The sequence below is a fragment of the Hathewaya histolytica genome, from assembly GCF_901482605.1.
Taxonomy (GTDB): Bacteria; Bacillota; Clostridia; order Clostridiales; family Clostridiaceae; genus Hathewaya; species Hathewaya histolytica.
Genome location: NZ_LR590481.1, coordinates 1899555 through 1957225, shown reverse-complemented (window position 1 = coordinate 1957225; position 57671 = coordinate 1899555). Strand labels below are relative to the sequence as shown.

Sequence of the window (57671 nt, the reverse complement as noted above, 5' to 3'; positions counted from 1 at the left end):
TGGATATGATGTGGATACCATAGCATTAAAAATATTAATTATAGAATTATTTTTAAATAGTGGAATAATCAGTACTAACTTTATGGAAAAAGATTTTTTAATAGAGATAAAAGAGAGAAAATATGATGTATTCATTGGAAATCCTCCTTATGTAGGGCATAAAAATGTAGGAAGAGACTATTTTCAGAAGGTAAAAGAGAAGTTTAGTGATATATATAATAGTAAGGCAGATTTAAGTTATTGTTTTATAAAAGAAGAAATAGAAAACTTAAAAGAAGATGGTAAATTAGGAGTTATTATTTCTAGGTATTTTATAGAAGCTGCCAGTGCAGAGGGATTTAGAAAATATTTAAAAGATAATAGTAATTTATATAAAATAGTAGATTATTATGGTATGAGACCTTTCAAAAATGTAGGAGTAGACCCAGCAATTATATTTTTAAATAAAAGAAGTGAACAAGGGAAAATACAAGTTATAAAGGCAAAAGAAGTTAATAAAGAGGATATACTTAATATTTTAAGAGAAGAGGAAAAGTATTGTAAGAAATTCTTTATTGAACAAAAAAAATTAAATCTATCTCCTTGGACCATAGTATCATATGATGAACAAAAGATTTTGGATAAAATCATAAGTAAGGGAACTGAAGTTTTAGAAGGTATAGCAAAGAGTTATCAAGGAATAATAACAGGTTGTGATAAAGCATTTGTAGTAGATGAGGATTATATTAATAAGAATAATTTAGAAAGGGATATTATAAAGCCTTGGATTAAAAGTAGCGATATAAATAAAGGGTTTATCAATTTACCAAATAAATATTTGATATATAGCAATAACATAATTAGTGAAGAGACATACTTAAACACTATAAGACATATAGGTAAGTATAAAAATATACTAGAAAGAAGAAGAGAATGTTTGAAAGGATATAGGAAATGGTATGAACTTCAATGGGGAAGAAATAAGGAGGTTTTTCAAGAGAAAAAGATAGTGTTTCCTTATAAGTCTAAGAATAACAGATTTTCCATAGATGAAGGTAGCTTTTTTAGCGCAGATGTTTATGCATTAAGATTAATTAATGACGATGAGTATTCATATAGTTTTTTAGTAAACCTATTAAATTCACCTATATATGAATTTTATTTTAAAAGTTTTGCTAAGAAATTAGGGGGCGAACTCTATGAATATTACCCCAATACTGTGATGAAGCTTTTAATTCCTAAGAAAGAGATACATAGTTATAGCTATGAAGAACTTATTAAATATTATGATATAACACTAGAAGAAGAAAAAATTATAAGTACTTGGATAAAATAAATATATGTTAACAAATTTAGTAAATAAAAGTGTGGCATTAATTGGAATAAAGTGTTATAATTGTAATGAAGTATTTCTTAAGGAGGATAAATATGTATTTAGAGTTCGAGAATTTAGAAGATAAATTAGTGGTACATATGCGTGGGGAATTGGATCATCACAGTGCAGAAGAAGTTAGGAACAAGATTGATGATAGATTAGATAGAGACAGTATTGCTAAACTTATAATGGATTTTAATGGTATAACATTCATGGATAGTTCAGGTATAGGTGTTGTAATTGGAAGATATAAAAAACTAAATATGAAAAACGGTGATATTGCCGTAATTAGAGTAAATAATCCTGTAAACAAGGTGTTTGAACTATCAGGCATGTATAAAATAATCAAAAATTATGGAACACTTGAAGATGCATTAAAGCATATGTAATGGGGGGAGAAAGATGTATAAGAATATGATGAAGTTAGAATTCTTGAGTAAATCACATAATGAAAGTTTTGCAAGGGTTACTGTTGCAGCTTTTGTATCTCAGCTAGACCCTACCATTGAAGAATTATCTGATGTAAAAACAGCTGTATCAGAAGCAGTAACAAACTCTATTATACATGGTTATGGTGATACAGAAGGTTTAATTACCATTGAATCTTATATTGAAAAAAATGAACTTACAATATTTATATCAGATAAAGGTAAGGGAATTGATGACATAGATCTTGCAGTACAACCTTTATATACTTCGAGACCAGATTTAGAACGTTCAGGCATGGGATTTACAGTAATGGAAACATTTATGGACAGTATGGAAGTTATATCTACTAAGGGTGAAGGTACTAAGGTTGTTCTAAAAAAAATATTTAAATCAGTAAGCTAGGTGGGTGTAATGAATAACAATGAAAACTTAAATAATCTTAATTATGACGATAATATAGAACTTATTAACAGAGCTAAAACAGGAGATAAAACAGCTTTAAACCAAATAAGTGAACTGAATTTTCCATTAGTGGCTTCTATATGTAAGAAATTTTTAAATAGAGGATATGAATACGAAGATTTATTTCAAATAGGGTGTATAGGACTTGTGAAAGCTGTCAATAATTTTGATTCTAAGTTTAATGTTAAATTTTCTACTTATGCTGTTCCAATGATAATGGGAGAAATAAAGCGATTTCTACGGGATGATGGTATTATAAAAGTAAGTAGAAGTGTAAAGAGCACTGCAAAACAATTACATTATGATAGGGAGAATTTAACTAATAAATTAGGAAGAGAACCTAGTATAGAAGAATTGGCTAAGTATTCTAATATGGATAAAGAGGATATAGTTTTTGCCCTAGAGGCTATTTCTGGTCCACAATATTTATATGATACTATACATCAAGATGATGGTGCACCAGTACTTTTAATAGATAAAATAAGTAATAATTATGAAGAAAGTGAAAGTATAGTTGATAAAATAGCTTTAAAAGAATTACTACGAACCTTAGATTTTAAGGCTAGACAAGTAATAGTTTTAAGGTATTTTAAAGATAAAACTCAAGTGCAAGTTGCTAAGGTTTTGGGTATAAGTCAGGTACAAGTTTCTAGAATTGAGAAAAAAGTATTAAAACAAATGAGAGAAAAATTAAGTGGCTAGAATAAAATTTAATAAATATAAAAAACTTTAATTAAGCATCTTATATTTAAATATTTAAATATAAGATGCTTAATTTTTGGTTAAAAAAAAATTTTTTGCAAAAACTATTATTAAATTTATAGTAGAGTGAAAGGTAGGTGAAAATCCTGAAATTATTCAGGATATAGGGTGAAAAATCAAAATAAAAGTAATAAGAAGAAAGAGGAATTAAAAGATAAAAGTTTAAGAGAGGAATTTCAAAAAATAAAAGAAGAAAAGAAACCCAATCCCCCCATTTTTATACACTGTATTAGGGCATTCTGGGTGGGAGGATTAATTTGTACAATAGGTGAGTTTATTAATACCATATATTTAAGGTTTGGATTTGATAAGCAAGCTTCTGCAGCTTTAGTTTCAATAACTATGATTTTTCTGGGTGCATTTTTAACTGGTATAGGGATATATGATAAAGTTGCAGAATATGCAGGAGCTGGTAGTGTAGTACCTATAACTGGATTTTCTAACTCTATAGTATCTCCAGCCATGGAATTTAAAAAAGAGGGATTTGTATTTGGGGTTGCGGCTAAAATGTTTACTATTGCAGGCCCTGTATTAGTCTATGGTATAACTTCATCTGTAATTGTAGGAATTATATATTACTTTTTTGTTATATAAAGTAAGTTTATAAAAATATATAAGGCGGTGGTAGAAGTGTCTAAAAAGGTGGGAAAACAGACCTTAATTATGGAAAATAAACCAAGAATAGTTTCCACATATAACATTGTAGGTCCAATGGAAGGGCAGGGACCATTAAAAGATTATTTCGATACAATATTAGAAGATGATCTAAATGGTCAGGATACTTTTGAGAAAGCAGAAAGTAGTCTTCTTTATGTATCTATCGAAGAGGCTATTAAAAGAGCTAACTTAAAAGATGATGATATTGATTTTTTATTTGCAGGTGACCTTTTAAATCAATTAACGGCATCTAACTTTGCCATAAGGGATATAAATATACCTTTTATTGGATTATATGGAGCATGTTCGACTATGGCCCTTTCGTTGAGTATGGCAGCCATGGTTATGGATGGGGGATTTGCTAAGTTCACTGTGGCAGCTACATCTTCACATTTTTCAAGTGCAGAAAGACAATTTAGAAATCCATTAGAATATGGATCTCAAATGTCTCCAACTGCTCAACGGACCGTAACTGGATCTGGAGCAATGGTACTTGGTAAGAATGGAGATTATCCATATGTTACTCATGTAACATTAGGAAAAGTAAAAGATTATGGGGAAACAGATCCTAACAATATGGGATCTGCAATGGCACCAGCTGCAGTGGATACTATAAAGCAGCATTTAGATGATACAAATAGAAAACCAAATGATTATGACCTTATAATAACAGGAGATTTAGGTAAATTAGGAAAAGATATAACTGAACAATTACTGCGTCAATATGATTATGATATAAGTAAAGTTTATAAGGATTGTGGCATTGAAGTTTTTGATGCTGAAAAACAAGATGTTCAGTGTGGCGGTAGCGGATGTGGATGTTCTGCTGTCGTTACCACAGGATATATATACAAAAATATGTTAACAAGAAAATTAAAAAGAGTGCTATTAGTGTCAACTGGAGCATTGATGAGCCCAACATCTTCTCTTCAAGGAGAAAGTATTCCTAGTATAGCGCATGCTGTTGCTATAGAAATAGGAGGTAAAAAATAATGAACTATTTAATGAGCTTTATAGTAGGTGGAATAATTTGTGTAATTGCTCAAATATTAATGGATACAACAAAACTTACCCCAGCAAGAATACTAGTTAGTTTTGTAACAATAGGTGTAATATTAGGGGCTTTTGGATTATATGATAAACTTGTGGCTATTGGAGGAGCTGGAGCCACAGTGCCATTACCCGGTTTTGGTAATACACTAGCTAAAGGTGTAATTAAAGAAGTTGAAGCAATAGGGTTCTTAGGGATATTTACTGGTGGCATAAAAGGTACGGCTGCTGGAATAGCAGCGGCAATCGTATTTGGGTATACCGCAGCTTTGATATTTGAACCTAAAACTAAAAATTAAAATAGGATAGCATTTGCTATCCTATTTTAATTTTATTTATTATTTTGTTTTTTAATTAGCTTTTTTTAGCTTATCCTTTAATTTATCTTTTTCCTTTTTTTGTCCTTCAGAACCAGGTAAAGATGAATTAGGATTTACAGGTGTTGATGGTGGAGTTTGATTTTGTGTAGTATCAGGAGTGGGATTTCCTTGATTTGGATTATCTTTTTCCTTCTCCTTTTCTTTATTTTTCTCCTTATCTTTATTACTGGTATCTATATTAGTAATTTGAAATTTAGAATCGTCATATGCTTTTGGTAACACATAAGGTTGATCCTTTAAGTAGGCAGATGGAGTATAATCTCTCTTTATAAATACTCTCTGTTGTACAGTTCTAGGATTACTACTTGAACTAGCTAATACATATTTTCTATTACCCTTATCAACTACACTTGCACTAACATGTACATTATCATAGGTAGTAGGTTCAGTTCCTTTTATAAATAGTTCTGTATATACTCTCGAACCTCTAGGATCTTTATATGAGAGTTCTGATGGAAGGGTACCAGAATCCATAGAGACTTTTGATTCTACTATATTACTTGGTCTAGGTATATCTTTATCTTGTAAATTCTTATGAGCTTCTTGCATAATTCTACTCCAAAGTTTTCCCACAGTTGAACTATATATTCCACCCTGTATATCTGAATTATCATCATTTCCAACCCATACAGTAGCTGAATAATATGGAGTTAGACCAGAGAACCAAAGGTCCTTACCGTTTGAGGATGTACCAGTTTTACCTCTTACACTCATACCTTCAAAATTAGCATTACGACCAGTTCCACCAGGGGAAACCGGTTCTTTAAGCATATCATACATAATGTAGGCAGCTTCTGGAGAAAGTACTTTATTACTCTGTGTTTTGGTTTCTAATATATTTTTTCCTGTTCTATCTAAAACTTTTGTATATACTCTTGGTCTAACTATATTTCCGTTATTTCCAAATACGCCATAGGCAGCAGATAAAGTAAGTGGGTTTGTACCATTATATTGACCACTATCTAACTGACCTAGTGCAAGGGCAGCTATACTTTTTTTATCTTGATCATCTAATTGTAGACCAAATTTTTCACCATATAGCGCAGAAGTCTTTAAACTTACTTCATGTGTCAACTTAACAGATACAAGGTTAGAGGAAACCCTAATAGCCTCTCTTAAAGGCATATATCCTGCGAAGGTTCTACTAGCATTTTTAGGTTGATAAGGTTTACCCTTAGCACCATATAAATTTGCTAAATCGTTAGATAGAGGAGAATCCTCAAATACTGTTCCAGCAGTGGCTATTTTGGAATCTATAGCTGGAGCAAATACAGTAAGTGGTTTAATTGCAGAACCTGGAGCTCTTAAGAACTTAGAAGAGGCCGCTCTATTGTAAGATAGGGGACCTTGTTCACCTCTACCACCTATTATAGCTTTAACCTCACCAGTACGATAATCTATTATAGTTGCAGAAGCTTGTAAGTTTGGCTGAACTGGTTCTAAGTTTCCTTTTCTAGGGAATATGTATTGCCAAGAACGTGTCTTCTCATTACTTGAGCTATCATCTAGTATTTCCTTAGATTTCTTTTGAAGTTCTGTATCCATAGTTGTATAAATTTTCAAACCACCATACGCTAAAAGTGAATTAACTTCATTATCAGAATAGTTATATTTTGATTTTAAATCTTTGATAACTTCATCTATTACAGGTCTTGAAAACCATTCATAATTCATTTTATTTTTTGTTTTATTATTAAGAGCATATTTTAACTGAGGTTTAAGAGCCTTTTCATATTCATCATTTGAAATATAGTTACCTTCAAGCATCTTTTTTAACACAGCTTGAGTTCTTGGAGATTCATGTATTTGATTTTTATCAAAAGAATACTTAGCAGCACCATAAGATACTGATGGGCTTTGTGCACAACTAGCAATGAAAGCACATTCTGTTAAAGTTAAATCTTTTAGATCCTTATTAAAATATTGTCTTGCAGCAGACTTAACACCATAGGCAGAACCGCCTAGTGGTATTGTATTCATGTATGTCTCTAAGATTTTTTCTTTTGAAACTTTTTTTTCAAGTTGTGTTGATAAATACATTTCCTGAATTTTTCTTTCTATACTTAATCTATTACTTAAAGATTGTTCTAGGAAATATCTTTGTTTTATAAGTTGTTGAGTTATTGTTGAGCCACCTTGGAAATTTCGTTTGCCTTTTAAAAGGTTTTTAAAGTTAGAAAGAGTTGCCCCAGCCAGACGTTTGTAATCAAGGCCATGGTGCTTATAGAACCTTTCATCTTCAATAGAAACAAAGGCATCAGAGAGATTTTTAGGAATCTCTTTAAATTCTACAGGATCTCGTCTTTCCGTAGTTAAATATTCATCTATAACCTTTCCTTTATTATCATAAAACTTTGTTGGTTCGTTAAGTGAAGTTATCATACTTACATTAATTTCAGGTGCAGTTTTAATCATACCAAGAAAAACAGCACTTCCAACTACAATAGTTGTTAGAAACATAAATAATAAAGTAAGCATGACTACCTTAAATTTCTTTTTTTTATTTTTATTTTTTGTTTTTTTATTCGTCATTTTTTTGTTTTGACTCATTACTATCCTCCTTAGGATCAAAATGCTTTTTAAATCATTAATACATTATATCATAAAAATTAATGTTATTAAAAGTTAAATGAACCAGTGGAAATTATTAAACATAATAAAAAAGTTTCCATAATACATTATAAACTATAGGCTAAGATTTTTGGAGGAATAAAAATATGAAGTTTAACATCAAAGCTAAACTAATTTCATTAATTATATGTATTATTATTATAATTATTACTTTTGTTTATTTATTCGATTCCATAGTGACACCCACAGTTTTAGCTGTTTCTGAAGCAGAGATGAGAGCTAAAACTATTGAGATTATAAACGGTTGTATCATAGATGAAGTTGAAAAAGGATTTAACTATAATGATATAATTAAAATTGACAAAGATGACGAAGGTAATATATCACTTATAAGGGCTGATATTTTAAAACTTAATAAGATAGCTTCAAATATATCATTAAAAGGTCAGAAAAAATTAAACGAATTAGGAAGGATAGGTATAAAGCTTTCTTTAGGCTATATAACTAAAAATAATATTCTTTCATATATAGGTCCGGACATAGCCGTAAAAATGGAACCTACAAGTAATGTAGAGACAACCTATTCATCAATATTTAAAAGTGCAGGAATAAATCAGACAAGCCATAAAATTTTTATAAAATTTAAAACTAAAATTAGGATTATTATACCTTTAAAATCTGTAGATGTGGAAGTATACAGTGAAATGCCTATTTCAGAAACTATAATCGTTGGTAAGATACCTGATTCTGCAATTCAATTAGATTTAAATAAAGCTGGATATAAAAATAATTAAGCAAGAATAATCCTTGCTTAATTATTTTCCCAGTTAAAAATATATGGAATATTTCTGTAATAATCACCATAATTTAACCCATAGCCAACCACGAATAAGTCAGGTATTTCAAAGCAAGTATAATCAGGTTTGATTTTAGCTACTCTTCTTTCTGGTTTATCTAAAAGTACACAGGTATTGACTGAATTTGCACCTAATTCTTTTAAGTGTTTAACTACAAATTCCATAGTTATACCAGTATCCATAATATCATCAACTATAAGTACATCAAAACCTTCTATATTATCAGGTACATCGTTAACAACCTTAACAGTTCCAGAAGAATTTTCAGAATTACCGTAACTAGAGGTTGTCATAAAACCAATTTTAGTTTTAACTTGTAGTTCTCTAACAAGATCTGCTGTGAAAATAAAGCTACCCCTTAAAAGTGAAAGTACATATAAATTTTTGCCTTCATAATCTTTAGAGATTATAGCCCCTATTTCTTGTATTTTAGATGCAATTTCTTCTTTCCCAATAAGTATATTTCTCTTTTTATCTTCCAATTTCAACCCGCCTTCTAATATTATTTACAATGTTGTTTTTATAGTATAAAATTAAATAATAGTTGTCAAGTATGTTTAAAAATAATAATTTAAGCAATCCTTTATAAGTGAGGAGATGATTTTATGATATATGGAAATATCGAAGGATTAAAAGACAGTATTTTAGAAAGATTAGAAAAAATCTATAAAATGCCAGTATGGAAAGATAGCATTTTCACAGAAGAAATGGTATCTGTTATAGAAGAAGTTACTTTAAAAATAAATAGAGAAATAAGCATAGCTATTAGTAGGAAAGGAAAGGTAGTTTCTGTTGCCGTAGGGGATAGTTCTACAGTAGATCTTCCATTAATAGATATTAAAGAAAATAGACTATCTGGAGTTAGAATAATTCATACTCATCCGAATGGAAATCCTAAACTGTCGGCTATTGATATTTCAGCTTTAACAAAATTAAAGTTAGATTGCATAGTAGCTATAGGCGTTGGAGAAGAAAATAGAAGGAAAGTTAATGTAGGGTATTGTTCTATTGAAAATGATACACTATGCTGTGATGAAATTGGTCCATTAACAATTGAAGAGACAATATCCTTAAGATTTTTAGAAAGAGTAGAATTTGTAGAGAAATTAATAAAACAAAGTGAAATATATGAGGAACAAGGTGAAAGGGCAGTTTTAGTTGGCATAGAAAGTGAAGAAAGCTTAGAAGAATTAGAGGAGTTAGCTGAGGCATGCAATGTAGAGACTGTATGTAGTATATTTCAAAGAAGAGAAAGAGCTGATAATGCTTTTTTAGTTGGTAGTGGAAAAGTAGATGAAATTTCTATGGCCCTTCAGGCATATAAAGGTAACGTTGTAATATTTGATGAGGAATTAACTGGAGCCCAAGTTAGAAATTTAGAAGAAAACTTAGGGACTAAGGTTATTGATAGAACTACATTAATATTAGAAATCTTTGCAAGTAGGGCTAGAAGTAGAGAGGCAAAGCTCCAGGTAGAACTTGCACAATTAAGATATAGAAGTGCTAGGTTAATAGGTCTAGGTACTATTTTATCTAGGACTGGTGGAGGTATAGGAACTAGAGGTCCAGGTGAAAAGAAATTAGAAATAGATAAAAGAAGGATAAGAGAGAGGATTACTGAGCTCTCAAGGGAACTTAAGAAAATTACAAGTATAAGAGAAATTCAAAGAGATAAGAGGGTTAGAGGAAATATACCTAAGATTTCTTTAGTTGGATATACTAATACAGGTAAATCTACTCTTAGGAACAAATTATGTGAGCTTACACCTGTAAAAGAAAATATAAATAAAGAAAAAGTATTTGAAGCTAATATGCTTTTTGCAACATTAGATACTACTACAAGAGCTATAGCATTACCAGACGGTAGGGCATGTACATTATCAGATACTGTAGGATTTATCAGAAAGTTGCCTCATGATTTAGTTGAATCATTTAAATCTACTCTTGAGGAAGTTGTTAATTCGAATTTATTACTACATGTTGTAGACTCCTCTTCAGAAAAACTTTATGAACAAATAGATGCTGTTGAAATGGTCTTATCACAACTTGGAGTAGATCCTAAAGAATGCATATTAGTTTTAAATAAAATAGATAAACTAACTAAGGAAGAATTAGAGGATATAGAGTTAAAATTAAATAAATATAAACTAGTAACTATATCTGCAAAAACTGGAGAGAATTTAGATTTAATTCTAAATGCTATTTGCGAAAATTTACCACAAACATTAAGAGAAATAACATTTTTAATACCATATACAGAACAAGGAAAAGCATCATTTATACACAGAAATGCCAAGGTTTTAGATGAAAATTACGAAGATGATGGCACTAAGATAAAAGCACTAGTAGATGATGAAGTATACAATAAATGTATGGAATATGAAGTTAAATGTTAGGAGGGAAAAAATATGCCTAAGACTATTTCGGAGTATCAAGAGGCATTTAATGAAGCACTAGAAAATCTAAAGACAAAAGACAGTGTTGCTGCTATTGTAGTTTTTGGGTCCATAGTTAATGGTGACATATGGGAAAAGTCTGATATAGATATGATGGTTATAAGTAGTGAAAAACAAGAAAAAATAGTGAATATATACAGTGATTATGATGGAATACCTATACATGTGAGACTTATACATAAGGATGAATTAATGAATTTATGTAGTGGTGATAATAAGGGAAGTCATATTCACAGACTATTTTCTTCATCAAAGTTAGTATATTCCAAAGATACAGAAATAGATAGACTTTATAATGAAGAGAGATTCTATAGTGATATTCATAGAGAGAAATGGAATGTAACCTTTTTAAGTAAACTTTTAAAAAGTGTTTCAGAATGTAGGAAATATTTATATATGGACTCTCTATATAATGCATATACGCTTTGTAATATTGTTTTGAGAGATTATTCAAAGTTAGTTGTTAATTCCTCAGGATATATTATAAATAGAGATATTGTTACTATGGCAATTAGTACAGATGAAGAGCTTTCTAGAGAAGTAGAACAACTTTTCAATGATAAAGATAATTTAGAGAAATGCATAGGTAGATTCATAAGATTTATTGAAGGAAAAATTAATGAAAATATTAGAATTTATGCATCTATAATAATTCAGTACCTAAGAGAAAGTGATAATGCATTAAGTTCTAGCGAGATAAGGGATAAATTAGGTTTTAAACACTATGATATAAACATAGAAGAAATTTTAGATAGTATATATGAACTCAACATAATCAATAGATGCAAAAGAGGATATAAAACCTTAAATGAAGAGACTTTAATTGATGAAAATGTATATTATTTATAGTGGAAATTGCCATGGAAATATACTATATTGAGTTTAAGCTTGATAAGCCCAAATATGTTCAAATATCTCAAAAGATTAAAGTTATTATTGAAAGAGGTATTATAAATGATGGAGAAAAACTTCCATCTATAAGAAAGTTAAGTGAACTTTTGAATGTTAATAAAGATACGGTAATTAATGCATATAGGAAATTGGAAGAAGAAGGTTATGCAATTCAAAAAATAGGCAGTGGAACCTATGCTAAAAAAAGAGATACAGGATCTAGATTTAAGAAAGATTATTCCAATACAATTAAAAATTTAAGTTATAAAAATCAAGAAAAGTATATTGATCTTGTGGGGGAAGCTACAATTAGTAGTTACTTTCCTATTAAGAATTTTAAAACTGTATTAAATGAAGTATTAGATAGGGATGGGTCGAAAGCTTTTATATATAAGGAAGTGTTAGGATACGAAGGACTTAGAAAGAGTATTAACAATTTTTTTTGGGATGGAAAAAGAAAAAGCGAAGAAATTTTAATTGTATCTGGGGCTCAACAAGGGATAGATGTAATATCTAAGGCAATAATTAATGTAAGAGACAATATAATAGTTGAAAAGCCCACTTACAATGGAGCACTTTCTGTATTTAAGTGGAGAAGAGCTAACATCATAGAAGTTCCTATAGAAAATGATGGTATAGATTTAGATCAATTTGAAAAGATTTTACAGAAAAATAAAATTAAATGTTTTTATGCTATGAGTTATTTTCAAAATCCAACTGGAGTTTCTTATAGTATGAAAAAAAAGAAAAGAATATTAGAACTTGCAAGTATATATGATTTTTATATTATAGAAGATGATTATTTATCAGAACTTATATATGATGAAAGTATTACTTATAATAGTTTTAAAAGTCTTGATATTAATGATAGAGTTATATATATAAAAAGTTTTTCTAAGATTTTTTTACCGGGTATAAGACTTGGATACTTGATTTGTCCTAAAAAGTTTTTAGATAGTACTATAAATTGTAAAATAAATACTGATATAACCACATCAAGTTTAATGCAAAGGGCTCTTGATTTATATATTAATAGAGGATATTGGAAAGAACATATAGATATGTTAAGAAATAATTATAAAGAAACATATAATGTTTTAACAGAAGTCTTAGCAAAAGAATTAAGTGAAGAAGTTAGTTTTAATCTACCTAAAGGTGGGTTGAATCTGTACTTAAAGTTACATAATACAAATTCCATAGATTTTTTTTATAAATGTAAAGAACAAAATATTATAACAACACCAGGTGTGTTTTTTTATAAAAATTATAAAGAAGGTCTAGATTATGTTAAATTAGGATTCTCTAACCTAAGAACAGACCAAATTCTAAGTGTAACTAACATATTGAAAGAAATTTTTAAAACTAAATAATAAAGAGAGTGAGTATCCTTGAAAAAAGGTTTAATTAATTTTGCTTGGAGAGATATTGATAAGTTTTCTTCTGAAGAAATTTCATACTATCTATTCTTAGAAGGGAAGTCTATAGATGTTATTTCCAAGATACGATCTATAAGTAGGGAAGAAATTCAATCTCATATTATAAATGGGAAAATAAAATTTGGAATTCTATCCAAAGCAAGTAATGAAAAAGAACTTTTTGAATATTTATGTACCGTAGCTAAAGAAGATAGAAAACGATCCTTAGGATTTTTGAGTGTAAATCTGAAGGCAGAATTATTAAATTATATAATTTATAATTATAATAGTATGGATTGGTCAAAAAAAGAAAGAGCCATTTGGATTATAGGAGAGGCGAAAGCAGAAAACGCTATTAGCATATTGCTTAAAGCTTCAGTTCATAAAAATATAAATTTAAGAAGGCTTGCTATTTCTGCCTTAGGGAAGTTAGAAAATTTAAAAGGAGAGAGTGCTTTAATAAGGGCGCTTGAAGATGATAATCCTCAAGTATTGCAGTATGCAATTAAATCTCTCCAAAAGATAAATAGTACAAGAGGTATAGAAAAGATTAAAAAGATATATGAAAACACAGATAAAAAATATTTAAAAGATACTTGTGAAACCTACTTGCAGTTTGTAGAAGATATTATGAGAGAGAATATATAAAGGGGGTATTTCATGAGTTACTTTACTATTAAAAGCAAAGCTAATTCTGAATTTCAGGAAAAAAAATCTATTTTTATAGGACACGTAAAAAGGGTGAATTCTGAAGAGGAAGCAAAACAGTTTATTGAAGAAATTAAAGAAAAATATAAGGATGCAAGGCATAATGTCTATGCATATATTATCGGTGAAAACATGGGTATACAAAGATATAGTGATGATGGAGAACCAAAAGGCACAGGTGGTATACCAATACTAGAAGTAATTAAGAAAAATAATATAACGGATACAGTAGTTGTAGTAACTAGATACTTTGGCGGTATACTGCTAGGGGCATCGGGACTTACCAGAGCGTACTCTAAAGCTGCTGTAAATGCTATTAAAGAAGCTGGAGTTGTAGAAAAGATAATTGGTGCAAAAGTTAATATAGATGTAGAGTACGAACTTTTAGGAAAAATACAATATACTTTTTCTCAAAAGAATATTTATATAGAAGATATACAATATTCAGATAAGGTTACTATTACTGTATTTTTAGAATTAGATAAGATAGCAGACGTGGAGAGAGAGGTTATGAATATAACTTCTGGAAATGGGATATTATTAAGAGATGATGCTAAGTACTTTTTTAAGCTAGAAGATAGATTATATGAGGAAGAACAGTAATTTAGGAAGGTTGAAAAAGCATAATAGCACATGTTATAATAATTAGAGAATTTATATTGAAAGTTATAATTTGGAAGGAGAATAGGTATGTCAGGACACTCAAAGTGGCATAATATACAAGCTAAAAAAAGTAAAGTAGATGCAAAAAGAGGAAAAATATTCACAAAAATAGGTAAGGAAATAGCTATCGCGGCTAAAAATGGAGGTCCTAACCCAGATGCGAACCCTAAGCTAAGAGACGTTATAGCAAAAGCAAAAGCTAATAATATGCCTAAAGATTCAATAGAGAGAGCTATAAAGAAAGCAGCAGGAGAACTTGCTGGAGTTAATTATGAAGAAATACTTTATGAAGGTTATGGACCAGATGGGATAGCAGTATTAGTACAAGCACTAACAGATAATAAGAATAGAAGTGCGGGTAATGTAAGACATGCATTTTCAAAACATGGTGGTAATCTAGGTTCTACTGGCTGTGTATCATTTATGTTCCAAACTAAGGGGCAAATTGTTATAGAAAAGAATGATGAGCTTGATGAAGAAGAATTAATGATGATGGCCTTAGAGTGTGGAGCAGAGGACTTCCAATCAGAAGATGAGGTTTATATAATTACTACTTCACCAGAAGATTTTGGTTCTGTGAGAGAAACATTAGAGGAAAAAGGGTTGGAATTCTTAGAAGCTGAAGTTAAAAGTATTCCAGATACATATACTGTTATAGATGAAAATACAGCAGGTAAGTTTCAAAAGATGCTTGACGTATTAGAAGATGATGAAGATGTTCAAGATGTTTACCATAATGCTGAATTCCCAGAAGGATGGGAAGAATAAGATAATTTTATTTTAAACATGTTTAAAATAAAATTTATATATTAAAAAAATAGTAATATTAAAATCACATTTAATATATATCCTCTATATTAAATGTGATTTTTTATTTATATAAAGGTGCTTTAAATTATAAGAAATATTGTAAAATATATTTTAGATTAGTAAGTTTATAGCTCTTGCTTATCTTTTTCAAACAAAGGAAGAAATTCTTCATATCCTTCCTCTTTAAGCTTATCTTTTGCTATAAATTTTAAAGAGGCACTATTTATACAGTACCTCATTCCTCCATTTTCAATAGGACCATCATTAAATACATGACCTAAATGAGAGTCAGCATTTTTGCTCCTTACTTCAATTCTGGACATACCATGTGAGAAATCTGCTCTTTCTTTTATATATTTTCTGCTTATGGGTTTTGAAAAAGCAGGCCACCCACATCCAGAATTAAATTTATCAATAGATAAGAATAGTGGTTCACCAGATACAATGTCAACATATATACCGTCTTCAAAATGTTTATCATATTTATTTAAAAATGGTTTTTCTGTGGCATTTCTCTGAGTTACATTATATTGCAATTCAGTTAAGTTTTCTTTTAATTTCTCGGTATCTAATTTTTTATATTCTTTTTCTTTTTTATGGTTCATAAGAACTCCTCCCGTTTTAAATAGAATCTTTATAAATTTATTTTATCCTAATATTCTCTTATATACTTAATTAAATATTAATAAAAAATTAATGAACAGGTATATCTTAACAAAAATTAAACAAAAATTAAACAAATATATAACAAATATTAATAAATAATGTTGACACTACTAAAAAATGGCGTTATACTTTAATAAAAGGCTTATATAATTCCTCAATACAAATATTCAGATAATTATGAAAAGAGCATAAATGAAGGAATTATGAATTTTTTAAAAATTATTTTAAATAGGGGGAAGACTATGAAAAGGAAATGTTTATCTAAAAGGCTTATGTTAGCTATAACAATGGCTACAATATTTACAGTGAACAGTACATTACCAATTTATGCAGCTGTAGATAAAAATAATGCAACAGCAGCTGTACAAAATGAAAGTAAGAGGTATACAGTATCATATTTAAAGACTTTAAATTATTATGACTTAGTAGATTTGCTTGTTAAGACTGAAATTGAGAATTTACCAGACCTTTTTCAGTATAGTTCAGATGCAAAAGAGTTCTATGGAAATAAAACTCGTATGAGCTTTATCATGGATGAAATTGGTAGAAGGGCACCTCAGTATACAGAGATAGATCATAAAGGTATTCCTACTTTAGTAGAAGTTGTAAGAGCTGGATTTTACTTAGGATTCCATAACAAGGAATTGAATGAAATAAACAAGAGGTCTTTTAAAGAAAGGGTAATACCTTCTATATTAGCAATTCAAAAAAATCCTAATTTTAAACTAGGTACTGAAGTTCAAGATAAAATAGTATCTGCAACAGGACTTTTAGCTGGTAATGAAACAGCGCCTCCAGAAGTTGTAAATAATTTTACACCAATACTTCAAGACTGTATAAAGAATATAGACAGATACGCTCTTGATGATTTAAAGTCAAAAGCATTATTTAATGTTTTAGCTGCACCTACCTATGATATAACTGAGTATTTAAGAGCTACTAAAGAAAAACCAGAAAACACTCCTTGGTATGGTAAAATAGATGGGTTTATAAATGAACTTAAAAAGTTAGCTCTTTATGGAAAAATAAATGATAATAACTCTTGGATAATAGATAACGGTATATATCATATAGCACCTTTAGGGAAGTTACATAGCAATAATAAAATAGGAATAGAAACTTTAACAGAGGTTATGAAAGTTTATCCTTATTTAAGTATGCAACATTTACAATCAGCAGATCAAATTAAGCGTCATTATGATTCAAAAGATGCTGAAGGAAACAAAATACCTTTAGATAAGTTTAAAAAGGAAGGAAAAGAAAAATACTGTCCAAAAACTTATACATTTGATGATGGAAAAGTAATAATAAAAGCTGGTGCTAGAGTAGAAGAAGAAAAAGTTAAAAGACTATACTGGGCATCAAAGGAAGTTAACTCTCAATTCTTTAGAGTATACGGAATAGACAAACCATTAGAAGAAGGTAATCCAGATGATATATTAACAATGGTTATCTACAACAGTCCCGAAGAATATAAACTCAATAGTGTTCTATACGGATATGATACTAATAATGGTGGTATGTATATAGAGCCAGAAGGAACTTTCTTCACCTATGAAAGAGAAGCTCAAGAAAGCACATACACATTAGAAGAATTATTTAGACATGAATATACACATTATTTGCAAGGAAGATATGCAGTTCCAGGACAATGGGGAAGAACAAAACTTTATGACAATGATAGATTAACTTGGTATGAAGAAGGTGGAGCAGAATTATTTGCAGGTTCTACTAGAACTTCTGGAATATTACCAAGAAAGAGTATAGTATCAAATATTCATAATACAACAAGAAATAATAGATATAAGCTTTCAGACACTGTACATTCTAAATATGGTGCTAGTTTTGAATTCTATAATTATGCATGTATGTTTATGGATTATATGTATAATAAAGATATGGGTATATTAAATAAACTAAATGATCTTGCAAAAAATAATGATGTTGATGGATATGATAATTATATTAGAGATTTAAGTTCTAATTATGCTTTAAATGATAAATATCAAGATCATATGCAGGAGCGCATAGATAATTATGAAAATTTAACAGTGCCTTTTGTAGCTGATGATTATTTAGTAAGGCATGCTTATAAGAACCCTAATGAAATTTATTCTGAAATATCTGAAGTAGCAAAATTAAAGGATGCTAAGAGTGAAGTTAAGAAATCACAATATTTTAGTACCTTTACTTTGAGAGGTAGTTACACAGGTGGAGCATCTAAGGGGAAATTAGAAGATCAAAAAGCAATGAATAAGTTTATAGATGATTCACTTAAGAAATTAGATACGTATTCTTGGAGTGGGTATAAAACTTTAACTGCTTATTTCACTAATTATAAAGTTGACTCTTCAAATAGAGTTACTTATGATGTAGTATTCCACGGATATTTACCAAACGAAGGTGATTCCAAAAATTCATTACCTTATGGCAAGATCAATGGAACTTACAAGGGAACAGAGAAAGAAAAAATCAAATTCTCTAGTGAAGGCTCTTTCGATCCAGATGGTAAAATAGTTTCTTATGAATGGGATTTCGGAGATGGTAATAAGAGTAATGAGGAAAATCCAGAGCATTCATATGACAAGGTAGGAACTTATACAGTGAAATTAAAAGTTACTGATGACAAGGGAGAATCTTCAGTATCTACTACTACTGCAGAAATAAAGGATCTTTCAGAAAATAAACTTCCAGTTATATATATGCATGTACCTAAATCCGGAGCCTTAAATCAAAAAGTTGTTTTCTATGGAAAAGGAACATATGACCCAGATGGATCTATCGCAGGATATCAATGGGACTTTGGTGATGGAAGTGATTTTAGCAGTGAACAAAACCCAAGCCATGTATATACTAAAAAAGGTGAATATACTGTAACATTAAGAGTAATGGATAGTAGTGGACAAATGAGTGAAAAAACTATGAAGATTAAGATTACAGATCCGGTATATCCAATAGGCACTGAAAAAGAACCAAATAACAGTAAAGAAACTGCAAGTGGTCCAATAGTACCAGGTATACCTGTTAGTGGAACCATAGAAAATACAAGTGATCAAGATTATTTCTATTTTGATGTTATAACACCAGGAGAAGTAAAAATAGATATAAATAAATTAGGGTACGGAGGAGCTACTTGGGTAGTATATGATGAAAATAATAATGCAGTATCTTATGCCACTGATGATGGGCAAAATTTAAGTGGAAAGTTTAAGGCAGATAAACCAGGTAGATATTACATCCATCTTTACATGTTTAATGGTAGTTATATGCCATATAGAATTAATATAGAAGGTTCAGTAGGAAGATAATATTTTATTAGTTGAGGTAACTCCATATAATAGCTTAGCTATTTCTTATGGAGTTACTTTTTATATGTAATAAAATTTTGACTTAAATTATGATTTTTTGCTATAATGGTTTGGAAATTAATGATTTATAATTTGAATTTAATAAAATTTTGGAGGAAAATTATGATACTTTCAGGAAAAGAAATTAAAAATAGATTAAATAAAGATATATTTATTGAGCCATTTAGTGACAATCAGTTAAATCCAAATAGTTATAATTTAAGATTACATAATGAACTTTTAGTTTATGAAAATAACGTATTAGATATGAAGAAAGAGAATAAGGCTAAAAAAATTACAATACCAGAAGAAGGACTTCTTTTAGAGCCAGGTAAATTATATTTAGGAAGAACAATAGAGCATACAAGAACAGAAAAATTAGTTCCAATGCTAGAAGGAAGGTCTTCTGTAGGAAGATTAGGATTATTTATACATATAACAGCAGGTTTTGGTGATATAGGATTTTCAGGATTTTGGACATTAGAAATATTCTGTGTTCAACCTATAAGAATTTATCCAAACATAGAAATATGTCAAATATATTATCACAATATTGAGGGAGAGTATGAGAAGTATACTAGTGGAAAATATCAAAACAATACTGGAGTTCAACCAAGTTTATTGTTTAAGGATTTTGAATAGATAAATTTATAATTGAATATAGTTACAAAATTTGGACATAATACACAATAAAAGGAGTGATATTATGTCTAATAAGAAGAAATTATTAATTTTTATACCATCATTTTTCATAGCAATATTTTTACTTACATATGGTATAAGTACTTTTGAAAATAGAAATCATAAGGCATCTAGTAATAAACAAGGGGAAGCAAAAACAGGGGAAAAAATTAATATTGATAATTCATCAAATTCCATTAAAATTGTTTATGAAAGTGTGTATTTAAAACCTGAGGGTGAACAAAATAAAACAACTGTGGATGAGTGTATTGAAAAGTTCAATAAAGATAAAAAAGTTATATCAGATATGACTAAAGAGCAGGTACTTGCAGTTTTTAAGAAACACGACTATAACTTAAAGGATATAAAAAAGGACCAAATAGTTTTTTCCAGGTCTATAAATAAATATAAGTATCAAGAAGGAAAATATGTAATTGGAATTAAGGATGGAAGTGTAGCTATATTTAAAGTTGATAAAAATGGAAATATGCTTTTAGAATCTCCTAAAGATATAACAACTATTAAAGTTGAACAACTTCCTGAAGGTGATATAGAACTTTTGCAAAAAGGTGATAAAATTTACGAATTTAATACAAAGGAAGAAGCTGTAGAAGGTGTTGAAGCCATTTTCAGAACGTAGGATACCCAAAATATAGGGTATCTTTTTCTTTATAATAGGTATAGCTAATCAATAACAATAATACATATTGAATTACTTAGCCATAAATGATAAAGTATAGTATAGTCCTTTATTTTTGAGGTGATATAATGTATGAATATATAAAAGGTACATATATGGGCATAAACAAGGAGTATATAGTTATCGAAAATGGAGATATTGGATATAAGATTCATTCTTCAGGATATACTATAGCTAATATGCCTAACATAGGTGAGCATATTATGCTTTACTTAACCCAAATAGTAAGAGAAGATTTTATTGGATTATATGGGTTTGGATCAAAAGAAGAATTAGAACTTTTCAATAAATTATTAACGGTAAATGGTATAGGTGCAAAAGCCTCTTTATCACTATTGTCTATTACTAACGTAGAAAATCTAAAAAGGGCTATAGTTTTAGAAGATGAAAAGTTACTAATTAAAGCACCTGGCATAGGAAAGAAAACTGCTCAAAGAATAATATTAGAACTTAAAGATAAATTAGATGTGAATCTAGACGAAGGTATACAAACTGATAGCAATGATATTAAAGTTTCTTCTAAAATTTTAGAAGAAGCGAAAGAAGCTTTAATGTCTTTAGGGTACTCAGAAAAAGAATGCGAAAAAGCACTAAAAAATGTAGAGGAAAAAGAAAGTTTAGAGATTATTATAAAAGAAAGCTTAAAGTTCTTAATGAATTAGAAATTGAGGTGGGGGAACATGGAAAATAGAATCATAACATCCTCTTTAATGGATGAAGACTTAAATAACGAATTTTCTTTAAGACCTCAAAAGTTAAATGAATATATAGGACAAAAGAAAGTAAAAACAAACTTAAATGTTTTTATAAAAGCAGCTAAAAATAGAAATGAATCCCTGGATCACACTTTATTATATGGTCCACCTGGTCTTGGTAAAACGACTTTAGCTAATATTATAGCTAAAGAAATGGGAGGAGATTTAAAGGTCACTTCTGGTCCTGCCATTGAAAGAGCGGGGGATTTAGCGGCTATATTAACTAGCTTAAAGGATAAAGATGTTCTTTTTATAGACGAGATACATAGACTATCGCGTTCTGTAGAAGAAATATTATATCCAGCTATGGAAGATTATGCTCTTGACATTGTAATAGGAAAAGGAGCACAGGCAAAATCCATAAGAATAGATCTTCCACAGTTTACTTTAATAGGTGCTACTACAAGATTAGGGCTTTTAACATCGCCACTTAGAGATAGATTTGGAGTATTATGTCCTATGGAATTTTATGAAGAAGATGAACTAATGGAGATAATTATTCGCTCTGCTAAAATTTTAGATGTTAAAATTGATAAAGAAGGAGCCTTAATGTTAGCTAAAAGATCAAGAGGAACTCCTAGAATCGCAAATAGACTTTTAAAAAGAGTTAGGGATTATTGCGAGGTTTTAGAAAGTGGAATTATAAATGGGAATTTAGTTGAAAAATCTACAGAGTTTTTAGGTATAGACAATGAAGGATTTGATACTATAGACAATAAAATAATAGAAGCTTTAATAAAAAATTTTAATGGTGGTCCTGTAGGAGTTGAAACTTTAGCATACTTTATAGGAGAAGAAACCAGTACTTTAGAAGATGTTTATGAACCATATCTGCTTCAAAAAGGATTCTTACTAAGAACTCCTAGGGGAAGAGTTGCTGGAGATAAATCTTATGAACATTTAAAAATTGAGAGAAAAAATTTGGATAACGAAGAAAAACAATATGATTTTTTATAGATAAAATTAAATAAAGAAGGTGTAAATTTTGAGAGTAAAGGATTTTAGCTTTGATTTGCCAGAAGAATATATAGCACAACATCCACTAGAAAAAAGAGACCACTCAAGGTTGATGGTTTTAGATAAGAAAACAGGCAATATTGAGCATAGAGTGTTTAAAGACATTATAGAATATTTCAATCCGGGGGACTGTCTTATTCTAAATGATACAAGAGTTCTACCAGCAAGGCTTATAGGGCATAAAGAAGGTACTATGGGACGAATGGAATTCTTGCTTTTAAAAAGGGTAGATAAAAATAAATGGGAAACACTTGTAAAGCCTGGTAAAAGAGCTAAAATAGGTTCCAAATTTGTATTTGGAAGTGGAGAGTTAAAGGCAGAAGTAATAGATATGGGTGAAGATGGAAGTAGGGTTGTAGAGTTCAGCTATGAAGGTATATTTGAAGAAGTTTTAGATAGATTAGGAGAAATGCCTCTTCCACCGTACATAACTGAAAAATTGGAAGAGAAAGAGCGATATCAAACAGTTTACTCTAAAGAACCTGGTTCCGCTGCAGCACCTACGGCAGGTCTACATTTTACAGAGGAATTATTAGGAGAAATTAAAAATAAAGGAATAATTGTTGCCTTCGTAACACTACATGTAGGGCTTGGAACTTTTAGACCTGTAAAAGCTGATACTATAGAAGAACATCATATGCATTCTGAATATTATCAAATGAGCAAAGAAACTGCTGATATAATAAATAATACAAAGAAAAATGGTGGAAGAATAATAGGAGTGGGTACGACATCTTGTAGGACTATTGAAAGTATAGGAAATGAGCATGGGAAAGTTAAAGAGTGTTCTGGATGGACAGATATTTTTATATTCCCTGGTTATAAGTTTAAGGTATTGGATGCTCTTATAACTAATTTCCATTTACCAGAATCAACATTAATAATGCTTGTAAGTGCTTTAGCAGGAAAAGAAAATGTAATGAATGCTTACGAAGTTGCTGTAAAGGAAAAATATAGATTTTTTAGTTTCGGAGATGCTATGTTTATAAAGTAAATTTATGTATATAATTTAATTTATAAAACAGAATTGAAAAAATAAATTTAGTAATTTTATACGATATACCTTAGATAAGGAAGTGATTAAGTGGGAGAATACAAATTACTTAAGAAAGTGGATAAAATTAGAAGAGGGCAATTTAAAACAGTACATGGAACCATTCAAACCCCTGTATTTATGAATGTAGGTACCCTAGCTGCAATTAAAGGTGCTGTGTCTACCATGGATCTTAAAGAAATAGATTGTCAAGTAGAGCTTTCTAATACATATCATCTACATTTAAGACCTGGTGACAAGGTTATAAGAGAAATGGGTGGTCTTCATGAATTTATGAATTGGGATAGACCGATATTAACAGACTCAGGTGGATTTCAAGTGTTTTCTCTATCAGGGAATAGAAAAATAGAAGAAGAAGGAGTTTATTTTAACTCGCATATAGATGGAAAGAAAATCTTCATGGGACCTGAAGAGAGTATGCAAATACAAAGCAACTTAGGTTCAACCATTGCCATGGCTTTTGATGAATGTATACCTAATCCATCAACAAGGGAGTATGTTATAAATTCTGTGGCTAGAACTACAAGATGGCTTGAAAGATGCAAAGAAGAGATGGATAAACTTAATTCCTTAGAGAGTACAGTGAACAAACACCAGATGCTATTTGGAATAAATCAAGGTGGTACTTATGATGATATAAGAATAGAACACGCTAAAACTATATCAAAAATGAATCTTGATGGTTATGCTATAGGTGGTCTTGCAGTTGGAGAAACCCATGAAGAAATGTACAGAATAATAGATTCTGTAGTTCCACACTTACCTCAGGATAAACCAATATATCTTATGGGAGTAGGAATTCCAAGTAATATACTAGAATCTGTTGAAAGAGGCGTAGATTTCTTTGATTGCGTTCTTCCAGCTAGAAATGGTAGACATGGTCATGTATTTACTAAAGAGGGAAAAATAAATCTATTTAATGCCAAATTTGAATTAGATAAAAGACCTATAGATGAAGGTTGCCAATGTCCAGCATGTAAGCATTATACAAGAGCATATATACGTCATTTATTTAAAGCAAAGGAAATGCTTGCAATGAGGTTATGTGTACTTCACAATTTATATTTCTATAATAAGTTAATGCAAGATATTAGAGATGCTATTGATGGTGATTATTTTTATGAATTTAAAGAACAAAAGCTTAGAGAATGGAATGGAAGAGCTTAGTTAAAGCTTTCTTACATATAAATAAATTAAAAAGGAGTGATTAGTAATGAAAGGATTAGGAGGCATGTTACCATTGCTTATAGCTATGGTTGCATTTTATGCAATGGTGTTTATTCCAGAAAGTAAGAGAAAAAAGAAGTATAACCAGATGTTAAAAGATGTCAAGGTTAATGATGATATATTAACTAAAGGTGGAATAATGGGTAGAATTATAAATATAGAAGATGAATATATTATTTTAGAATCAGGTCCAAGTAGGGCTAGAATAAAGCTTCATAAAAATGGTATATCTTCTGTATTATATTCTAGAGAAGAAGTAGAAGTTAAGGAAAATAAAATAGAAGAGTAAATTTAAGTAATAAAAAGACTTCCTTTTGCATAATTAATATTAATTAGTAAAGGGAGGTTTTTTTATGGGAAATGAGAGAAGGTATGCCAGTATAGGCTTGGGGGTACTGAGGTCCACAACTGTAACTATTGTATGTTTATTGTTATATACTTTAATAACATCTCTTACATCGAAAAATATGGAGACGAAGAGTTTAGGAATAACATTTTTAATAATAACCTTGGTAAGTGTATTATATGGAGCAGCCTATGCAGCTAGAAAAGCTAAGGAAAAAGGATGGCTTGTAGGAATGCTAGTAGGATTATTATATATATTGTTAATATATATAATATCAATTATAGCTGGTAGAGATTATGCATTAGGAATGAAGGACTTATGTAGGGTTTTATTATGTGTATTTGCAGGTACATTATCTGGAATGTTAGGAATTAACCTATAATAGAACCTTTATTTATTTACAAAATCATGTTATAATTGATAGAAATAATGTTTAATGGAGGAGTATGCATGAAACACATAAAGGTTTTAAACAAATCTAATTTAAAGGACAGCATAAAAAAACCAGGGTGTAAGGAATGTGCAAATTCATGCCAATCTGCATGTAAAACATCTTGTACAGTAGCTAATTTAGCTTGTGAAAATTAATAAGATATTTTGCTAAAGGCATAGCAGTAACTTACCGTTACTGCTTTAAACTTATTTAGGAGGAAAAGGTAATGGCATTAATCCATAAATTTAAACAAGGAAATGATTTTTTTGCAATTGATGTAAATTCGGGGGCCCTACACCAAATAGATGAATTAGTATTTGATCTTTTAGATGATAAAAAGCTAAAAGAAAAAGAAGAGCTAGTAGATATACATAAAAGCAAATATAGCAGAGAAGAAATAGAAGAAGCTTATGAGGAGATAAATGAGCTTATAAAGGAAGAATATCTTTATACAAAGGATTTATATGAAAATATAGCCTTAAACACTCAAAATGGACAGGCTTATATAAAAGCTGTGTGTTTAAATATAATTCATGATTGTAATTTAAAATGTAAATATTGCTTTGCTGATGAAGGTGAGTATAAGGGTTGTAGGCAGAGAATGTCTGCAGAAGTTGGAAAAAAATCTATAGACTATGTAATAAAGCATTCTGGACCAAGAAAGAATATAGAGATAGATTTATTTGGTGGAGAACCTTTAATGGCTATGGATGTTATAAAAGAGATAGTGGATTATGGTAAAGAACAGGAAAAAATCCATAAAAAAAATATAAGGTTTACAATGACTACAAACTGCACGTTATTAAATGATGAACTAATGGAATATTTAAATGAAAATATGGTAAATATTATATTAAGTATAGATGGAAGAAAAGAAGTTAATGATAAAGTTAGAATAAGATTTGATGGTACAGGAACTTATGAAAACATTATACCTAAGATACAAAGAATGGTTGAAAAAAGAGATAAAGATAAGAATCATTATGTAAGAGGTACATTTACAAGAGAAAATCTAGATTTCTTTGAAGACATAAAGCATTTAGCTGAACTTGGATTTAAAGAGATTTCTGTAGAGCCAGTAGTTCTTCCAGAAGAACATGAATTATCTTTAAGAGAAGAAGATCTTCCAATAATATTTGAACAATATGATAAGTTATATGAAGAAATGTACAGTAGATATAAAGAGGGTAAGGAATTTAATTTCTATCACTTTAACATAGACTTAAATGGAGGACCTTGTGTATATAAGAGAATTTCTGGATGTGGAGCAGGTCATGAGTATATTGCTATAACACCGGAAGGGGATATATATCCTTGTCACCAATTTGTTGGAAATGAAGACTTTAAATTGGGATCGATCTACGAAGAGGATGAATTTAACATAGAATTAAGTGACCAATTTAAAAAAGCTCATATTTATAATAAGCCTAAATGTAAAGAATGTTGGGCTAGATTTTTCTGTAGTGGTGGATGTCAAGCAAATAATTTTAATTTTAATGGTGATATGCATACACCTTATGAAATAGGATGCGAGATGCAGAAAAAAAGAATAGAATGTGCAATAGCTTTAAAAGCTAAAAAAATTGGATAATGACTTAAATACTACCTATTATTGACTAATATTTTACAGCGTAATATAATTAAACTAGTATATTAAAACAGTAAAAATATAGTCAAAAAAAGGAGGATGAAAATGAAAAAGGGCAAGAGTACAGTTATTTTTGTACTATGTATAGTCTTAATTAGTTTATTTGCATACATAGGGTATTTCGGAATCGAACTCTTAGGCTATAAGGTTTTACCTTTTTCTAAAACTATAAACAGAGGATTAGACCTTCAAGGAGGAATCTCTGTAGTTGAAGAAATTCAAGCAGATAAGGTAACACCAGAGGATATGAGTAGGGAAATTGAGTTTATTAATATGAGAATAAATAAACTTGGAGTCGCAGAAACAGAAGTTAAACAAGAGGGACAAAAAAGAATTAGAATTGATGTACCAGGTGTTTTTGATTCAAAAAGTGTTATGGACATTGTAGGGAAAACTGGTGAATTAAAATTTGTGGGACCAGATAAAAAGGTTATTCTTACAGGAAAAGATGTTAAAAATGCTATAGCAGGTTTAAATGAAAAGAATCAACCAGAGGTTAGACTTGAGTTAAATACAGAAGGAACTAAGAAGTTCGCTGAAGGAACTAAAAAGTTCTTAAATCAAAATATAGCTATTACAATGGATGAGGAGGAACTAACAAATCCGTTAGTTCAGAGTGTAATAACTGATGGAACAGCAGTTATTACAGGAAGTAAATCTTTAGAAGAAGCTAAAAAAACAGCAGATATAATAAAATCAGGTGCGCTTCCACTTCCTATAAAACCAGTTTCCTTTAAGACTGTAGGTGCAACTTTAGGTGCTAGTGTCATACCTAATACTAAAAAAGCAGCATTTATAGGTATAGGATTAGTATTGTTATTTATGATATTAATGTATAGAATCCCAGGTATTATAGCAAATATTGCACTAATATTATTTATATTATTAGATCTTTTAGCTTTTTCACTAGCAGATGTTACGCTAACATTATCAGGAATTGCAGGATTCTTACTTACAGTGGGAATGGCAGTTGATGCCAATGTACTTATTTTTGAAAGAACTAAAGAGGAACTTAAGGCTGGAAAATCAATAAAGTCATCTGTTCAATCAGGGTTTGATAGGGCTTTATCATCCATATTAGACTCTAATATTACTACAATTATAGCAGCGTTGATACTATATTTAGTAGGAACAGGTTCTGTTAAAGGATTTGCTTTAACATTAATGATGGGAATAGTAATAAGTATCTTTACAGCATTAACAGTTACAAGATTTTTACTTAAACTAGCGTTAGATATGGGTATTATAAATAAACCTTCTCATTTTGGTGTGAAAAAGGGGGTACAATAAAATGCTTAAAATAGTTGAAAAGACTAAGGTGTGGTTTGCCCTTTCTCTTACCATTATAATAATAGGTATAGGTATTTTTCTTACAAAAGGACTAAACTATGGTATTGATTTTACAGGTGGTACACTATTAGATATAAACATGAATAAAACTGTCACTGCACAGGATAAAAATGAATTAAATGAAATTTTAAAATCATACACTAAAAAATATTCTCTAAGAGATATTAATGATAAAAAGGAAGTAGAAATAGTAATTCAAAGTGGTGCAGTAAAAGATGAACAAATAGCAGAAATTAAAAATAAAATTAAGACTAAATTTAAATTAGGAGATAAATATATCGTATCAGAAGAAAGTATAAGTGGATTAGTTGGTAAAGAACTTACTAAAAAAGCATGGATAGCAATAGGTATAGCTTTCTTAGCTATGCTCGCTTACATAGGATTTAGATTTGAGTTTAAATTTGGTGTAGCAGCTATATTAGCTCTTATACATGATATATTAATAACTTTTAGTGTATATTCTATTTTAAGAATACAAGTTAACTCACCATTTATAGCAGCTATACTTACAATATTAGGTTACTCTATTAACGATACTATAGTTGTGTTTGACAGGATAAGAGAAAATATGAAAAAGTATGGTAAGATAGAGATTAATGAACTTGTAAATAAAAGTATAAACCAAACGATTAAAAGATCCATAAATACATCTATTTCAACATTAATTACAATATGCGCGCTTTTAATTTTAGTTCCATCTATTAGAGAGTTTACATTACCATTAACTGTAGGAATCGCTGTTGGAACTTATTCATCCATATTTATAGCAAGTCCTATGTGGGTAATATTAAAGAATAGAACTGGAAATAAAAACATAGCAAAAGCATAATTATAAAATAAAATATTTTTTAATAAACCTCAAAAAGTGGATATTTTTTGAGGTTTATTATTTTTCAAATGTAGTAAATTGTAAAATCAAGAAGTTTAATAGAATTTATTAATTCATTTTATAAATAAATAATTGTAAAATCTATGATTTTAAATTATAATATATATGTTTTCTCTAATAATTTGGGGGATTGATTATGTTGAAATATAAGATAAGAAGTCAAAACAATAAACTAAGGGAATGCAATTCCAGAAAAAAATTTAATAATTATTATCCCTTTCTTCTAAAGAATATGCAATCAATACTCCAAAGGGTAGTTAGAGCAGTAAATAATAGAGAGAAGATAGTTATTTTTGGGTATTATGATGTAGATAGTATAACAAGTGTATCTGCCCTACTTTTAGCATTAAGGTATCTAAAAGCTGATGTGGAGTATTTTATACCAGTAGAATTAGATAGAGGGAAAATGCTTACTGAAAAAGACATTAAAGAATACATAGAGTTTTTAGGAACTAATTTAGTTATATCTTTAGGATGCTTTTTAAATTCAGATAGTGATAAAAAGCTTTGTGATAGTCTAGGAATAGATGTAATAACTTTGAGCTCAGATGAATGTAATAATAATCAAAACAAATATATTTTAACTCCTAAAGGTGTAAATTCTCCATATCCATTTAAAGAGTTAAGTTGTTCTGGTGTAACATTTAAATTAATACAAGCGCTATCTAATTATTATAAAACTAGCAAATTTAATAAATACATAGATTTAATTAGCTTAGGTACTGTAGCTAGTGGTAAGGATATAACTGAAGAAAATAATTACATAGTAAGTGAGGGAATAAATCAAATTAAATTAAGTAATAATTATGGTATAAGAGCTCTTATGCAAATTCAGAACATTACAGATATAAATGAAGAATCACTACAAAAGTTAGTATCAACTATAATTCCTAAGGTTAATGCTATAGGTAATATGGAGAATGCCAAAATAATAGTAGAGTTGTTTACCACATTAGATAAAGATAAAGCTGAACAAATAGCTAAGTATCTTTATAAAAATCACAAGGGTAATAGAATTACATAACGTAATACATTGGTAACAAAAGAATTGATTATACATATAATAGCATAGGATATTTTTATACTGTTTGTTAATGTATAAAATATACATATAAAATAATTCTAATTGTTTCAAAGGAGGCATAAAATTGCTTTTAAAGGATAAAATAAGAATAATAGAGGACTTCCCTAAAAAAGGTATAAGTTTTAAGGATGTAACTCCTCTTTTAATTGATGGGAAATACTACAAAGAGTGCACAAGACAACTCTGTGAACAACTTAAAGATAAGGATGTTGATTTAATATTAGCTCCTGAAGCTAGAGGATTTATATTTGGAACTACAGTAGCATATGAACTAGGAATAGGTTTTGTTCCAGTTAGAAAAGAGGGTAAACTTCCTTTTGAAACTGAATTTATTGAGTATGAATTAGAATATGGAAAAGACAAAATTGAAATCCACAAGGATGCTATAAAGAAAGGTCAGAAGGTTGCTGTGGTAGATGATCTTTTAGCTACAGGGGGAACTGTTGATGCTATAGTTAAGCTTGTAGAAAGAATGGGTGGAGAGGTCGTAAGTTTAAATTTTGTAGTAGAACTTACAGATTTAAATGCTAGAGAAAAGTTAAAGGGTTACAATATTAGTTCCTTAGTTAAGTATAATATATAGTATTTAATAAGTGCATTATATATTAAGTTCTGAAATTGCATAATATTGATCTATATTATATAATTAATGTAAAAAACGGCTGGTTAAATGACCAGTCTTTTAATTTAGGAGAGTATCACTAATGATTGAAAAGTTGTTAAATAAAATAGATGAAAATAATCATAATGTTGATAAAGAAATAGTTTTAAAAGCGTATAATTTAGCCTATGAGGCTCATAAGGAGCAGATGAGAGAATCTGGAGAGCCCTACATAATACATCCAATTGAAGTAGCATCTATTATTGCAGACTTAGGCATGGATACTAGTACTATAGTTGCTGGACTTTTACATGATATAATTGAGGATACGGAATATACTTATGATGATTTATCAAATATTTTTGGAGAAGAAATAGCTAATTTAGTAGAGGGAGTAACTAAGTTAGGTAAAATAAAATATAAGTCTAAAGAAGAACAACAGGCTGATAATGTTAGGAAAATGCTGCTAGCCATGGCTAAGGATATTAGGGTTATATTGATTAAATTAGCTGATAGGCTTCATAATATGAGAACTCTAAAGTATATGCCTATATTTAAACAAAAAGAAAAAGCTAAGGAGACTCTTGATATATATGCACCTTTAGCACATAGACTAGGCATATCAAAAATTAAATGGGAACTAGAAGATTTAGCTTTAAGATACATGAATCCTAATCTGTATTATACCCTTGTAAAAGATATAGCTCAAAAGAGGACAGAGAGGGAAGCTCAAATAAATAATATAATTGAAAATTTGTCTGATAAGTTAACAAAAGCGGGTATAGAGTCTGAAATAGAAGGAAGACCAAAGCATTTTTATAGTATATATAATAAAATGAGAAATAAGAATAAGAACTTAGATCAAATATTTGATTTAACAGCTGTTAGAATATTAGTAAGTACAGTTGTAGATTGTTACTCGGCATTAGGTATAGTTCATACACTATACAAACCTATGCCAGGAAGATTTAAAGATTATATAGCTATGCCTAAACCTAATATGTATCAATCACTTCATTCTACGGTTATAGGGCCTAAAGGAAAACCTTTTGAAATTCAAATAAGGACTTATGATATGCATAAGACTGCAGAATATGGAATAGCAGCCCATTGGAAATATAAAGAGGGTCATGAAGAGGAAGATGATTTAGAATCTAAATTATATTGGCTAAGAGATATCATAGAGTGGGAAGGTGAGACTTCAGACCCTGAAGAATTCATGGAAGCATTTAAAATAGACTTGTTTTCAGATGAAATATTTGTATTTACACCAAAGGGAAAGGTAATAAGTCTTCCAAGGAATTCTACCCCTATAGATTTTGCATATAGAATACATACAGATATAGGAAATAAATGTGTAGGAAGTAAAGTGAATGGAAAAATGATTCCCCTAGATTATAAGCTTCAAACCGGTGAAATCGTGGAAGTTATAACTTCATCCAACAGTAAAGGACCCAATATTCATTGGTTATCTATTGCTAATAGTAATCATGCAAAAAGCAAAATAAAATCTTTCTTTAATAAATTGAAGAGAGAGGAAAATATTGAGCGTGGTAAAGAATTACTAGAAAAGGATACTAAAAAGCAAGGATGTAATTTCTCTGAAATAGCAGAAGGAGAAAAATTAGAGAAAATTTTTAAAAGATACAACCTAAGAACTTTAGAAGATCTATATTCTGTTGTGGGAGCGGGTATTGTTGCTAGCTCTAATATTGTTTCTAGATTATTAGATGGGTACAAAAAGGAAGATATTTCAACATCGATAATAGAGGACAAAATAAGGCATAGGAAAGATACAGATAGAAACGAAAAAGATTCTATGCCAGAGCTTATATTAAAGAATACTGATAATTTAATGGCTAGATTTGCCAAATGTTGTAATCCAGTACCTGGAGATGATATAATAGGATATGTTACTAAGGGGAGAGGCATATCTGTACACAGAAAAGATTGCAAGAATGTTGAAAATTTAGTTAAGGAAGAAAAAGAAAAGATAATAGAAATAACTTGGGAAAATATTAAAGGTTCTGAGTTTATATGTGAGCTTTGTATAAAATGTAATGATAGAGAAGGTATGATTGCAGATGTAGTTCAACTTTTAACTCAGAATAAAATATATATGTGCTCCATAAATGGTAATAGTTATGATAGTGGATTTGCTTTAATAAATTTAAAGGTTAAAATAAAAACTATAGAAACATTAAAAGAGTTAAAGAAGAAGTTTAGAAAGTTAGATGGAGTAATAGAAATTAATAGGGTAAATGGATAATAGAGAGGTGTATTTATGAGAGCTGTAGTACAAAAAGTTACATCTTCTAATGTGGTCGTAGATGGAGAAATTGTTGGTGAAATAGCAGAAGGATTTAATGTGCTTTTAGGAATATCAAAAGAAGATACATTAGAAGATGCTATATATCTTAGAGATAAAATAATTAACCTACGTATTTTTGAAGATGAAGAGGGTAAACTTAATAAATCATTGTTAGATGTGGGGGGAGAACTTTTAATAGTTTCTCAATTTACTCTTTACGGTGACTGTAGAAAGGGAAGAAGACCTAATTTTATGCAGGCATTAGGTGGGGAAGAAGCAGAAGTCTTATACAGTGAGTTTATAAAACTATGTAAGGAATGTATCTCTAAAGTGGAGAATGGAGTTTTTGGTGCTGATATGAAAGTAAGCATTGAAAATTCAGGTCCTGTAACTATTTTATTAGATAGTAAGAAGAATTTCTAAGATTTTTTAGGAGGGGTATATATGCAAGTTAAAAGGGTTGTAGCAGGAATTTATGGTGCTAACTGTTATATTATTATGGATGAAAATACCAATGAGGCCTTGGTTTTAGATCCAGGTGGAGATGTAGATGACATATTAAAAGGTATTGAAGAGTTAGGAGCTAAAATAAAATACATTTTTTTAACTCACGGGCATGTAGATCACACTTCTGGAGTAGAACTTTTGAAGAATTTAGTAAAAGCAGATGTAGCTATAAATGAAAGAGATAGTGAATTGATTAATAGGGGTGCATATTTATATGGTCCATTATTAGAAGGAAAAGAGCCAGTGTTTTATTTAAATCATGGTGATAAATATACGGTAGGAAACATTGAAATAGAATGTATAGAGACACCAGGACATACTCCAGGTGGAATGAGTTTTATCATAGAAGATTCAGTATTTACAGGAGATACACTATTCTATGGTTCTATAGGTAGAACAGATTTAGAAGGTGGTAATCAAGATACTATATTAAAAAGTATAAAAAATGAATTACTAACTTTAAGTGATGATACCATTGTATATCCTGGACATGGGCGTCAAACTACAATAGGAAATGAAAAAAGTATAAATCCCTTTATAAAGACTATTTTATAAAGTTAGGAGTAATATTCATATGTTAAGAGTCTTAGAAAATGATGTAACAAGTAAAGTAGAATTAAGAGTTAAGCTAAATGACTTTAATTATAGATATGATGTTTATCAAATGATAAACATTTTTCTTCCCTTTAAAAATATAGTATTTCAAGATGAAAATCCAGATTTTGAAGTTATAATAGAAGAAAATTATGTAATGGTGAAATCAGAATCTATGGATAGAATATTTAAATTTGAAGATGAATTAAAACTAAAGCAAGAGGTTAAAAAAAGCGTTTTTAAATACTTTGAAGAACTTACCGGAAAGTTTATGCCTTGGGGAACTTTAATAGGTATAAGACCATCAAAAATAGCTATGAGTATGCTTATAGAAGGAGTTAGTGAAGAAGATATTATAAAATACTTTAAAAATGTATATATTTCATCTAAGGAAAAAGCAGAACTATGCATAGAAGTTGCTAAAAGAGAGATGAAATATATTAAACCTAAGAATGAAAAAGTAAGTATTTATATTGGTATGCCTTTTTGTCCTACAAGGTGCCTTTATTGCTCTTTTGCAGCAAATCCTATAGTTGGCTTTAAAAAAGAAATAATAGAGGATTATTTAAATGCCTTAAAAAAAGAGATAGAAGCTATATCAAGTTATTTAAAGAAAAGAAATTTAAAGCTTGAAACACTTTATTTTGGAGGAGGAACTCCAACATCTATAAATGATGATCAATTTGAGGATCTAATGAAATATATACATAAATTTTTTATACAAGATTTTAATGTTAAAGAGGTTACTGTAGAATGTGGTAGACCAGATAGTATTACTTATAAAAAGCTTGAAACCATGAAAAAATATGAGGTTACAAGAATTAGCATAAATCCGCAAACTATGAGTGATAACACATTAAAACTTATAGGAAGAAATCATAATTCTTGTGATATATTAAAAGTTTTTAAACTTGCTCGCGAACTTCAATTTAAAGATATTAATATGGATATAATAGTAGGTCTTCCTGGAGAAAAACTAAGTGATGTACAGAAAACCTGCTCCCATATAAAAGAGCTAAAACCAGATAGTTTTACTGTCCATGGGCTATCAGTAAAAAGAGCCTCAAGGCTTTATGAAAATATAATAAATAATATTAAATATGAATTAGCAACTCAAAATGAGTTAAATCTAATGTTTAAAGAAACAGAACTTCTAGCACAGGATTTACAAATGAAGCCATACTACATGTATAGGCAAAAGAATATGGTTGGAAATATGGAGAATATAGGATATTCAAAAGAGGGAAAAGAGTCTATATATAATATAGAAATGATGGAAGATAAACAAACTGTTGTAGCGTTAGGGGCTGATGCTGTAACCAAGGTTGTTTATTTAGAAAGTGGTAAGATTGAGAGATTTGGAAATGTCAAAGATGTTAAGGAATATATAAATAGAATTAATGAAATGATAGAAAAAAAGATAGAACTTTTAGATAATTTGTACGTATAAAATTTTATAAGATAGGAGGAGTTAAAATGGCAATTAAAGCACCAAAAGGTACAAAGGATTTACTACCAAATAATTCACATAAATGGATTTATATGGAGAAGAAGTTAAGAAAAGTTGCAGAAACTTATGGTATGAGAGAGATAAGAACACCAATGTTTGAACATACAGAGCTTTTTGAAAGAGGTGTAGGTGAGACAACAGATGTAGTGCAAAAAGAAATGTATACTTTTGAGGATAAAGGAGGAAGAAGTCTAACTTTAAAGCCAGAAGGGACAGCTCCAGTGGCTAGAGCTTTTATTGAAAACAGTATATATGCAGATGCACAACCTAGTAAAATGTATTATTTTGTGGATGCATTTAGATATGAAAAAATGCAAAAAGGAAGGCTTAGACATTTCCATCAATTTGGTATAGAGGTATTTGGGTCTAAGCAAGCATCTATAGATGCAGAAGGGATTTCTCTTGCTATAAGGTCTTTAAAAGAATTTGGTTTGAATAATTTATCTTTAAATATAAATAGTTTAGGATGTCCTAAATGTAGAGGTAAGTTTAATGATGCTTTAAAATCATATTTAAAAGAGAATTATGAAGAACTATGTGAAACCTGTAAAACAAGATTTGAAAAAAACCCTATGAGAATACTAGATTGCAAGGAAAAAAGATGTAAGGAAATAGGAAAGAGTGCCCCTATAATTTTAGATTACATATGTGAAGAGTGTAATGAACATTTTGAAGATTTAAAGAAACACTTAGATACATTGGATATAGAGTATAATGTAGATCCATATATAGTAAGAGGATTAGATTATTATACAAAAACAGCCTTTGAAATAATAAATAATGCTGATGGATTAACTATATGTGGCGGTGGAAGATACGATGGACTTATAGAAGAAGTTGGTGGACCGAGTACACCAGCCTTTGGATTTGGTATGGGAATGGAAAGACTTTTAATTGTCTTAGAAGAAGAGGGAATTGAAATTCCTAAACCTAACTATATAGACTTATATGTAGGCTCTATGGGTGACAATGCAAGCAGATATTCTTTAAAGTTTATAAATAAACTAAGGGAAAAAGGTATTAACTGTGATTGTGATCATATGGGTAGAAGCGTTAAGGCACAAATGAAATTTGCTAATAAAATAGATAGTAGATTTTCACTTGTTATTGGAGATTCTGAATTAGAAGAGAATGCAGCTAGACTAAAAAGAATGAGTGATGGAGAACAGTTTGAAATAATTCTTGATAATATAGATGCAATAGCAGATATAATAAAAGAAAAATAAAATAAATCTTATCAATAGAGACAAAAAGAGTTATAATACTTTATAGCAAATAATGAAAGGATGGAATTGACATGGGTGAACAGCTTTTAGGTTTAAAAAGAACCATGATGTGTGGAGAAGCTAGAGAAACTAATGTAGGTCAAAAGATGACTTTCATGGGTTGGGTTCAAAGAAAAAGAAACCTAGGCTCTCTAGTATTCGTAGACCTTAGAGATAGAACAGGTATATTGCAGGTTGTATTTGGTGAGGAAATAAACGGAGAAGCTTTTGAAAAGGCAGATGGTGTTAAACCAGAATATTGTATTACAGTAACAGGAGAATTAGTTCTAAGACAAGCTGCAAACGAAAACCTACCAACAGGAAAAGTAGAACTTAAAGCAGAAGAAATTAAAATTCTCTCACAATCAGAAACACCTCCAATATATATAAAAGAGGATTTGGATGCGGCAGAAAATGTAAGATTAAAATATAGATATTTGGATCTTAGAAGACCTGATATGCAAAGAAATCTTATTTTAAGACATAGGACTACAAAGGTAATAAGAGATTTTCTAGACCAAAATGGGTTCTTAGAAATGGAAACACCTATGCTCACTAAAAGTACTCCAGAAGGAGCAAGAGATTATTTAGTGCCGAGTAGAAATTATAAAGGTAAGTTTTATGCATTGCCTCAATCACCTCAAATATTTAAACAATTACTTATGGTATCTGGTTACGATAAGTATTTTCAAATAGTTAAATGTTTTAGGGATGAAGATTTAAGAGCTAATAGACAACCAGAATTTACACAAGTGGATATTGAGATGTCTTTTGTAGAAGAAGATGATGTAATTAGTATAAATGAAAAGTTAATACAAAAAATATTTAAAGACATATTAAATTACGATGTAAAACTTCCTATAGAAAGAATGCCATATAGTGAAGCTATGGATAAGTACGGATCAGATAAGCCAGATTTAAGATTTGGAATGGAAATTAAAAACATTTCAGATGTAGTTGAGGGTTCAGAATTTGGAGTATTTAAAAATGCTATAGAAAATGGTGGTTCAGTTAGAGCAATTGTAGCTGAAGGTTGTGCCGATATGGGAAGAAAACAAATAGATAAGCTGACAGAGTTTGTAAAGACTTATAAAGCAAAAGGACTTGCTTGGATAGCTTTAAAAGAGGGAGAAATTAAATCACCAATAGCAAAATTCTTTAAAGAGGAAGAATTAAATAACATAATAGAAAAATTGAGTGCAAAGACTGGAGACTTAATTTTAATAGTTGCAGATAAAAATGACGTTGTATTGCAATCACTTGGTGCTCTTAGATTAGAGATGGCAAGACAACTAGAAATATTAAAAGATAATAAAGAATTTAGATTTGTTTGGATTACAGATTTCCCACTACTTGAATATGATGAAGAAGAGAATAGATATGTAGCAAAGCATCATCCATTTACAAGTCCTAAGGATGAGGATTTAGAACTGTTAGAGAGTAATCCAGGAAAAGTAAGAGCTAAGGCTTACGATATAGTATTAAATGGTGAAGAAATTGGTGGGGGAAGTATAAGAATACATGACACTAGTATTCAAGAAAGAATGTTTAATGCATTAGGGTTTACTAAAGAAAGCGCTTGGGAGAGATTTGGATTCTTATTAGAAGCGTTTAAATATGGACCACCTCCACATGGCGGGTTAGCTTATGGTTTGGATAGACTTATTATGTTCTTAGCAAATACAGAAAATATTAAAGATGTAATAGCATTTCCTAAAAACCAAAATGCTTTCTGTCCAATGTCAGAAGCACCAAATTTAGTAGATGATAAACAACTGAAAGAATTGGGAATAGGTATAGAAGAATAAGTAAAATGGAGCTTACATTCTGTAGGCTCCATTTTAATGAAATTAATTTAATTAAATTAATTTAAAAAATTATGTATATAAATTATATTAGTCATTTTTTAATTCTGATAAACAAGACTTACAAATATTTTTGCTCTTATAGTTTATAACGTCTCTTGCATCTCCACAGAATATACATGAAGGGTTATATTTTTTTAGTATTATATGCTCACCTTCTACGAATATCTCAAGAGAATCCTTAATTTCGATATCTAAAGTTCTTCTCAATTCTATTGGAATTACTATTCTACCTAATTCATCAATTTTTCTAACTATACCTGTTGATTTCATTATTAGTAAACCTCCTCTACAAAGTTCGACTTTTTATGACTAAATCATAGCATTTATAACATTAAAAGTCAACATGTTTTTTGAAAAAACTTTCATTTTCTTAATAATTGTATATTAAATGATTATTTTTCTAAAATAATCATTTCGATACAATATTTCTGTAGATTGTATTGAAATTTAAGGTAAATTTAAGATTCATGTAAGGGTAATATAAATTAAATATGTTAATATATAATTATATTAATCTATATAAAACTAATATATTTATATTTAAATTTAAATTAGGAGTGGAATCTATGAGTGAAAAAATGAGGTGCTTTTTACCTAATATATTTACTTTAGGTAATCTATCTTGTGGGGTAATGTCTCTTTTAATGACGTATGAAGGAAATTATAAATTTGCAAGTCTATTTATTATACTTGCAGCTCTACTTGATAGATATGATGGAAGGATAGCCAGAGCATTAAATGTATCAAGTGAAATAGGGAAAGAGCTGGATTCTCTTGCAGACTTAATTTCTTTTGGAGTTGCACCATCTTTAATGGTGTTTAGCATGAATAATTTTAGTAGTTTAGGAATCATAGGGTATATTTCTTTAGTTATTTTTCCAGTTGCAGGCGCTTACAGATTAGCTAAGTATAATATTAGTACCTTTACAGGTGTATTCTCTGGCATACCAATAACTTGTGCAGGAATGATTATTGCTATATATTCTTTATTTAATATAAATAAAATGTTAAATACGGGGTTTAATATTTGTATAGTAATTTTACTTTCTTATTTGATGATTAGTAAATGGGAATTTAAAAAAATATAGTTTTAAAAAGAATATGGCTTTCTAATAACTTAATTAAGCTGATATTAAAAAAATATTTATATAAAAACAGCCTATATAGGCTGTTTTCTTATTTATTATTAACTTTTTTGCTTTTTTTAAAAGAAAAAAATTTAATATTTATAAATTTTTTCTGCTTTAAAATTCTAGCTACAGTAGAAACTAAAATTATTCCAATTGCAATTGCTCCTGCATCATAAAGGGTCTTGAGTCCATATGCTACGGCGCGATCAACATTGCCATTAACTGCTTCGAAAGTTGTATAATACATTCCACTTCCAGGAACTAATGGTATCATAGATGCAATTACAAATACAGTAACCGGTTGTTTAAATATTCTAGCCATAATTTCAGAATATATACTGATCGCTATGGTAGCCATAAAAATAGCATTATTAGTAGATCCCATGCCTAATAGAGGGAAAAGTTCATATACAAACCAACCTAAAGCTCCACCAATTGAGGCTACAAATATACTCTTACCTCTAATGTTAAAAAGCACACAAAAGCCTAGAGAGCCAAGAAAAGCATAAAATAAATCTAGTAAAAGCTTAATCATGTTAAAACCCCCCAAAAAGTGACATCCAAAAGTTAAATCCTACTCCTGTACCTAGGGCTATGGCAATAGCATTTAAAAAGGCTTCTATGGTTCTAGATATTCCAGATACTAAATCCCCAGCAATGATATCTCTTACAGCGTTAGTTATAGATATACCAGGTAAAAGAAGCATAATAGATCCTATAATAATCTTATCTTCATTGGCACCTAGACCTATTTTAACTGCTAATATAGCAAATATAGAGGCTAAAAAGCCTGAAAAAGCATTTATAAAAAATGTATTAACTTCAATTTTTGTAAGATAGATACCTAGATAGTTTAAAAAGAAACCTACTACAAAAGATACAAAGAAGTCTCTTAAACCCCCTCCAAATAAAACACAAAATGCACCAGAGGCTAGGGCAGTAAAGAAGGCCGCTGTGTGTCTTGTGTAATTTGGTGCATTATCTATCTCTTTAAGCATAATTTTTAGTTTAGAAATTGGTATTTTCTCATTACCTACTCGTCTTGAAAGATCATTTATTATAGATACTTTATTTAGGTTAACTGTTCTTGAGTTTATTCTTTTAATTAAAGAAGTTGTTTCATCATTTTCATCTGTAATGGAAATCATTATTCCTGTTGGGGTTACAAAACTTTCTGTGTTCTCATAATTATATGTTTTACAGACTATATTAATAGTTTGTTCAACTCTATAAGTTTCTCCACCGTTTTCTAATATAATTTGTCCCATTTTACAGGCTACATTTATTAGTTCAGATACTTCTTTTTTATTATGATCCATGGGCGACCCTCCTTTTCAGCTACAATTATTATAATACTATAAAAACTAGAATAATAGTATTATAAATTTATAATTTGTAACTTTTATATGTATATATGTAACTTTGTTATTAATTTATCCTTAAAAAAAGGAATCCTTTTATAGAATTCCCTTACATGGAAAGCTTATTTAAAAATTTCTGGATGTATAGTCCTCACAAGATCTTCTAGGCCATTAGTTAGTCTCGGACCTGGTATATCTAGGTTATTATTATCTATTTCAAAAACTTTATTTTCTTTTACTGCCTTAAGAGATTTATAAGCAGGATCATTCATAAATCCCTTTTTAGTATTCATATATTTAGAAACAATTATTATATCAGGATCTTTTGCTAATAACTGTTCCTTTGAATAGTTCCATCCTTTAGAGTCTTTAGCAATATTATTTCCTGACGCTATAGATATTAGTTCACTTATAAAGGTATCACCAGTTGCAGTAAAGTCTCCAGATTTACCATAAGAAATTACATAGTATACACTAGGTTTTTTAGAATTTTTCAATTTATTTGATAGATTATTAACTTTATTTTTCATGTTTTTAATTAATTCATCTGATTCCGTTTGAGCGTTTAGGGCAATTCCGAAGTTGCTTATATTTTTATAAACATCATCAAAGGTCATAGCAGAGTCTAAAACCCCAATAACTTTTATATTAGCATTTTCCAGCTTTTTAATTACTTCCGGCTTAGTTAGAGAACTTGCTAGTACTAGGTCAGGTTGTAATTCTAATATTTTTTCTATGTTTGGTTGTTCAAGTTTGCCTATAGAGGTTATTTTGGTAGCTTCATCTGGATATTTGCAGTAATTTGTTCTTCCAACCAAAAGATTCCCCTTTCCTATGGCAAATACAGTCTCCGTAGCACTTGGAGCTAGGGATACGACTTTTTGTGGTTCTTTTTCTAAAGTTATTTCTTTCCCAGAAAAATCTTTTATTTTCTTAGGATAAGTAGATGCTTTTTCTTCTATCTTTGTTTCATTGGTATTCTTCTTGTTACTATTAGAATAATTTCCACAGGATGCGAGTGATAGGGTAATTGATATACATAATAACAAATAAAGAAATCTATTAAAGAATTTCATATTAATTACCTCCCTATATTTTTAATAGTATATCATTTATTATAATATTTTATTCTCCATAACGTAATTTATAATAACTAAAATAAACATTAAAGTCAACATGTGTATTGCTTTTTTTAGAACGTTAAAAAAGGCTGTGAATTTATTTAAATTCACAGCCTTTCTAATAGCTTAAATATCTATCAAATTTTTTATATATACGCTATATATGGATCTTAAACTTTCCATTTTTTCTTCTAATTCTACTTGCAAGTTAGAAACCTCATCATAATCACTTTTATCGATAGCTTCTTTTATTTTAGTAAATAGACTCTTTTCAGTATAAGAATCTTTCATTAAATAATGTCTTAAATAATTTATTTTTTGCCAGTTAGCAACATCTAAGTCAAGAGCTTTGTCTATAGAGTGAATCATCTTAAAGTTTCTTATTTCATCACTATAATCATTTAAAATTCTATTTTGAATTTCTGTAAGCCATCTTCTTTGCGCACCTAATTTAAAACTATTTATAAGCTTATCATTAAAAACATTCTCACGTTTTAAGAAAGAAGTTATATCATTATGATCTAAATTCTTAATATTTTCATATACAGTTCTAGGAGCTTTACCGAAATATTTTTCTCTTTCAGATTCAGTAAAGTCTTCAAAAACATTTTGTTCACTTCTATAAGCCCTATCTTTTAATAGATAGCTTGCATCTTCTTCAGGAAGTTTGGATAGTTCTTTTAGAAGTTCATCTTCACTTTTATTGTTTTTAATAGCATATTCTATACCTTCAATCATAGATAGATATAGAGTTGCAACAGCTAGGTAAGTGTTAGTGTGTGGGTTTGGAGATCTAACCTCAAATCGTGTAGCATAAGGATTCTTAAGGTCTCTAATTAAAGCTATTAGTATTGTTCTATTTCTAGATGGAATATTAACTTCATGCCCAAGAGAGGTTACTATACATACAGGGGCTTCAAATCCAGGTTTAAGCCTTTTTAAAGAATCATTAGTTGATGAAATAAAAGGATTTATTCCCTCATAATTTTTTAATATTCCCATTAAAGAACCATATCCTATCTTACTTAGAAAATGATTGCTTGTTGAAGTAAAGAGATTTATTGTTTTTCCATCTCGAAGTTCTACTGATACACTTATATGAACATGTTCTCCACTACCAGCAACATCATTAATAGGCTTTGCAAGAAAGTTTACATCTAGTCCATTTTGTCTAAAACTTTCTTTTACGATATTTCTTATAAATATTTCATTATCACAAGCTTGGATTGCATCTGAATATTTCCAGTCAATTTCAAGTTGTTCCATTATATGAGTTAAAGTACCAGACTGGTCTAATTGAGCTTTTACTCCGCCTACTTCTTTATGTCCCATTTCTGGATTAAAGCCATAGGATTCCATTATTAGAAGACATTGTTCTAAAGATGTTCTTACAGCTCCCTTTGTACGAGTCCAATATTGCTCCTTAAGTACTTGAGAAGTAGTTAGTTGTTCTATATGAGCTTTATCATTTGGAGTTTTAACCCAAAACTCTAATTCTGTTGCTACTGTGAAATTTATATCTTTTATATCTTCAAAAGTAAATTTATATTCTTTACAAATATGTGGATTTTCTTTGAAAATATTTAACAGATTTTCTTTAAATACGTTTATAGAATTCTTAAGAATATGTCTAGAATCAACAGCAGTATTATCGTGAAATAAAAAGCAAGGAATTTTTAGAGTACCAATTGGAAGGTTAGTAATAGGATCAATATTTTCGTAGTTATAATCTATAAACCAATTGCAGTCTAGGTCTGCTATCATATCTAGCTTAGCATTATTAAGTGTAGCAATACCAGGTAAAACAACAGAAGAACCATCAGTTTGAATTGCATTTCCATATAAGAATTTTTCAATATCCTCTATAAAAAGATTTATAGGAATTCTTTCATCAGTATCATTACCAGATAAGTCTACGCCCATAAAAGATACAAACTTAATTTCACTATGCGAACTTAAGATTTCTTTTATGATTTTGGGAGAATGATTTTCTTTAGTAATTGTATAAATTAAATTATTTAGCATCTTAATCCTCCTTCAAATTAGTGAAATTTGAATGTTTAATATTATAAAATTTCAAATTTATAAAATAAATAAAAGTTTAGTACAATCAATGTAAAAAGTCAATAATTATTGCAAGCATTTAATATATTATTTTACTATACTTAAATAATATATATGATATATTATTATTAAAATAAAAACTTAGGAGGAAGAAATATGATAAAAGCAATACTATTTGATTTAGATGGGACTTTGGTAGATACTAATGACCTTATAATAAAAACCTTTCAATATACTTTTAAGACGGTTTTAGGATTAGAAATAAAAGAAGCAGAGATATTATCTTTTTTTGGAGAACCATTGGCAACTACTATGGAGAGATATGCAAAAGATAAAAAAGAAGAATTAATAAATTTTTATAAAGAACATAACATGAAAACTCATGATGACTACATAAAAAAAATAGATGGTGCACTAGATGGGGTTAAGCTTCTAAAAAAAGCCGGTTATAAGCTAGGGATTGTAACATCTAAAATAAAAACCGCAGCTTTAAAGGGATTGGAATTTGGTGAAATGGTACAATATATGGATGTTATAGTAACACCAGAAGATACTGAGCTACACAAACCAAATCCAGAACCTATATACAAAGCATGTGAGATATTGAAAATAAAACCAGAGGAAGTAATAATGATAGGGGATAGCTCCTACGATATACTTTGTGGTAAAAATGCAGGAGCTAAAACTGCACTTGTAAGTTATACTGCTCTAAATAAGGAAGAGTTATTGAAATTAAACCCAGACATGTATATAAACAGTATAGTAGAGTTGTATAATACTATTGAGTAATTAAAATTTAAGTTGTAATATTTAACTTTAATAAACAAAAAAATTTTATAAATATTTAAATTATATAAAAAAACACTAATAAAAAGTAAAATAAGCGTTAAAAAATATGTCTAATGTATTTAAATATCATTGATTTAAAGTAGAAGAATATGATATTATGAAGATAAATAATAGTACTTAGCAGGTTATATAGAATATTGCATATTTTTATGGTCGAAAATCATAAGAAAAAACATTAAATATGGCATGCATTATACGTTGACATAGTCACTTATAAAGTGATATATTTCTTTTAAGAACATATATTGGAAGTGAATATAATGGATAACTTTATAAATAATTTGGTGTCAATTTATGCGAGACATTTGAGTTTAAGTGACAATGAAAAGGCTATTTTAAAATATGGAATTACTATTGCTACTAGTACTATCTTAGGAGTTGTTGCAAGTTTGTTTTTAGCAGCACTTTTAGGAAACTTCTTCTACGTATTTATCATGATAGTTTCTATGATGATATATAGAAGTTTTTCAGGTGGTGGACACTGTAGCACTATGCTTAGATGCACAATATTTAGTACGATTCTAGTGAACTTACTTTGTATATTTTCTGAACTGCTTTTAAATTTTAATTTAATAAATTATTTTTATTTCACTATAGAATTTTTAATATTGTTATTTTCTATTTGGGCTATATATAATTATGCACCAGCAGATACACCTGCAAAGCCAATTAAGAAGAAGGAGAAAAAGGAAAAACTTAAAAAATTATCTTTTGTTTATATAATAGTTTGGTATTGCTTCAGTATTTCGTGGTTTTACATTAAGGCAGATGTTAGTAAAATTTCATTTTATATATCCATAGGGATTTTATGGCAAACATTTTCTATTACTCCATTAGGATATAAATTTATACATGATATGGACAAGCTTTTTAGCTTGTTTAATATAAACCATAACTAAAGGAGGATTTATTATGTTAAGAAAATTTTTAGAATTTACTAAATCACTATTTGGATTGGTTGCTGTTAGTAATGCATCAGCTGCGTGTGCATACCTATCTTATCAACCAGAAATGCCGGAAGAATTAGATAATTAATTATCTAACTAATTAGAGTACTACCAAGGAAGAATTACTGATAAACAAAAGATAAGCTTTATGGGGTGATAATATAAATGCTTATAAAAGCTTTCTCACACATTATTCAAAGTTTTTTAATGGTAGCTGTAGGTTATTCTATAATAGGCATAAAGTTAGATAGAAGAAAAATTATTGGTGTTACAATTTTAAATTCTATATGTATAATGGGTGTAAGGAGTTTATACAATAAATTTAATATACCTTATGGGACTCATACCATAGTACTTGCAATTATATATACTTTAATTTGTAAGTTAATAACAAAAGAGAATTTAATAAATTCTTTAATATCAACTTTAATTTCTTTTTCATTAATTGTTGTACAAGAACTTATAGTGTTACTTCCAATAGTATATATTTTCAAAGTTGATATTGATAAATTAATAAGTAACAATAATTTTATGTTTATATTAATAACGTTTATTGGAAATTCTTTATTAGGTATTTTATACATATTTTTCTTTAAACTAAATCACAGTATTATAAATTTAGGTGAATATAAAAAATAAAAGACAGGTGTACATAATGAAATTCTCCAAAAAAGTATATCTTTTAATCATACTAGTATTAGTAGAAAACTTTTTAATATTTTTAATTCTAAGTAGTATATTTTTAATGGATAAAAAAAGCTTAAATCAAACATATGCAATTAATTTAATATTAATAATAGTAGGTTTGGCGGTTATAGCGGCATATACTGTAGGTGCAATATTGAAACTTGTAAAAGTTAACCGAGAAACTATAGAAAAAATTAATTCTTCTCAAGAAATAATTGATGCATTGAGGGCACAAAAACACGATTTTAAAAATCACTTGAGTGTTGTTTTAGGACTTTTACAATTGAACGAGACCAATAAAGCGATACAGTATATGTATGATATAAATGGAAAAATAGATGAAGTTTTTTCTATTAGTAAACTTAATAATGTAGAATTTGCTGCCATGCTCCACACTAAAGTAGCTATTGCAGAGTCTAAGGGAATAACAGTAGAACTTGATATAGATTCTGCACTAGATAATTTATATATAAACACCGTAGATCTTTGCAGGATATTTTTCAATTTAGTAGATAATGCTTCCTATGAACTTGAAAATTCTAAGGAGGAAGAAAAAATTCTAAGTATAGATATCAGGGAGTTTGAAGGTAACTTAATATTATCTGTGGGGAATAGTTATCCTTTAATTTCTCAAAAAGTTATAAATAAAATATTTGATAAAGGATTTTCTACTAAAAACGGCGAAGGAAGAGGTTATGGACTTAGTATAGTTAAACAATTAGTAGAGAAGAATCGTGGGAAAATAGATGTGGAAAGTTATGAAGGTGTAGGAACTATTTTTACAGTATTTTTACCAATAAAAAAAATTTTAAGATAGAGTTTAAACATAATAAAAGTAGCCTAAAGGCTACTTTTATTTATATATATAATTTCATAGTTGGGGGATAGTTATTATGGAACATAGGCATAATTGTATTATTTGTGGAAGTGAACTTAAGTACAGTAAAGAGAGTATAGGATGTGAATGTTATTACTGTGGAACAAAACAAAATTCTAATGCAATATGTTTAAAGGGGCATTATGTATGTGATGCTTGTCATGCAAAGGGGGCCTACGACATAATAAATGAATTTTGTACCCTAAGTGATTCTAAAAATCCAATTAACATGGCTAGAGATTTAATGAAGCACCATTCAATAAAAATGCATGGTCCAGAACATCATTTTTTGGTTCCAGCAGTTTTGATTTCATCTTTCTGCAATGCTACTAATAGTACAAAAGAAGAAAAGGTTACAAAATTAAATGAATGTGCTAAAAGAGCAAAAAATGTCTTAGGGGGATTCTGTGGTTTTTACGGAAGTTGTGGTGCTGGTGTTGGAACAGGAATATGTATAAGTATTATTACAGGGGCTACACCTCTTACAAGGGAATCATGGAAGCTAAGTAACCTTATGACTTCTAAAAGTTTATATGGTATAGCTGAAAAGGGGGGACCTCGATGTTGTAAAAGGGATTCTTTTATAGCTATAGAGTGTGCCACTGAATTTATAGAAAAAGAATTAAAAGTTAAGTTGCAAAGGGAAGAAAAATTTTACTGTGAATTTAGTAATTTAAATAATCAATGTATAAAAGAACATTGTGACTTTTATAGAAGGTAATAATTTTAAATTATACTACAAAAGATGATTATTAAAAAATTTATCTTTTGTAGTTTTTTATTATACATGTGTTAAAGTTTAAGTTTTATATTTTTAAAATTAAGATATTATATCAAGAAAACTTTTTGATATTCCCCAAGATACAAAGGATATTGACAGAAAATTTAACCGATGATAAAATTAATTAACCGGTTTACTATATATACAAATGAGGTGGAAAATTTGAATAAGGTGTGTGTTGTAGGGAGTATAAATATGGATTTAGTCTTGAAATCAAGAGCTCTACCTAAAATGGGAGAAACTATTTTAATAGACGAACTTTTTAAAATACCTGGTGGAAAAGGGGCTAATCAGGCTGTTGCAGCTAGTAGATTAGGTTGCGAGGTTAACTTTTTAGGTGCTGTTGGTAAAGATGAAAATGGAGAAATTCTTTTGAATTCTATGAAAAAGGATAAAATAAATATAGATAATATAAGTATAAATGAAAATTGTGAAACTGGAATTGCTATAATTAATGTGGATGAAAATGGCAACAATACTATTTGTGTAGTATCTGGAGCTAATATGAAAATGAAGTCAGAAAATATAGAAGCTATGAGTGAGGTTATAAAATTAAGTGATGTAATTATAACTCAGTTAGAAACACCTATGGAAGTAGGGGCACAAGCATTTAAGATAGGCAAAAACTTTAATAAAATAACAATTTTAAACCCAGCACCAGCGGCTAAAATTGGACAAGACCTATTAAGTTATACTGACATAATTGTTCCAAATGAAACTGAAGCTTTTGAATTAACAGGTATAGAAGTAAATGATATAGAGAGTGCTAAAATGGCGGCAGAAAAGTTCTTTTCTAAGGGTGTGAAGTTTGTAGTTATAACCTTAGGAAGTAAAGGGGCAGCTATAATTTCAAATAAGGAAAGTAAGATTGTACCAGCATTTAAGGTGAAAGCAATAGATACAACTGCTGCAGGAGACTCATTCATTGGGGCTATGGCAAAAAAAATAAGTGAGAATGGAGAATTAAACTTTGAAAGTATAGTTGAAGCAGTAACTTTAGGTAACAAGGTTTCCTCTATAACTGTAACGAGAGAAGGAGCTCAAAGTTCTATACCTTATTTAGAAGAGGTAAAAGAGCTTTATTGTGAAATTTAATATATGAATAAAATAACTATGAAGGATATAGCTCAAATTGCTGGGGTATCAAAAGCTACAGTTTCTATGGTTATTAACAATAAGGATAAAAATATAAGTAAAATTACAAGGGATAGAGTATTAGAAGTCTGTAAAGAGATGAATTATACTCCAAATGCTATTGCAAGAAGCTTAAGTACAAAACGAACACAAAGTATAGGTATAATAGTTCCAGATATAACTAATCCATTTTTTGCAGAGATGTGTAGAGCTATAGAGGATTCTGCAAATGAAAGAAAGTATAACGTAATACTTTGTAATACAGATAATAATCCATACAAAGAAAGGGATTACTTAAAACTTCTTATAAGTAAGTTTATAGATGGTGTAATTTTAATTTCCCATAGGAATGATACAAAATCTCTAGAAATTTTAAAAGATAATAACATACCTTGTGTACTTGTTGATAGATATATGGGGGATTCAAAAGATTATTATGGAGTATTTTGCAATGAAGAAAAGGGAATAAAAGAAGGAATACATTATCTTTATGAAAATAAAAAACGGCGAAAAATATTTTTTGTGACAGGTGATATGGAATTAGAAATATCTAAAAAAAGATTGAATACATTTATTAAATTTGCTAGAGAATTAGGTATCTATAACGAACAGTTAGTAATAGAAGGCGATTTCTCTGTTAAGTCAGGTATAAAAACTACTGAAATAATTTTAAATAATAATTTAGACTTTGATGCCATATTTTATAGTAATGATTTAATGGCTATAGGGGGTATTAAGACTCTATTAAAAAGGGGTATAAGTATCCCAAGGGAAGTAAATGTATTGGGATATGATAATATTCAAATATCTAGCTTGTTTGAGCCAGAAATTACTACAGTAGCTCAACCTATTTATGAAATGGGTGAAAAATCTTGTAATTTTCTTATAGATATAATCGAAGGAATTAATATAGTTAGAAGAGATATAGTTCTACATAGTAAATTAATAATTAGAAACACATAATGGACAGATGCCATTATGTGTTTTATTTTAATATATAAAGATTATATTTTATTCCTAGAATAAGATATTGTATTATGATTTGGAATAGGCTTTCCTATAAATCTTATAATAAGAAAAATTATAACCATAGAAACTGGTAATGTTAAATATATAGGTAATCCTAAGCCAGAAGGTATATATCCAAATAAGATAGAAACTGCTCCTACCACAAGAGCATAAGGAAATTGTGTTTTAACATGATCCATATGATCACATCCAGAACCCATCGAAGATAAAATTGTAGTATCGGATATAGGGGAACAGTGATCACCAAAAATACTTCCAGTTAAAATTGCACTAATATTAATTATTATATAACTTTGATCTGCTTTAAGAGCATATGCAAGAGGTATGGTAAGTGGCATTAATATTCCCATAGTTCCGTAAGAAGTACCTGTTGCAAAAGATATAATAGATGAAAGGGAAAATACTATACTTGGAAGTAAAAAGGCTGGTAGCTTGGATTTAGAAAGAACTGAAACTAAATATGAAGCTGTACCTAACTCTTTTATTATAGAACTTAATGTCCATGCAAGTAATAATATAACTCCTGTAATAATTAAAGATTTCATACCTTCAACCCAAACATCAATAGATTCACTTAATGTAAATATTTTTTGATAACATCCCATTATTATAGCCACAATACTTGCTAGTAGTGCAGAAGAGAAAAGTACTATACTAGCATCAGATTGTCCAAAAGTTAACTGAATAGCATTTAAAGAAAGTGGAGAATTCTTAATAATATTTATATATTCTTTATTATTTGATGCAATTATGGTATGATAACCATTAAAATAAAAGCCAATAAAGGAGCCTAAAATTAATACTAAAATAGGAATAATTGCATTTTTCATGTATGGTTTTACCCCTTCTTTAGGTTCCATACTTGTATCTTCCGAAGATAGAGGGTTAGAACCTAATCGTAAAGTTTCCCCAGTAGTTCTCGCCCTATATTCACTTTTATACATAGGACCAAATTCTCTTAAACATATAGCAGATAGTACTATAAAAACTAAAATTAAAATATTATAAAATCTGTAAGGAATAGTATCTATAAATACATTATAAGAGTTAACTTTTATACCTATATCTGCAAAACCATCTTTTATTAAGCTAAGTTCATAGCCTACCCAAGTGGAAATGATAGCTATACCTGATATGGGAGCAGCTGTAGAATCCACAATGAAAGAAAGTTTCTCCCTTGAAATTTTCATTTTATCACAAACAGGTCTCATAATTGGACCTACCATAAGTGAATTTGCATAATCATCGAAGAATACTAATATTCCTAATAAAAATGTTACAAGTTGCGTACTCCTTGGGGTTTTAGCTTTTTTTGCTAGACATTCTGCCACAGCCTTAGTACCTCCCATTTTAGAGATTAGAGCTATAAGACCACCAATGGTTAAACATTGAAGTATAATACCGGCATTCCACGGATTAGCCAAAGAATTTAATATTTGTTGAACTATAAGTGTAAAAGAATTTAAAAGTGCTGAGAAAATATTATATCCGTTTAAATTTAGAAGAAATGCTCCCACTAGTATTCCTAAAAATAAAGAAATAACTACATTTTTAAAAATAAAGGCTAAAATAATAGCAACTAGAGGTGGAAGTAGAGTAAGAAATCCAAACTTATTAGCATTTAGATTAGTTTTACTTATTTCACTTGCAAATATAGTATTACAATTTAAAAAATTAAATATAATTATTGTAAGTATAAGTGAAATTATGTTTCTAAAAAAATTAGATAGGTTTTTGTTATTTGTTTTCATAGAATTCCTCTCCTTATTAATTAGTGGAAGGTTAAGAGGAAGTGATTTAAAGAAATAAAAAAATAAAACCCAAGGAAGAAAATCCCTGGGCTTATATCACAAAATTAATAGAATATAATATTTCTTAAAAGATTATATTAAAAATTGTTATGAATAAGTTCAGGATAGCTCTTCACAAATAACTTTTATTTGTGACAGTCTTGCATATATTTTATACAAAACCAGCTATACAATCTCAAAGCATTGATTGTACACTTCGGCTGTATTTCCTTTCATACTACTTCACAGTGCTTACCTCCATAGTATTACTAATAAGTACAGCGCCTCTATCATCAACCGTCCACTATATTTACTTTTGATATGTTTACCATTATACTAATAGTGTAAGATTAAGTCAAGAAACTTTTTAGTTTAAATATTGCAAATATACAAACAATAAAGCTGATGATTAGCAAGGAGGGTAAAATGAATATTTCAAACTTATTTAAACTTTACAATTGGGTAGTTGTAGGAGACGTTACAAATCAAACTAAATATGCTTATAGAATTTTAAATACATTAAAAAGCGAAAAGTATAATGCTGCAGGAGTTAATCCAAGAGGCAATGGAGATGGAGCTTTTACTAGTCTTAAGGAAGTTAATTTTAAAATAGAAGTAATAGACCTATGTATAAATCCAGTACAGGGATTGGAAATAATAAAAGAAGCTAAAGATATGGGCATCAAAAATGTGTTAATTCAACCAGGTGCAGAAAGTGAAGAAATATTAACTTATTGCAAAGAAAATGAAATAAATGCCATAGAAGGTTGTGTTTTAAGACAGCTAGGATATTAAATTTAAAATTTGATTACTATTATTTTATTAGTTTTTGAATTATAATAACTAAAGTCAAAATGCTCACAAAAATATTTAAGCTTTTGTGAGCATTTAATCTAACAATAAAATATACAATAATTAAATTTTTGATAATTAAACTTTAGAAGTTACAATTTTAATTAAGAATACTAAAGGCTTCTATTATGAGAAAGCTTAGAACGTTTGGTAAACTTATCACCATTAGCATCTATTTTAACTCCATTTTCAATACCTATGTCAGCACCGTCTTTTGGAAACATTTTTCTAAGTTCAGCATTGCTTTTTTCTCTAGTTTTTCTATGACTTTTATTATTGTGCATTATAGTCCCTCCTATATATAATATATTTTATAATATTAATCTAACCATATTTAAATAAAAGTATTAAATAAAATAAGAATTAGCATTGACAAAAATTAATTTTATGATAAACTATTAGAGTAACAATTAAATATAGGGGTATAGCTCAATTGGTAGAGTAGCGGTCTCCAAAACCGTTGGTTCCGGGTTCAAGTCCTCGTGCCCCTGCCATAAAAAAGATTAGTAATTTATTACTAATCTTTTTTTGCTGTAATTAAATAGACTTAAAAGTTTTAAAAAGTTAATATGATATTCAATAAATATTTTAAAATTAAGTTAGCATAAAAATATATAACAGAATTTTATAGCTAATAATATAAAAGTTATTATCATATTTTATAAGGAACCGATTTTTAGGAGAGTATATATTTGGAAGACTTTTTAAGTAATATAATGCTTAGTTTTTTTATTGCGATGGGAGTAATATTAGGTGGAGGCATTTTTACAGCTTTTGCAGCTATATTGAGTAATAGGCCACCTCTAAAATCTATGATGGAAATAGCACAGTCTATTAAGATATGGGCTATTGCAACTGCATTAGGAGGAACATTTTCCAGTTTTCAAATCTTAGAGGAAGGAATATTTAAAGGCGATTTTAAGGCTTTACTTAAGCAAATAACTTTTATTTTTTTCTCTTTAATAGGTGCCAATATAGGATATGAAGTTTTAAATATATTTTATAGGTGCTGTAATATTTGGAAAAAGTAAAAAGAAATTATAAAAAGTTTTTTTTATGTGGCTTCCTAATTGGCACCTTGGGAACTTTAACATGTTTAACTTTTTTATTTAGCTATAGATTTGAAAATAATTATAATAAAATAAGACGACTTGAACTGAAGCTTGAAGAAAGTGAGAAAAATTTAGAAAAACTTAAAAGTTCTATTAAAGTAGATAAAATGACTGTTAAAGAAGTGGATGTAAAACTTCAATTTAAAGAAGAGGTAAATGAGGTTACAAAATATATATTAGAAAACAATATAAAAGAAAAATATAGTAATTTAATAGGAAGAGAGATTAATTCTATAGATATAGAGATGCTTGATAAAGTTATAGATAATAGAATAATGTATAGAGATAAACAAAGGTATGTGTTAAAAGTTAATAAAATTATGATTTCACATAAGATAATATTATATATTGAGTGTAGTAAAATAGATATATAAAATAATATATAAGTATTTAAAATAATAAAAGGAATTTAATGAAAATTTAAGGTAAATTTAAGAGTATAAATTTATTAATTTAAGATTCGTATGATATTATAATAAATAATAAATTATAATTATGATCTTAGATAGGAGGTTGTTATTTTATGAAAATCTTAATAACAACTGATACGTATTTTCCCATGGTAAATGGTGTTGTTATATCAACTAATAACTTATATAGAGAATTGAAAAAACTAGGACATGATGTAAGAATACTTACCCTTTCAGATTCACATAAATCACGAATTGAGGGGGATGTATATTATATTAGGTCTGCAGGACTTAGAATTTACCCAGGGGCAAGAATTGGAAATCCATTCTTTAATTCAATTACACAAGAAATTTTAGATTGGAAACCAGATATAATACACTCTCAAACAGAGTTTACTACAATGGTATTATCAAAAATTATCTCTAAAAAATTAAACGTACCGCAAGTACATACATATCATACTATGTATGAGGACTATCTTCACTATGTTTTAGGTGGGAAATTTTTAGGCAAAAGTACCGCAGCAAAGTTGACATCTATGCTTTTGAATCCATTGGATGGAGTTATAACACCTACGAAAAAGGTGGAAGAGACACTAAAAACATATGGAATAAGTACAAATACTTTTATAATACCAACGGGAATAGATATAGAAAAATTTAAAACAAAAATCTCGGAAGAAGAAATAAATGTTTTATTTGAAAAACATAAAATACCTAAGAGTGGTAAAAGACTAATTTATGTGGGAAGAATAGCTGAAGAGAAGAATATAGAAGAGGTAATTGAGTTTTATAATGATATATGCAGAAATAGAGATATAAGTTTAGTTATAGTTGGCGGAGGGCCATATCTGCAAAAACTCAAAGATTTAGTAAAGAGTTTAAATATTGAAGATAGAGTATATTTTACTGATATGGTAGATACTAAAGAGGTTCATAAGTACTATAAATTAGGGGATGCATTTGTAACAGCATCTACAAGTGAAACTCAAGGGCTAACTTATGTAGAAGCTCTAGCTAGTGGATTACCTGTTTTATGTAAGTATGATGAGTGTGTAGAACATTTAATTATAAATGATTATAACGGATATACTTATAATAACAAAGAAGAATTTATAGAAGCTATAGATAAGATTTTTTATAAACAGGGTAATTTAGAAGAATTTCACAAAAATAGCTTGGAAAAATCTAAGGAATACTCAAGTGAAATTTTTGGATTAAAAGTACAAGATGTATATGAGGAAGTTTTGAAAAAAAATAGCATGGTAAAGTTAGTAGTATAGACTGTGATTAATACAGCCTATACTTTTTTTATTTTAATAAATAATAAAAATAAAAAAGAAATTTTATATTTATTTTTTTATTGTAAATAATAAAATTGTAGGAAAGAGGTGACATTATGCGAAAGTGGCAATTAAGATTTAGTATAGTTTTATTTAGTATAGTAATACTGTCTTCTATAATTTTATTGTATCAACAAGATAAAATCTCTAATTTAACAAATAAGCAAAGTAAATTAGGAGTAAATCTACAAGAGTTAAATGACAAGAAGTTAGAAGAAGAGCAATATCTGAAAGAGTTAAAGAAAAAGTACAGTGACTTAAAGTAATTTACGTAAGGATGTGCTAACAAATGAAGAATAAGTTTGTGGGTATTTTACTTATAATTGCAATTATATTGCAGTCTATTTTAATTTATAAGATTTTTGAGAATACTTATATCCAATATAATATTAATAATGATATCAAAAGGAAAGAAAATCAGATAGAAGAGGCTAAAGGTTATATAAAAGAGATAGGTATGGAGAAGCAGAAAATAAATAAGGAGATTAACATTAAAATAAAGCAAAAAGAAGAAATTATAAATAAAGAGAAGAAAAAAAGAGAGTTAGAAAAAAGAGAAAGAGATAAATATAATAATGGAGAGAAGATAGTATATTTAACTTTTGACGATGGACCTTCTAGTAATACACGAAAAATATTAGATATTCTAAAAGATGAAAAGATTAATGGAACTTTTTTTGTCAAGGGCTCGGATACGGAATATTCAAAGGAATTATATAAAAGAATTGTAGAAGATGGGAATGCCATAGGAAATCATACTTATTCTCATAATTATAGTTATATATATAAAAGCAAAGAAAACTTTATAAAAGATTTCAATAAACTTCAAAATATAATAAAAGAAACTACAGGAATAGAACCTAAAA

60 protein-coding genes, 1 tRNA gene and 1 riboswitch (2 of these 62 cut by a window edge) are annotated in these 57671 nt (G+C 28.9%); of the genes, 51 read left to right on the top strand and 10 right to left on the bottom strand.

Translation table 11 applies throughout. The features are described from left to right. From FGL08_RS09545 to spoVAE, 7 genes are all read left to right on the top strand, one after another. A protein-coding gene (locus FGL08_RS09545) for an Eco57I restriction-modification methylase domain-containing protein (RefSeq protein ID WP_138210569.1) crosses the window boundary here: on the top strand, positions 1–1315 show its 3' portion. 428 nt of this gene lie to the left of the window's left edge; only the last 1315 of its 1743 coding nucleotides appear in the window; its start codon lies beyond the left edge, outside the window; its stop codon occupies positions 1313–1315. A gap of 92 nt (positions 1316–1407) precedes the next feature. After that, entirely contained in the window at positions 1408–1743 is a 336-nt protein-coding gene (spoIIAA, locus tag FGL08_RS09540; RefSeq protein ID WP_138210568.1) for an anti-sigma F factor antagonist, read from the top strand. A gap of 13 nt (positions 1744–1756) precedes the next feature. Further along, on the top strand, positions 1757–2185 hold the full coding sequence (gene spoIIAB / locus FGL08_RS09535) for an anti-sigma F factor (protein WP_138210567.1): 429 nt from the start codon (positions 1757–1759) through the stop codon (positions 2183–2185). A gap of 9 nt (positions 2186–2194) precedes the next feature. Beyond that, a complete protein-coding gene (gene sigF, locus FGL08_RS09530; RefSeq protein ID WP_138210566.1) occupies positions 2195–2947 on the top strand; it encodes an RNA polymerase sporulation sigma factor SigF in 753 nt (250 codons plus the stop codon). A gap of 168 nt (positions 2948–3115) precedes the next feature. After that, positions 3116–3601: a stage V sporulation protein AC gene (spoVAC, locus tag FGL08_RS09525; protein WP_138210565.1), complete on the top strand. Its 486-nt coding sequence runs from the start codon at positions 3116–3118 to the stop codon at positions 3599–3601. A 36-nt stretch (positions 3602–3637) separates the two neighbouring features. Continuing rightward, positions 3638–4657: a stage V sporulation protein AD gene (gene spoVAD, locus FGL08_RS09520; protein WP_138210564.1), complete on the top strand. Its 1020-nt coding sequence runs from the start codon at positions 3638–3640 to the stop codon at positions 4655–4657. Then, positions 4657–5013 carry a stage V sporulation protein AE gene (spoVAE, locus tag FGL08_RS09515; RefSeq protein WP_138210563.1) on the top strand — a complete coding sequence of 119 codons (357 nt, stop codon included), beginning with the start codon at positions 4657–4659 and terminating at the stop codon, positions 5011–5013. Before spoVAD ends, spoVAE begins: the two co-directional genes overlap by 1 nt. Positions 5014–5064: 51 nt before the next feature. On the opposite strand, the gene FGL08_RS09510 is transcribed toward spoVAE, so the two are convergent. After that, positions 5065–7644, bottom strand: a complete 2580-nt coding sequence (locus FGL08_RS09510) for a transglycosylase domain-containing protein (RefSeq protein ID WP_138210562.1) — start codon at positions 7642–7644, stop codon at positions 5065–5067. A gap of 167 nt (positions 7645–7811) precedes the next feature. Between FGL08_RS09510 and yunB the strand changes: the two genes are divergently transcribed. Further along, complete coding sequence (yunB, locus tag FGL08_RS09505; RefSeq protein WP_138210561.1) at positions 7812–8459, top strand: sporulation protein YunB; 648 nt, start codon at positions 7812–7814, stop codon at positions 8457–8459. Positions 8460–8476: 17 nt separating this feature from the next. On the opposite strand, the gene hpt is transcribed toward yunB, so the two are convergent. Continuing rightward, positions 8477–9004, bottom strand: coding sequence for a hypoxanthine phosphoribosyltransferase (hpt, locus tag FGL08_RS09500; RefSeq protein ID WP_138210560.1), 528 nt, complete (start codon positions 9002–9004; stop codon positions 8477–8479). Between the two features lie 123 nt (positions 9005–9127). Between hpt and hflX the strand changes: the two genes are divergently transcribed. The 6 genes from hflX (at position 9128) to FGL08_RS09470 (ending at position 15423) form a co-directional block, all read left to right on the top strand. Continuing rightward, positions 9128–10918 carry a GTPase HflX gene (gene hflX, locus FGL08_RS09495; RefSeq protein WP_138210559.1) on the top strand — a complete coding sequence of 597 codons (1791 nt, stop codon included), beginning with the start codon at positions 9128–9130 and terminating at the stop codon, positions 10916–10918. Between the two features lie 12 nt (positions 10919–10930). Then, the gene (locus FGL08_RS09490) at positions 10931–11827 is read left to right on the top strand and encodes a nucleotidyltransferase domain-containing protein (RefSeq protein WP_138210558.1); all 897 of its coding nucleotides are present in this window, start codon (positions 10931–10933) and stop codon (positions 11825–11827) included. A gap of 11 nt (positions 11828–11838) precedes the next feature. Beyond that, on the top strand, positions 11839–13239 hold the full coding sequence (pdxR, locus tag FGL08_RS09485) for a MocR-like pyridoxine biosynthesis transcription factor PdxR (RefSeq protein ID WP_138210557.1): 1401 nt from the start codon (positions 11839–11841) through the stop codon (positions 13237–13239). An 18-nt stretch (positions 13240–13257) separates the two neighbouring features. Then, positions 13258–13932, top strand: coding sequence for a HEAT repeat domain-containing protein (locus FGL08_RS09480; protein WP_138210556.1), 675 nt, complete (start codon positions 13258–13260; stop codon positions 13930–13932). Positions 13933–13944: 12 nt separating this feature from the next. Further along, positions 13945–14595: a YigZ family protein gene (locus FGL08_RS09475; RefSeq protein WP_138210555.1), complete on the top strand. Its 651-nt coding sequence runs from the start codon at positions 13945–13947 to the stop codon at positions 14593–14595. Positions 14596–14682: 87 nt separating this feature from the next. Further along, complete coding sequence (locus tag FGL08_RS09470) at positions 14683–15423, top strand: YebC/PmpR family DNA-binding transcriptional regulator (protein WP_138210554.1); 741 nt, start codon at positions 14683–14685, stop codon at positions 15421–15423. 167 nt (positions 15424–15590) lie between these two features. Here FGL08_RS09470 and msrB read toward each other — a convergent pair whose 3' ends face one another. Next, positions 15591–16070 (bottom strand): peptide-methionine (R)-S-oxide reductase MsrB, encoded by a 480-nt coding sequence (gene msrB / locus FGL08_RS09465; RefSeq protein WP_138210553.1) that lies wholly within the window; start codon positions 16068–16070, stop codon positions 15591–15593. A 303-nt stretch (positions 16071–16373) separates the two neighbouring features. On the opposite strand from msrB, the gene colH reads away from it, so the two are divergent. From colH to aspS, 21 genes are all read left to right on the top strand, one after another. Further along, a complete protein-coding gene (gene colH, locus FGL08_RS09460; RefSeq protein WP_171012037.1) occupies positions 16374–19439 on the top strand; it encodes a collagenase ColH in 3066 nt (1021 codons plus the stop codon). Positions 19440–19601: 162 nt separating this feature from the next. Beyond that, positions 19602–20120, top strand: a complete 519-nt coding sequence (dcd, locus tag FGL08_RS09455) for a dCTP deaminase (protein ID WP_138210551.1) — start codon at positions 19602–19604, stop codon at positions 20118–20120. A 64-nt stretch (positions 20121–20184) separates the two neighbouring features. Beyond that, complete coding sequence (locus FGL08_RS09450) at positions 20185–20799, top strand: hypothetical protein (protein WP_138210550.1); 615 nt, start codon at positions 20185–20187, stop codon at positions 20797–20799. A gap of 128 nt (positions 20800–20927) precedes the next feature. Beyond that, positions 20928–21521 carry a Holliday junction branch migration protein RuvA gene (gene ruvA / locus FGL08_RS09445; protein ID WP_138210549.1) on the top strand — a complete coding sequence of 198 codons (594 nt, stop codon included), beginning with the start codon at positions 20928–20930 and terminating at the stop codon, positions 21519–21521. An 18-nt stretch (positions 21522–21539) separates the two neighbouring features. Next, positions 21540–22571 carry a Holliday junction branch migration DNA helicase RuvB gene (gene ruvB / locus FGL08_RS09440; RefSeq protein ID WP_138210548.1) on the top strand — a complete coding sequence of 344 codons (1032 nt, stop codon included), beginning with the start codon at positions 21540–21542 and terminating at the stop codon, positions 22569–22571. A gap of 28 nt (positions 22572–22599) precedes the next feature. Then, positions 22600–23625 (top strand): tRNA preQ1(34) S-adenosylmethionine ribosyltransferase-isomerase QueA, encoded by a 1026-nt coding sequence (queA, locus tag FGL08_RS09435; RefSeq protein WP_138210547.1) that lies wholly within the window; start codon positions 22600–22602, stop codon positions 23623–23625. Between the two features lie 90 nt (positions 23626–23715). Next, positions 23716–24852: a tRNA guanosine(34) transglycosylase Tgt gene (tgt, locus tag FGL08_RS09430; RefSeq protein ID WP_138210546.1), complete on the top strand. Its 1137-nt coding sequence runs from the start codon at positions 23716–23718 to the stop codon at positions 24850–24852. 46 nt (positions 24853–24898) lie between these two features. Next, positions 24899–25201 carry a preprotein translocase subunit YajC gene (gene yajC, locus FGL08_RS09425; RefSeq protein ID WP_138210545.1) on the top strand — a complete coding sequence of 101 codons (303 nt, stop codon included), beginning with the start codon at positions 24899–24901 and terminating at the stop codon, positions 25199–25201. 64 nt (positions 25202–25265) lie between these two features. Beyond that, positions 25266–25640 carry a TIGR04086 family membrane protein gene (locus tag FGL08_RS09420; protein WP_138210544.1) on the top strand — a complete coding sequence of 125 codons (375 nt, stop codon included), beginning with the start codon at positions 25266–25268 and terminating at the stop codon, positions 25638–25640. Positions 25641–25708: 68 nt separating this feature from the next. Beyond that, entirely contained in the window at positions 25709–25846 is a 138-nt protein-coding gene (gene scfA / locus FGL08_RS09415) for a six-cysteine ranthipeptide SCIFF (RefSeq protein ID WP_138210543.1), read from the top strand. Between the two features lie 71 nt (positions 25847–25917). Beyond that, positions 25918–27282: a thioether cross-link-forming SCIFF peptide maturase gene (gene scfB, locus FGL08_RS09410; RefSeq protein ID WP_138210542.1), complete on the top strand. Its 1365-nt coding sequence runs from the start codon at positions 25918–25920 to the stop codon at positions 27280–27282. A gap of 102 nt (positions 27283–27384) precedes the next feature. Next, on the top strand, positions 27385–28629 hold the full coding sequence (gene secD / locus FGL08_RS13435; protein ID WP_415578617.1) for a protein translocase subunit SecD: 1245 nt from the start codon (positions 27385–27387) through the stop codon (positions 28627–28629). Position 28630: 1 nt separating this feature from the next. Continuing rightward, a complete protein-coding gene (gene secF, locus FGL08_RS13430) occupies positions 28631–29518 on the top strand; it encodes a protein translocase subunit SecF (protein ID WP_171012035.1) in 888 nt (295 codons plus the stop codon). Positions 29519–29714: 196 nt separating this feature from the next. Further along, the gene (locus FGL08_RS09400; protein ID WP_138210541.1) at positions 29715–30602 is read left to right on the top strand and encodes a DHH family phosphoesterase; all 888 of its coding nucleotides are present in this window, start codon (positions 29715–29717) and stop codon (positions 30600–30602) included. Between the two features lie 124 nt (positions 30603–30726). After that, complete coding sequence (locus FGL08_RS09395; RefSeq protein WP_138210540.1) at positions 30727–31245, top strand: adenine phosphoribosyltransferase; 519 nt, start codon at positions 30727–30729, stop codon at positions 31243–31245. Between the two features lie 121 nt (positions 31246–31366). Beyond that, positions 31367–33532: a RelA/SpoT family protein gene (locus FGL08_RS09390; RefSeq protein ID WP_138210539.1), complete on the top strand. Its 2166-nt coding sequence runs from the start codon at positions 31367–31369 to the stop codon at positions 33530–33532. Between the two features lie 15 nt (positions 33533–33547). Beyond that, positions 33548–33997 carry a D-aminoacyl-tRNA deacylase gene (gene dtd / locus FGL08_RS09385; RefSeq protein ID WP_138210538.1) on the top strand — a complete coding sequence of 150 codons (450 nt, stop codon included), beginning with the start codon at positions 33548–33550 and terminating at the stop codon, positions 33995–33997. 21 nt (positions 33998–34018) lie between these two features. Further along, a complete protein-coding gene (locus FGL08_RS09380) occupies positions 34019–34636 on the top strand; it encodes an MBL fold metallo-hydrolase (RefSeq protein WP_138210537.1) in 618 nt (205 codons plus the stop codon). Positions 34637–34655: 19 nt separating this feature from the next. Continuing rightward, positions 34656–36125 (top strand): coproporphyrinogen III oxidase, encoded by a 1470-nt coding sequence (locus tag FGL08_RS09375; protein WP_138210536.1) that lies wholly within the window; start codon positions 34656–34658, stop codon positions 36123–36125. Between the two features lie 26 nt (positions 36126–36151). Further along, positions 36152–37411: a histidine--tRNA ligase gene (gene hisS, locus FGL08_RS09370; RefSeq protein WP_138210535.1), complete on the top strand. Its 1260-nt coding sequence runs from the start codon at positions 36152–36154 to the stop codon at positions 37409–37411. A gap of 71 nt (positions 37412–37482) precedes the next feature. Next, the gene (gene aspS, locus FGL08_RS09365) at positions 37483–39258 is read left to right on the top strand and encodes an aspartate--tRNA ligase (RefSeq protein WP_138210534.1); all 1776 of its coding nucleotides are present in this window, start codon (positions 37483–37485) and stop codon (positions 39256–39258) included. A gap of 87 nt (positions 39259–39345) precedes the next feature. Here aspS and FGL08_RS09360 read toward each other — a convergent pair whose 3' ends face one another. Beyond that, positions 39346–39588: an AbrB/MazE/SpoVT family DNA-binding domain-containing protein gene (locus FGL08_RS09360; RefSeq protein WP_138210533.1), complete on the bottom strand. Its 243-nt coding sequence runs from the start codon at positions 39586–39588 to the stop codon at positions 39346–39348. A 296-nt stretch (positions 39589–39884) separates the two neighbouring features. Between FGL08_RS09360 and pssA the strand changes: the two genes are divergently transcribed. Beyond that, positions 39885–40406, top strand: coding sequence for a CDP-diacylglycerol--serine O-phosphatidyltransferase (gene pssA / locus FGL08_RS09355; protein WP_138210532.1), 522 nt, complete (start codon positions 39885–39887; stop codon positions 40404–40406). A gap of 88 nt (positions 40407–40494) precedes the next feature. On the opposite strand, the gene FGL08_RS09350 is transcribed toward pssA, so the two are convergent. The 4 genes from FGL08_RS09350 to FGL08_RS09335 all read right to left on the bottom strand — a co-directional run bounded on the left by FGL08_RS09350 (position 40495) and on the right by FGL08_RS09335 (position 44955). After that, complete coding sequence (locus FGL08_RS09350) at positions 40495–40983, bottom strand: threonine/serine exporter family protein (protein WP_138210531.1); 489 nt, start codon at positions 40981–40983, stop codon at positions 40495–40497. 1 nt (position 40984) lies between these two features. After that, positions 40985–41767, bottom strand: a complete 783-nt coding sequence (locus FGL08_RS09345) for a threonine/serine exporter family protein (RefSeq protein ID WP_138210530.1) — start codon at positions 41765–41767, stop codon at positions 40985–40987. A 164-nt stretch (positions 41768–41931) separates the two neighbouring features. Continuing rightward, a complete protein-coding gene (locus tag FGL08_RS09340) occupies positions 41932–42885 on the bottom strand; it encodes an ABC transporter substrate-binding protein (protein ID WP_138210529.1) in 954 nt (317 codons plus the stop codon). A gap of 171 nt (positions 42886–43056) precedes the next feature. Beyond that, positions 43057–44955 (bottom strand): type I glutamate--ammonia ligase, encoded by a 1899-nt coding sequence (locus FGL08_RS09335; RefSeq protein WP_138210528.1) that lies wholly within the window; start codon positions 44953–44955, stop codon positions 43057–43059. A gap of 195 nt (positions 44956–45150) precedes the next feature. Here FGL08_RS09335 and ppaX point away from each other — a divergent pair, with 195 nt between their 5' ends. The 8 genes from ppaX to FGL08_RS09295 all read left to right on the top strand — a co-directional run bounded on the left by ppaX (position 45151) and on the right by FGL08_RS09295 (position 51232). Further along, entirely contained in the window at positions 45151–45783 is a 633-nt protein-coding gene (gene ppaX, locus FGL08_RS09330) for a pyrophosphatase PpaX (protein WP_138210527.1), read from the top strand. Between the two features lie 320 nt (positions 45784–46103). Then, positions 46104–46742 carry an accessory gene regulator ArgB-like protein gene (locus FGL08_RS09325; protein ID WP_138210526.1) on the top strand — a complete coding sequence of 213 codons (639 nt, stop codon included), beginning with the start codon at positions 46104–46106 and terminating at the stop codon, positions 46740–46742. Positions 46743–46755: 13 nt separating this feature from the next. Continuing rightward, a complete protein-coding gene (locus tag FGL08_RS09320) occupies positions 46756–46878 on the top strand; it encodes a cyclic lactone autoinducer peptide (protein WP_138210525.1) in 123 nt (40 codons plus the stop codon). A gap of 77 nt (positions 46879–46955) precedes the next feature. Then, entirely contained in the window at positions 46956–47429 is a 474-nt protein-coding gene (locus FGL08_RS09315; protein ID WP_138210524.1) for a hypothetical protein, read from the top strand. Positions 47430–47445: 16 nt separating this feature from the next. Continuing rightward, entirely contained in the window at positions 47446–48294 is an 849-nt protein-coding gene (locus FGL08_RS09310) for a sensor histidine kinase (RefSeq protein ID WP_138210523.1), read from the top strand. 76 nt (positions 48295–48370) lie between these two features. Beyond that, positions 48371–49075 (top strand): DUF5714 domain-containing protein, encoded by a 705-nt coding sequence (locus FGL08_RS09305; RefSeq protein WP_138210522.1) that lies wholly within the window; start codon positions 48371–48373, stop codon positions 49073–49075. Positions 49076–49297: 222 nt separating this feature from the next. After that, positions 49298–50230: a ribokinase gene (gene rbsK, locus FGL08_RS09300; RefSeq protein WP_138210521.1), complete on the top strand. Its 933-nt coding sequence runs from the start codon at positions 49298–49300 to the stop codon at positions 50228–50230. Between the two features lie 3 nt (positions 50231–50233). Next, the gene (locus tag FGL08_RS09295; RefSeq protein WP_138210520.1) at positions 50234–51232 is read left to right on the top strand and encodes a LacI family DNA-binding transcriptional regulator; all 999 of its coding nucleotides are present in this window, start codon (positions 50234–50236) and stop codon (positions 51230–51232) included. Positions 51233–51273: 41 nt separating this feature from the next. Here FGL08_RS09295 and FGL08_RS09290 read toward each other — a convergent pair whose 3' ends face one another. Further along, positions 51274–53049 (bottom strand): Na+/H+ antiporter NhaC family protein, encoded by a 1776-nt coding sequence (locus FGL08_RS09290; RefSeq protein WP_138210519.1) that lies wholly within the window; start codon positions 53047–53049, stop codon positions 51274–51276. Between the two features lie 157 nt (positions 53050–53206). Continuing rightward, positions 53207–53386: riboswitch (Lysine riboswitch) on the bottom strand. A gap of 128 nt (positions 53387–53514) precedes the next feature. Here FGL08_RS09290 and FGL08_RS09285 point away from each other — a divergent pair. Then, positions 53515–53883, top strand: coding sequence for a CoA-binding protein (locus FGL08_RS09285; RefSeq protein WP_138210518.1), 369 nt, complete (start codon positions 53515–53517; stop codon positions 53881–53883). A gap of 170 nt (positions 53884–54053) precedes the next feature. Here the strand turns inward: FGL08_RS09285 and FGL08_RS13425 are convergent, their stop codons facing one another. Beyond that, the gene (locus tag FGL08_RS13425; protein ID WP_171012034.1) at positions 54054–54224 is read right to left on the bottom strand and encodes a hypothetical protein; all 171 of its coding nucleotides are present in this window, start codon (positions 54222–54224) and stop codon (positions 54054–54056) included. A 134-nt stretch (positions 54225–54358) separates the two neighbouring features. On the opposite strand from FGL08_RS13425, the gene FGL08_RS09280 reads away from it, so the two are divergent. The 6 genes from FGL08_RS09280 to FGL08_RS09255 all read left to right on the top strand — a co-directional run. After that, a tRNA-Trp gene (locus tag FGL08_RS09280) sits at positions 54359–54434 on the top strand. A 198-nt stretch (positions 54435–54632) separates the two neighbouring features. Further along, positions 54633–54971, top strand: a complete 339-nt coding sequence (locus FGL08_RS09275) for a YtrH family sporulation protein (RefSeq protein ID WP_138210517.1) — start codon at positions 54633–54635, stop codon at positions 54969–54971. Then, positions 54959–55426, top strand: a complete 468-nt coding sequence (locus FGL08_RS09270; protein ID WP_138210516.1) for a sporulation membrane protein YtrI — start codon at positions 54959–54961, stop codon at positions 55424–55426. Before FGL08_RS09275 ends, FGL08_RS09270 begins: the two co-directional genes overlap by 13 nt. A gap of 149 nt (positions 55427–55575) precedes the next feature. Then, entirely contained in the window at positions 55576–56745 is a 1170-nt protein-coding gene (locus tag FGL08_RS09265) for a glycosyltransferase family 4 protein (RefSeq protein ID WP_138210515.1), read from the top strand. A 116-nt stretch (positions 56746–56861) separates the two neighbouring features. After that, the gene (locus FGL08_RS09260) at positions 56862–57071 is read left to right on the top strand and encodes a hypothetical protein (RefSeq protein ID WP_138210514.1); all 210 of its coding nucleotides are present in this window, start codon (positions 56862–56864) and stop codon (positions 57069–57071) included. A 23-nt stretch (positions 57072–57094) separates the two neighbouring features. After that, positions 57095–57671, top strand: the 5' portion of a protein-coding gene (locus FGL08_RS09255; RefSeq protein WP_138210513.1) for a polysaccharide deacetylase family protein. It continues 347 nt past the right edge of the window; only the first 577 of its 924 coding nucleotides appear in the window; the start codon lies at positions 57095–57097; its stop codon lies beyond the right edge, outside the window.

Coding starts and splice junctions, on each gene's coding strand:
- FGL08_RS09475 (WP_138210555.1), top strand. CDS start 13,945: ATGAGTTACTTTACTATTAAAAGCAAAGCTAATTCTGAATTTCAGGAA.
- FGL08_RS09290 (WP_138210519.1), bottom strand. CDS start 53,049: ATGAAAACAAATAACAAAAACCTATCTAATTTTTTTAGAAACATAATT.
- ruvB (WP_138210548.1), top strand. CDS start 21,540: ATGGAAAATAGAATCATAACATCCTCTTTAATGGATGAAGACTTAAAT.
- FGL08_RS09305 (WP_138210522.1), top strand. CDS start 48,371: ATGGAACATAGGCATAATTGTATTATTTGTGGAAGTGAACTTAAGTAC.
- hflX (WP_138210559.1), top strand. CDS start 9,128: ATGATATATGGAAATATCGAAGGATTAAAAGACAGTATTTTAGAAAGA.
- hisS (WP_138210535.1), top strand. CDS start 36,152: ATGGCAATTAAAGCACCAAAAGGTACAAAGGATTTACTACCAAATAAT.
- FGL08_RS09320 (WP_138210525.1), top strand. CDS start 46,756: ATGTTAAGAAAATTTTTAGAATTTACTAAATCACTATTTGGATTGGTT.
- colH (WP_171012037.1), top strand. CDS start 16,374: ATGAAAAGGAAATGTTTATCTAAAAGGCTTATGTTAGCTATAACAATG.
- spoIIAB (WP_138210567.1), top strand. CDS start 1,757: ATGTATAAGAATATGATGAAGTTAGAATTCTTGAGTAAATCACATAAT.
- FGL08_RS09510 (WP_138210562.1), bottom strand. CDS start 7,644: ATGAGTCAAAACAAAAAAATGACGAATAAAAAAACAAAAAATAAAAAT.
- yunB (WP_138210561.1), top strand. CDS start 7,812: ATGAAGTTTAACATCAAAGCTAAACTAATTTCATTAATTATATGTATT.
- FGL08_RS09325 (WP_138210526.1), top strand. CDS start 46,104: ATGGATAACTTTATAAATAATTTGGTGTCAATTTATGCGAGACATTTG.
- FGL08_RS09375 (WP_138210536.1), top strand. CDS start 34,656: ATGTTAAGAGTCTTAGAAAATGATGTAACAAGTAAAGTAGAATTAAGA.
- FGL08_RS09350 (WP_138210531.1), bottom strand. CDS start 40,983: ATGATTAAGCTTTTACTAGATTTATTTTATGCTTTTCTTGGCTCTCTA.
- pssA (WP_138210532.1), top strand. CDS start 39,885: ATGAGTGAAAAAATGAGGTGCTTTTTACCTAATATATTTACTTTAGGT.
- FGL08_RS09345 (WP_138210530.1), bottom strand. CDS start 41,767: ATGGATCATAATAAAAAAGAAGTATCTGAACTAATAAATGTAGCCTGT.
- secF (WP_171012035.1), top strand. CDS start 28,631: ATGCTTAAAATAGTTGAAAAGACTAAGGTGTGGTTTGCCCTTTCTCTT.
- msrB (WP_138210553.1), bottom strand. CDS start 16,070: ATGAACCATAAAAAAGAAAAAGAATATAAAAAATTAGATACCGAGAAA.
- FGL08_RS09285 (WP_138210518.1), top strand. CDS start 53,515: ATGAATATTTCAAACTTATTTAAACTTTACAATTGGGTAGTTGTAGGA.
- FGL08_RS09450 (WP_138210550.1), top strand. CDS start 20,185: ATGTCTAATAAGAAGAAATTATTAATTTTTATACCATCATTTTTCATA.
- aspS (WP_138210534.1), top strand. CDS start 37,483: ATGGGTGAACAGCTTTTAGGTTTAAAAAGAACCATGATGTGTGGAGAA.
- scfA (WP_138210543.1), top strand. CDS start 25,709: ATGAAACACATAAAGGTTTTAAACAAATCTAATTTAAAGGACAGCATA.
- FGL08_RS13425 (WP_171012034.1), bottom strand. CDS start 54,224: ATGCACAATAATAAAAGTCATAGAAAAACTAGAGAAAAAAGCAATGCT.
- FGL08_RS09335 (WP_138210528.1), bottom strand. CDS start 44,955: ATGCTAAATAATTTAATTTATACAATTACTAAAGAAAATCATTCTCCC.
- FGL08_RS09400 (WP_138210541.1), top strand. CDS start 29,715: ATGTTGAAATATAAGATAAGAAGTCAAAACAATAAACTAAGGGAATGC.
- FGL08_RS09265 (WP_138210515.1), top strand. CDS start 55,576: ATGAAAATCTTAATAACAACTGATACGTATTTTCCCATGGTAAATGGT.
- sigF (WP_138210566.1), top strand. CDS start 2,195: ATGAATAACAATGAAAACTTAAATAATCTTAATTATGACGATAATATA.
- FGL08_RS09420 (WP_138210544.1), top strand. CDS start 25,266: ATGGGAAATGAGAGAAGGTATGCCAGTATAGGCTTGGGGGTACTGAGG.
- yajC (WP_138210545.1), top strand. CDS start 24,899: ATGAAAGGATTAGGAGGCATGTTACCATTGCTTATAGCTATGGTTGCA.
- dcd (WP_138210551.1), top strand. CDS start 19,602: ATGATACTTTCAGGAAAAGAAATTAAAAATAGATTAAATAAAGATATA.
- FGL08_RS09340 (WP_138210529.1), bottom strand. CDS start 42,885: ATGAAATTCTTTAATAGATTTCTTTATTTGTTATTATGTATATCAATT.
- FGL08_RS09315 (WP_138210524.1), top strand. CDS start 46,956: ATGCTTATAAAAGCTTTCTCACACATTATTCAAAGTTTTTTAATGGTA.
- FGL08_RS09260 (WP_138210514.1), top strand. CDS start 56,862: ATGCGAAAGTGGCAATTAAGATTTAGTATAGTTTTATTTAGTATAGTA.
- FGL08_RS09470 (WP_138210554.1), top strand. CDS start 14,683: ATGTCAGGACACTCAAAGTGGCATAATATACAAGCTAAAAAAAGTAAA.
- FGL08_RS09380 (WP_138210537.1), top strand. CDS start 34,019: ATGCAAGTTAAAAGGGTTGTAGCAGGAATTTATGGTGCTAACTGTTAT.
- FGL08_RS09490 (WP_138210558.1), top strand. CDS start 10,931: ATGCCTAAGACTATTTCGGAGTATCAAGAGGCATTTAATGAAGCACTA.
- dtd (WP_138210538.1), top strand. CDS start 33,548: ATGAGAGCTGTAGTACAAAAAGTTACATCTTCTAATGTGGTCGTAGAT.
- FGL08_RS09390 (WP_138210539.1), top strand. CDS start 31,367: ATGATTGAAAAGTTGTTAAATAAAATAGATGAAAATAATCATAATGTT.
- secD (WP_415578617.1), top strand. CDS start 27,385: ATGAAAAAGGGCAAGAGTACAGTTATTTTTGTACTATGTATAGTCTTA.
- pdxR (WP_138210557.1), top strand. CDS start 11,839: ATGGAAATATACTATATTGAGTTTAAGCTTGATAAGCCCAAATATGTT.
- spoVAE (WP_138210563.1), top strand. CDS start 4,657: ATGAACTATTTAATGAGCTTTATAGTAGGTGGAATAATTTGTGTAATT.
- ppaX (WP_138210527.1), top strand. CDS start 45,151: ATGATAAAAGCAATACTATTTGATTTAGATGGGACTTTGGTAGATACT.
- spoIIAA (WP_138210568.1), top strand. CDS start 1,408: ATGTATTTAGAGTTCGAGAATTTAGAAGATAAATTAGTGGTACATATG.
- FGL08_RS09295 (WP_138210520.1), top strand. CDS start 50,234: ATGAATAAAATAACTATGAAGGATATAGCTCAAATTGCTGGGGTATCA.
- FGL08_RS09310 (WP_138210523.1), top strand. CDS start 47,446: ATGAAATTCTCCAAAAAAGTATATCTTTTAATCATACTAGTATTAGTA.
- scfB (WP_138210542.1), top strand. CDS start 25,918: ATGGCATTAATCCATAAATTTAAACAAGGAAATGATTTTTTTGCAATT.
- ruvA (WP_138210549.1), top strand. CDS start 20,928: ATGTATGAATATATAAAAGGTACATATATGGGCATAAACAAGGAGTAT.
- FGL08_RS09360 (WP_138210533.1), bottom strand. CDS start 39,588: ATGAAATCAACAGGTATAGTTAGAAAAATTGATGAATTAGGTAGAATA.